Source organism: Thauera sp. SDU_THAU2 (assembly GCF_038260575.1).
Taxonomy (GTDB): Bacteria; Pseudomonadota; Gammaproteobacteria; order Burkholderiales; family Rhodocyclaceae; genus Thauera.
The window spans coordinates 1,479,481-1,534,825 of the sequence record NZ_JBBWUN010000003.1 but is presented as its reverse complement, the minus strand read 5'-3'; the positions used below and the strand labels follow the sequence as shown (position 1 = coordinate 1,534,825).

The window sequence follows — 55,345 nt, the reverse complement described above, 5'->3', positions numbered from 1 at the left end:
TGTATTTCATCGGCGAAGTGATGGACGTCACCGGCCATCTGGGCGGCTACAACTTCCAGTGGGCCTGGTCCTCGGGCGTGGCCTGCGGGCTGGCAGCCTGAGCCACGCTAGCCGGCAGCCGCTGCCGCCCTCCTTCAGTCGTCCTGCAGTCCGAGGAAACGTGCCGGCGGCATGCCCACGGCACGATGCACCATGGCGCTGAAAGCGCTCGGGCTGTTGTAGCCCAGCTCCGCGGCGATCTGCTTGACCGGCATGCGGCCCGCGGCCAGGGCCACGGCCCGGGCCAGGATGACTTGTTGCCGCCATTGCGTGAACGTCCGCCCCAGCTCATGGCGGAACAGGCGTGCGACGGTGCGCGGACTGGCCCCGGTGTCGGACGCCCAGTCGGCCAGGGTCTCATGGCGCGTGGGATCGACCAGCACCGCCTCGCACAGTTGGCGCAGGCGCTTGTCGCGGGGCAGGTCCACGCCCAGCGGCACGGCACTGGCGCTGCGCAGTTCGTCCAGGATCAGCGCGCTCAGCAGCTTCTCACGCTGCCTCAGCCCGGCCGGCAGCGGCGGCGCATCGTCGGGTACGCAAGGCATCTCGCGCACCAGGGCACGCAGCAGCTCCGACATCTCCAGCACCCGGCAGCCGCGCCAGGGGCCATCGTCCCCAGGCGCCACGTCCGGGCCGAAGCGCCCGGCCGGCTGATGGAAGTAGAGCGTGCGCATGTCGGCATCCTCCACCACCGTCACCGCATGCTCCACGCCGGGCGGAATCCACAGCGCGCGCCACGGCGGCACGATGTAGGTGCCGCCTTCGGTGCTCAGGCGGATCACGCCGGTGGCGGAGATGGCCACTTGCGCCCAGGGGTGGCGATGAGGCATCACCTGCGTATCGGCGCGCAGCTTGCGCATCTTCGCCCGCACCGGACGTTCGGCCGTGGGAATGTAGAGATGCGGTGTCGCTGCCGCCACCACGCAGGCCGGGGAACTTCCCGCACGGGATTTCATTCGAGGCGCGGCAGGTCGAAGTCTGGCTTGGTTTGGCATGATCTCGACAGTATATGTCCTGCTGTCGCATATCTGCCGCCGACGCGCTGCCTATCATCTGCTGCATGAGCTCCATCGCACACACCCCCTCGCTGCGGCAGGACGCCCGCACCATCGGCCTGATCGGCCTGGCGCACGGTTCGTCGCACTTCTTCCACATGCTGCTGCCGCCGCTGTTCCCGTTCCTGATCGCGGAATTCGGCTTCAGCTACTCCGAACTGGGCCTGCTGGTATCGGTGTTCTTCGTGATATCGGGCGTCGGCCAGGCGCTGTCGGGCTTTCTGGTGGATCGCGTGGGCGCCCGGCCGGTGCTGTTCTGCGCACTTTCCTGCTTCGTGCTGGCAGGGCTGCTTGCCGGCTCTTCCAGCAGCTATGCCGGCCTGCTGCTGGCTTCGGTCATGGCAGGACTGGGCAACGCGCCCTTCCACCCGGTGGATTTCACCATCCTCAACAAGCGCGTGTCGCCGCAGCGGCTGGGACACGGTTTCTCGGTGCACGGCATCTCGGGCAACCTGGGCTGGGCGACGGCGCCGGTGTTCATGGCCGGCATCACCGCAGCCACGGGCTCGTGGCGCATCGCCTGCCTGTCCGGTGCCGGACTGGCGCTGGCGGTGCTGGCCATCATGGTCTGGAACCGCGACGCGCTCGACGATCGCCAGGGCTCGTGGGCCGGCCAGGCCGCGAAAAGCACCGCGGCGGCGGCAGAGGAGCATCCGCTCGCCTTCCTCAAGCTGCCTTCGGTGTGGCTGTGCTTTTCCTTCTTCTTCTGGAGCACCTGCTCGCTGTCGGCCATCCAGAGCTTCGCCGGCCCCACGCTGCAACGGCTGTACGGCCTGCCGTTGTCGATGACGGCGATGGTGGTCACCGGCTACATGCTGTGCGGCGCCGCGGGCATGGTGGTCGGTGGCTTCCTCGTCACGCGCGTGGAGCGGCTCGAGAAGACCATCGGCGTGTGCCTGCTCGCAACGGCCGTGCTGCTGGCGCTGGTGGGTTCCGGCCTGCTGCCGGGCACGGCGGCGCTGGCGATGACGGCCCTGGCGGGCCTGGGGATCGGTCTGGCCGGCCCTTCGCGCGACATGCTGATCAAGCGCGCGGCACCGCCCGGCGCGACCGGGCGCGTGTACGGCACGGTGTATTCGGGGCTGGACCTGGGTTTCTGCATCGCGGCACCGATATTCGGCGCCATGCTCGATGCCGGCATGACTTCGGGCATCTTCTACGGTTCGGCCCTGGCACTGGTGCTCGGCGTCTGCTCGGCCGGGCTGGCAGGCCTGGGCGTTGCCGCACGCGCCGCCCGGCAGCGGCGGCATGCAACGGCCTGAGCGGAGAAGCTCAGGCTTCGCGTCTCTCAGTTCCCGCTTCCTCCCGCACGCTTGCCCAGCAGCGGCAGGTAGCTGAAGGCCTGCAGCAACAACAGCACGGCAAGGGCGAACCGCAGCGCGTCGGGCATCGCCCAGCCCCAGCTGCGCAGCAGATCGAGCACCAGACCGATCCCCCACTGCACCAGGAAGGCACCGAGGAAGACCATCAGGTTGATCGAGGTGCTGACCCGGCCGAACATCTCGCGCGGGAAATTGTTCGCCGCCGCGAGATAGGACTGCGAATTCACCGCCGACAGCACGCCGAGCAGGAACCACGTCACGACGACCGGACCGACCCTGAACAGGATCGCCGCCAGCACCAGCAGCAGGCCCGCATAGCCGACCTGCAGCAGGCGCAGGGGCTGCACACCGCGGCGGGCCAGACGCACGCCGAACATGCCGATGGACAACTGCCCGGCCAACATGCCGAGGTTCAGCGCCAACAGCGTGCGGGCCGCCGCGGCCAGTTCCAGTCCTTCGACGTGCATCAGCCAGGGCACGGCCCACAGGCTCTGCAGCGCCATGAAGCCGCCGACGAAGAACAGCGAGGAGCCGGCGAAGCGCAGGAAGGCCGGCGCGGCGAAAATTCCTGCCACGCCGCGCATGGCGCTCGCCAGGCTCTGCTTGCCGACAGCCGGCGCCTCCCGCGGCAAGCTGTGGAACAGGCTGGCCGAAGCCGCCAGTGCGACCGCCGCGATGCCCCAGAACACGCCCCGCCAGCCGAGCAGCGGAATCAGCGCTTCGAGCGGCGCACTGGCGGTCAGCGCCCCCATCGCCCCGCAGGCCATCACGTAGCCCGTCATCGAACTCTGCCGTTCGGGCGGATACCACAGCGCAAAGCCCTTCAGCGCACCCATCAGGCAGGCCGACACACCCAGCCCGATCAGCGCCCGCCCCAGCCCGAGGCTGCCGATCGAGTCGCCCTGCGCGAACAGCGCCGCGCCCAGCGCGGTCAGCAGCAGCAAGGCGCTTTCGACGCGGCGCGGGCCATAGCGGTCGAGCGCGATCCCGACCGGAATCTGCGCCAGCCCGAAAGCGAAGAAATACATGCTGGTCAACAACCCGAGCTGCGCCGCCGACAGCTCGAGCTCACCGGTCAGCGCCGGCGAGATTACCGCATTGACCGTGCGCAGCAGGTAGGACAGGTAGTAGCCGAGCGCAAAGGGCAGGAAGATCCGGCTCCAGGCACCCGGCGCAGCCGCATTCGACATGCCGCCTCCGGCGGAACGAAAAGCGCGATTGTGCCTGCGCGGCCCGCGATTCCTCAAACGAATCGAATGCGAACCGCCCGGCGCCGGCCGGCAGCGCCTTACCCGACTTGACTCGTATCAATGCCAGCCGCCGGACACGGCGGAGAATGGCCTCAGTCCCATCGGAGCAGACCATGAGCACGATAGCCGAACTGATGACCCACGATCACCGCGCCTGCGATCACGATTTCGCCCGCGCCGAAACGCTCGCCGCCAAGCATGACTGGCAAGGCGCGAGCGAAGCCCTGGAAGCATTCGCCCACGGCCTGAACGCCCATTTCGACGCCGAGGAGCAGCAGCTCTTCCCCGCCTTCGAAACCGCCACCGGCATGACCCAGGGGCCGACCCAGGTCATGCGCGGCGAGCACGTCGACATGCGCGCCGCGCTCGAACGCCTGCGCGCGGCGCTGCAGGCGCGCGATACGGACGATTTCGCCGGCGAGGCGGAAACCCTGCTGATCATGATGCAGCAGCACAACATGAAGGAAGAGAATATCCTCTATCCGATGTGCGACGCCCGCCTCGCCCATGCCCGGGACGAGCTCTGTAGCCATCTTTCGCAAACGCTTGCCGTGGAGCACGCATCATGACCATCGTCGACGCCCGCGGCCTGGAGCCTCCCGAACCCTTCGAGCGCGCCATGGAAGCACTGGCCGAGTTGCAGTCCGGCCAGCAGTTCACGCTGCTGCTCGATCGTATGCCGCATCCGCTGCTGCGCATGCTCGACCGCGACGGCTATCGCAACGAGGTGAGCATCCGCGACGACGGCGCCGTGGAGATCCTGATCGGCCGTCCGTGACGGCTCCCGCGCGCAACCCCGCAGGCAAACCATGAGCAGCGCCAATCCCGGGCTCGCCTATGAAGACACGCCGCCGCTGTCGGCACCGCTGCGCTTCTTCCTGACGGCGCCGCTGTTCGGCATCTGTGCCGGACTCGTGCTGTTGTTCGGCGACGGCGTGCTCGATTCGCGCTGGACGCCCGGCGCGCTCGCCGCCGTCCACCTGCTCGCCGCCGGCTTCATGCTGCAGGTGATGATCGGCGCGCTGCAGCAGATCCTGCCCGTGGTCGCCGGCGTCCGCGTCCCCGCGGTGCTGGGCGTCGCCGGCAGCAGCCATGCGCTGCTCACCTTCGGCGCCGCCGGGCTCGCCGGCGGCCTCGCCTTCGGCCTCCCGGACGCCATCATCGGCGGCGCCATGCTGCTGCTCGGCGGCATCGGCATCTTCCTGATCGCCGCGCTGGCCGGCCTGATCCGCTCGCCGGCGGTCAAGATCGCCAGCCACGCGCCGCGGGATCTGCGCCTGGCCCTGATCGGTCTGGCGGTGACCGCGGTGCTGGGGCTGGCGCTCGCCTTCGCCATCGGCCGCGGCGCGACCCTGCCGATACCGCTGGCCCAGGCTGTGGACCTGCATGCTGCCTGGGGCTGGCTGGGCTGGGGCGGCATCCTGCTGGCCGCGACCAGTTGGGTCGTGGTGCCGATGTTCCAGATCACGCCGAGCTACCCTGCCCGCTTCACCCGCTGGTGGGCACCCGTGGTGCTGGCGGGCCTGGTGTCGTGGTCGCTGGCCCGCTCGACCGCTGCGGACGGTGCCGGCATCGTGCTCGGCACCGCCCTGATGCTTGCCTTCGGCGCCTTCACGATACTGACCCTGCGGCTGCAGGCGCGCACCCGCCGCAGCACGCCGGATGCGCCCTTCCATGCCTTCCGCGCGGCGATGCTCGCGATGCTCGCCGGCATCGCCGCGCTCGGCGCCAACCTCGTCGACGACGGCGGACAGTGGTCGGTGCTCGCCGGCGTGCTCATCCTGCACGGCGGCTTCGCCGGCGCGATCAGCGCCATGCTGTACAAGATCGTCCCTTTCCTCGCCTGGCTGAACCTCACCCAGGCCGGCATCCGCGCCCCGAACATGAAGAAGCTGCTGCCCGACACCCCGGTCAAGCAGCAGTTGAAGCTCCATCTCGCGGTACTCGCCGCCCTCGTGCTGGGCGTGTTCGTGGCCGCCGCTGCGCGTATCGCCGGGCTGCTGATGCTTATCGAATTCGGGTGGCTGCTGCTCAACATGCTACGCGTTGTGCGTAACTGGCAGCGCGCGCGGGAAACATGAAAAATCCCGCAAAAGATGTTTGACGACATGCCGGGACCTCTGTATAGTTCGCGGCTCTCGGGGTGTAGCGCAGTCCGGTAGCGCGCTTGCTTTGGGAGCAAGATGTCGGGGGTTCGAATCCCTCCACCCCGACCAGCTCACACCCCGATTGCCCGCGGGACTCTGCCCGTAGCTCAACTGGATAGAGCACCAGCCTTCTAAGCTGGGGGTTGCAGGTTCGATCCCTGCCGGGCAGGCCAGGACAGGTTTTAGTGGCGGCATTAGCTCAGTTGGTAGAGCACTGGATTGTGGCTCCAGGTGTCACCGGTTCGATTCCGGTATGTCGCCCCACATACAGCAAGGGCTGTGGATACTGATCCACAGCCCTTTTTGTTTTGCATGCACATGGCTCTGCCGAGCCGGCCTGCGCTCGATTCACGAAAATCCGGCGCATCCGACGATGACCTGCCTCGCCGGATGCGCCGATGGCCTTGATCAGCCCTCAGCCGGCCACACCTGACCGGCCGTGCCTCAGCCGGCCGTACCCACCTTCATCTGGCTCTGCAGGTAGTTCGGCATGCCGACCATGTCGATCAGGCGCAGCTGCTGTTCGAGCCAGTGGATGTGGTCTTCCTCGGTATCGAGCAGCAGGGGCATCAGCTTCTCGCGCGTGACGAAATCCCGCTCCTGCTCGCACAGCGCGACGATCTCGCGCAGCTGCTGGATCACGGTGATCTCCATGTCCAGATCGTGCTTCAGCATCTGCGGTACGTCGCGGCTGGTGCTGGCCGGCAGGCGCTGGCCGAGATCAGGCGTGCCCTCGAGGAACAGGATCCGCTCGATCAGCACCTTGGCATGCGTGAGCTCTTCCTGGTGCTCGTGATAGATGCGGTCGTAGAGGTGCAGCAGGCCCATGTCGTGATAGACGTGGGCATGAACGAAATACTGGTCCGAAGCCGTCATCTCGTAAGCCAGCATCTTGTTCAGTGCGTCGATGATCTTGGCGTTGCCTTTCATGGGTTCTCCGTTTGGCTGTGTCACGAGGCAGTTCATCCCTGCCTTCAGGGGGCGGAGTCTGACGCAAGGCGAGGATCAGGTCAAAGAAAATTTTCCTTATCTGGCAATGCCTTAGAGAACAATATCGAGACTGCCTCTCATTCATTGCGAATCTGCGAGGAACACTTCTCATTGCCGGCCCCATTGCCCGTATCCCGTCGGCGTGGAGCCTGCCCTGGCATGCTTCCGCATCCTGCATGACGGCGTGCCTGGCGGATATTGCCGGAACATTGGACTGCTCGCGGTGTCTCCCCGATTTAGCGCATGCATCGGCCACAGTCGCGGGGCGCCCTGGCGCCACGATCCGGTATTCCGGCAACCGAACCGATACTGCCACTGAAACCGATCCCGGCCTGCCCGGCAGGGATCGGATCGGCCCCTGCCGATCCCGCTACACGGCGTCCTCCATGCACATCGTTTCCCGGCCTCGATGACGAACTCGCTCAAGCAGACGCGCCTCGGCGCACTTTTCAAGCTTCGCCGCGACGAGGCCGTGCCGGTGCTGCTGGCCGGCCTGTTCTTCTTCTGCGTGCTGACCGCCCTGATGGTGCTGCGCCCCGCGCGCGACGCGCTGGGCATGCAGCGCGGCATCGAGGCGGTACGCTGGCTGTTCATGGGCACTGCGCTGGTGACGCTGCTGGCCAATCCGGTGTTCGGCTGGCTGGTCAGCCGCCTGCCGCGGCTGAAGTTCATCGCCGCGACCTATGTCTTCTTCGCGCTGAGCCTGGTCGGCTTCCATCTGTTGCTGGTGCTGGCGCCGGAAGCGGTCGGCATCACCAGCGGGCAGGTGTTCTACGTCTGGTTCAGCGTCTTCAACCTGTTCGCGACGATGCTGTTCTGGGCGCTGATGGCGGACCGCTTCACGCTGGAGCAGAGCAAGCGCTTTTTCGCGCTGATTTCGGTGGGCGGCACGCTGGGCGCGATCTTCGGCCCCTGGCTGGCTTCGGTGCTGGCGCGCCCGCTGGGCACGCCGGCGCTGCTGCTGGTGTCGGCCGGCTTCCTGATGCTGGCGCTGGGCGCGGCGTGGGCGGTGGCGCGCAGCCAGCGAGCTGCCGGCGCAGGCGGCGCCGGGCAGGCGGAACGGCCGGAACATGCGGTCATCGGCGGCAGCGCATGGCAGGGATTGAAAGCGGTGTTCGCCTCGCGCTACCTGCTCGGCATCGCGGTCTACGTGATCATCATGGCGGTGGTCGCCACCCTGCTCTACTTCACCCGCCTGCAGATGGTGGCCGCGCTCGGCGGCGACATGGACCAGCGCACGGCGCTGTTCGCCCGCATCGACCTGATCACCCAGGTCACGACCCTGGCGCTGCAGGCACTGATCGCCGGCCGCATCATGGAACGCTTCGGCGTCCACCTGACGCTGATGCTGCTGCCGCTGACGGTGGTGCTGGGCTTCGTCGGCCTGGCCATCGTCGGCACGCTGGCGGCGCTGATCGTGTTCGAGGCCGCTTTCCGTGCCGTGCAGCGGGCGCTGACGCGGCCGGCGCGCGAGACGCTGTACACGGTCGTCAGCCGCGAGGACAAGTACAAGTCGAAAGCCTTCATCGACACTTTCGGCTACCGCGGCGGCGACGTGGCCGGCGCCCAGGTCGAGGGCCTGCTCGGGCGGCTGGGCATGGGTCTGGCCGGCCTGGCGAGCGTGGCGATTCCACTCGCGCTGGCCTGGGCCGCGCTGGGGCTGTGGCTGGGGCGCGCCCAGCTGCGCCTGGCCGCGGAACGCGGAGCAAGCCTTCCTCCAGCCCCGGCCGCCGCGCCGGGAGAACCTTCCACGACAAGGAGTCCAACACCATGATCACACGACGAGACTGCCTCAAGCTTTCCGCCGCTGCGGGCCTGGCCCTGGCTGCCCATCCCCGGCTGCTGATGGCCGCCGAGGACAGCCGCAGCCTGATCACGCGGACGATTCCCGGCACCAGCGAGCAGTTGCCGGCCGTCGGCCTGGGCAGCTCGGCATCCTTCTCCCGGATCGCCGGCGAAGGCAATGTCGAGCGCGTGCGCGAGGTGCTGGAAGCCTTCGCGCGCGGGGGCGGCACGGTGTTCGATACCGCACCCAGCTACGGCGCAGCCGAGGAAGTGGCCGCCAGGATCGCGCAGGAAACCGGCCTCAACCACGAGCTGTTCTGGGCCACCAAGGTCAATGTGGCCGGACGCGGCGGCGGCAAGGCGGATCCGACCGCGGCCCGCGCCCAGATCGAGCAGTCGCTGGCACGGCTGGGCAAGGAACGGATGGATCTGATCAACGTGCACAACCTGGGCGACGTGCCCACCCAGCTCGGCCTGCTCAAGGAATACCGCGACGCCGGGCGTGTGCGCTACATCGGCGTGACGACCACCTTCCCGGGCCAGTACGAGGAGCTGGAGCGCATCATGCGCAGCGAGCCGCTGAACTTCGTCGGCGTGGACTACGCGATCGACAACCGCGTGATGGAGGAACGCATCTTTCCGCTGGCGCAGGAGCGCGGCATCGGCGTGCTGGCCTATCAGCCTTTCGGCCGCTCGCGGCTGTGGCAGAAGGTGGATGGCCATGCGCTGCCGGACTGGGCGGCCGAATACGACATCGCCTCATGGGGCCAGTTCTTCCTGAAGTACGTGATCTCCCATCCGGCGGTCACGGTGGCCACGCCGGCGACCAGCCAGGCACGCAACGTCATCGACAACCTCGGTGCGGCAAGCGGCCGCCTGCCGGACGAGGCCGGCCGCCACAGGATGTTCGAGCACATCCAGTCGCTGTAGGGGCAGCCGGAGGGCCGGGCCGCCCAGTCCGAGCCGAACAGGCTAGCCGGGGAGGGGCGGGCCGCACAGGCCGCATCGAATGAAAATAATGCTTCTGGAGTCATAAAATTTTTTGTATTTGGAATTATTGCATCGCACAATCCATCCAGCTAGTATTCGAACCGTCTCCTCCACCCTCCTCCTTTGGTGTGGATTTCAGCCCGGACCGCAAGTGTCCGGGCTTTTTCTTTTCGGCGCTCCTTTTGCGCCCTTCCTCCATCACCATGCAATCCTCGCCGGCGCGGGACGATCGCGGCTTCATTCCGGCAGCCGCCGGTCGGCTTGCTGCCACCCCCCGATTCTGCTATTAAGTCGCCTCTACCATTCACCAACCTACGGAAGTTGAGATTCATGGCTGACGATACCCTGCACAAGCAATTCCCGCCCTACGTTCCCGCCGCTGGCGAGGAATACATGAGCGAGAAGCAGATCGCCCACTTCCGCGAAATCCTGGGCTCGCTGAAGGGTGAATTGATGGAGGACATCGAACGCACCGTGCACACGATGCAGGACGAAGCCACCGTCTTCGCCGACCCCAACGACCGCGCCAGCCAGGAATCCGACATCGCACTCGAACTGCGCAACCGCGATCGCGAGCGCAAGCTGATCAAGAAGATCGACGAGGCCCTCGGCCGGCTCAACGACGGCGAGTACGGCTACTGCGACAGCTGCGGCGTGGAGATCGGCCTGAAGCGCCTGGAAGCCCGTCCGACGGCCACACTGTGCATCGACTGCAAGACCCTGGAAGAAATGCGCGAACGCCAGGTCGCCAGGTAGGAACGGCCTGCCTGCAGACGACGAAAAAGGACGCCTCTGGCGTCCTTTTTCATTGGAACGTGCGCCGCAGCGGACCGGAATCCGCTGCGCGCCGCCAGCCTGTCCTCAGCCGGCGTTTTCGTTCAGCAGCGCCTTCATGCTCAGGCGGATCTTGCCGCGCTCGTCGGTCTCCAGCACCTTCACGCGCACCACCTGGCCTTCCTTGACGTAGTCGGCGACGTTGTTGACGCGCTCGTTGGCGATCTGCGACACGTGCAGCAGGCCGTCGCGGCCCGGCATGATGTTCTGATGGCGCCGAAGTCGAGCAGGCGCACGACCGGACCTTCGTACGCCTTGCCGACTTCGACTTCGGCGGTGATCGCCTCGATCTTGGCCTTCGCCGCCTGGGCGCCTTCGGCGCTGACCGACGAGATCGTGATCTGGCCGTCGTCCTCGATCTCGATCACGGTGCCGGTCTCTTCCTGCAGGCCGCGGATCACTGCACCGCCCTTGCCGATCACGTCGCGGATCTTCTCGGGGTTGATCTTCATGTTGATCATGCGCGGCGCGTACTCGGAGACTTCGCCGCGCGAGCTGCCCAGCGATTCCTTCATGATGCCGAGGATGTGCAGGCGGCCGGCCTTGGCCTGGTCCAGCGCGACCTGCATGATGTCCTTGGTGATGCCCTGGATCTTGATGTCCATCTGCAGGCCGGTGATGCCGTTCTCGGTGCCCGCGACCTTGAAGTCCATGTCGCCGAGGTGATCCTCGTCGCCCAGGATGTCGGTCAGCACGGCGAAGCGGTTGCCGTCCTTGATCAGGCCCATGGCGATGCCGGCGACGTGGTCCTTCAGCGGCACGCCGGCATCCATCATCGCCAGCGAGCCGCCGCAGACCGAAGCCATCGACGAGGAGCCGTTGGATTCGGTGATCTCGGACACCACACGCACGGTGTAGGAGAAGTCCTCGGGCTTCGGCAGCATCGCCACCAGCGAGCGCTTGGCCAGGCGGCCGTGGCCCACTTCGCGGCGCTTGGTGATGCCGAAGCGGCCGGTTTCGCCGGTGCAGAAGGGCGGGAAGTTGTAGTGGAGCAGGAAGCGCTCCTTGTACTCGCCAGCGATGGCGTCGATGATCTGCTCGTCGCGGCCGGTGCCCAGCGTGGCGACGACCAGCGCCTGGGTCTCGCCGCGGGTGAACAGCGCCGAACCGTGGGTGCGCGGCAGCACGCCGGTGCGGATCGTGATCGGGCGCACGGTGCGGGTGTCGCGGCCGTCGATGCGCGGCTCGCCGTTCAGGATGCGGCTGCGGACGATGCCCGATTCGATGTTGAAGAAGATGTCCTTCACTTCGGTGGCCGACGGCGGCGTGTCGACGCCTTCGCTCAGCGCCGCCATCACGCGCTTGCGGATCTCGCCCAGGCGGGTCGAGCGCTCCTGCTTGCTGGTGATGCGGAAGGCTTCTTCCATGTCGGCCTTGGCCAGTTCGGTGACGCGGGCGATCAGCGCATCGTTGCCCGCCGGCGCCTGCCAGTCCCACTCGGGCTTGCCGGCGACTTCGACCAGTTCGTTGATGGCCTTGATCGCGTTCTGCATCTGCTCGTGGCCGAACACGACCGCGCCCAGCATGACCTGTTCGGGCAGTTCCTGCGCTTCGGACTCGACCATCAGCACGGCGGCCTGGGTACCGGCGACCACCAGGTTCATCTGGCTGGTCTGCAGTTCGGTCGCGGTCGGGTTCAGGATGTACTGGCCGTCGGCATAAGCGACGCGGGCAGCGCCGATCGGGCCGTCGAACGGGATGCCCGAGATCGCCAGCGCGGCGGAGGCGCCGATCATCGCCGGGATGTCGGCGTCGATTTCGGGGTTCAGCGACAGCACGGTCACGATCACCTGGACTTCATTCATGAAGCCTTCGGGGAAAAGCGGGCGGATCGGGCGGTCGATCAGGCGCGAAGTGAGGATTTCCTTCTCGCTCGGGCGGCCTTCGCGCTTGAAGAAGCCGCCGGGGATGCGGCCCGCGGCATAGAACTTCTCGACGTAGTCGACGGTGAGTGGGAAGAAGTCCTGGCCCGGGCGCGCTTCCTTGGCTGCCACCACGGTGGCCAGCACCACGGTCTCGTCCATGTTCACGATGACGGCGCCGCCGGCCTGGCGAGCGATCTCGCCGGTTTCCAGAGTGACGGTGTGCGCGCCGTAGGCGAAAGTTTTCTTGATAGCGTTCAGCAAGGGAATTCCTTTAACGATGAATGCAGCGAACCACAACTGCGGGCAGCGGATGGAGGCATCCTGCCGCGGGAGAACCAGCCGGTGTTTGCGGTGCCGCAAACGGCACAAAGCCGGCGGTGCCGCGGAGGCACGCACCGGCTTTGTCGCTTACCTCGCCCTGGCGGGCGGTGTCGGGCTGGTCATGGACGCAATTACTTGCGCAGGCCCAGACGCTCGATCAGGTTGCGATAGCTTTCGGCGTTGCGGCCCTTCAGGTAGTCCAGCAGCTTGCGGCGCTGGCTGACCATCTTCAGCAGGCCGCGGCGGGAGTGGTGATCCTTGCCGTGGGCCTTGAAGTGGGGGGCGAGCCCGTTGATGCGGGCGGTCAGGAGCGCAACCTGGACTTCCGGCGAACCGGTGTCGCCCTGGGCGCGCTGGAAGTCGGAGACGATCTTCGACTTGGATGCGGTATCAAGAGCCATGTGTGTCTTTACTCGTGTTTTTCTGCCAATCAGAAGCGGAGGATTATACCCAAAGCCGCGCCAGAAACTCAATCGATAATCATGCGGATGCGCCAGGCGCATCCGCCCCGGTGGCGATCAGCCGGCGTGCCGCCAGCTTGCCGCCCTGCTGCCACTGCCCCAGGCCGAGGAAGCCCTGCGGGCCGTAGACGCGGACGAGCCCTTCGGCGCCGGCCTCGCCCAGCACCAGCACCCTGCCCTGCAGCAGCCCGCGCGCCTGGTCGGCGTCGAGATGGCAAGCCGGATATGCGGCCACCAGCGTATCGGCCGGTGCCAGCAGGCCGGCACGGACTTCGGCCGGCTGCGCTTCCAGCGCTTCCAGCGTCAGCGCATCGGCGACGTCGAAGGCGCCGATGCGGGTGCGGCGCAGGGCGCACAGATGCGCGCCGCAACCCAGCGCCGAACCGATGTCCATCGCCAGGCTGCGGATGTAGGTGCCCTTGCTGCAGGCCACGCGGATGCTGAAGCGGGTATCGGCGAAATCGAGCAGTTCGAGCGCATGGATTCGCACCTTGCGCGCTTCGCGCTCGATCTCGATCCCCGCCCGCGCATACTCGTACAAGGCCTTGCCGTCGCGCTTCAGCGCCGAATACATCGGCGGCACCTGCTCGATGTCGCCGCGGAAGTTCTCGAGCACGGCGTCGAGCTGCGCCCGTTCGACGGCCACCGGCCGGCTCGCCAGCACTGCCCCTTCGGCATCGCCGCTGTCGGTCTCGATGCCCAGTTGGACGACGGCCTCGTAGGTCTTGTCGGCGTCGAGCAGCATCTGCGAGAACTTGGTCGCCTCGCCGAAGGTCAGCGGCAGCAGGCCGCTGGCCATCGGGTCGAGCGTGCCGGTATGGCCGGCCTTGGCGGCATTGAGCAGGCGGCGCGCCGTCTGCAGCGCCCCGTTCGAACTCATGCCCCGAGGCTTGTCGAGCAGCAGCACGCCATCGACGATGGCGCGGACGATCTTGCGCTGCACCTGTTTCGGGCGGCGCGGACGCGCCGCAAGCTCCTGCATCTCAGGCGCCGGCCTTGCCGTCATCGTCCGCGGCGCGGCTGCCGTCCGTACCGTCACCGCCGTCCTTGCCTTTGTCGCCGTCCTGGCTGCGCGCTTCGTCCTCGCGCACCACTTCGTCGATCAGGCGGGACAGGCGCGAGCCTTCCTCCACCGAACGGTCGTAGTGGAAATGCAATTCGGGAATGGTGTGGATGCGGATGCGGCGGCCGAGCTCGCGGCGCAGGAAGCCGCCGGCCCGGCGCAGGCCCTTGAGGATTTCGGGCACGTCCGCCTCGCCCGTCATCGAGGTGAAGAACACCTTGGCGTGGGCGTAGTCGGGCGTGATCTCGACGTCGGTCAGGGTGATGAAGCCGACGCGCGGATCCTTGACTTCGAGCCGGATCAGCTCGGCCAGCTCGCGGCGGATCTGCTCCACCACGCGCTGGCTGCGGGAATACTCCTTCGGCATCGCTTACAGCGTCCTCGCCACTTCCTTGATCTCGAACACCTCGAGCTGGTCGCCTTCCTGGATGTCGTTGTAGTTCTTGAGCTGCAGGCCGCACTCGTAGCCGAACTTGACTTCCTTGACGTCGTCCTTGAAACGCTTGAGCGATTCGAGCTCGCCGGTCCACAACACCGTGTGGTTGCGCAGCAGGCGAACGTGCGAACCACGCCTGACCACGCCTTCGAGCACGTAGCAGCCGGCAATCGAACCGACCCTGGAGATCATGAACACCTGGCGGATCTCGACCATGCCGATGACTTCCTCGCGCTTCTCGGGCGCGAGCATGCCGGACAGCGCCGCCTTCACCTCATCGACGGCGTCGTAGATGATGTTGTAGTAGCGGATATCGACGCCGAAGGTCTCGGCCAGCTTGCGCGCACCGGCATCGGCACGGGTGTTGAAGCCGATGATGACCGCGCCCGAAGCCTGCGCCAGGTTGACGTCGGATTCGGAGATCGCGCCCACCGCGGCGTGGATGACGTTGACCCGCACTTCGTCGGTGGAGAGCTTCTGCAGCGACTGCACCAGCGCTTCCTGCGAACCCTGCACGTCGGCCTTGATGATCAGCGGCAGGCTCTTGACCTCGCCTTCGGCCATCTGCTCCATCAGGGTTTCGAGCTTGGCGGCCTGCTGCTTGGCCAGCTTGACGTCGCGGAACTTGCCCTGGCGGAACAGCGCGATCTCGCGCGCCTTGCGCTCGTCGGCCAGCGCGATCGCCTCGTCGCCGGCGGACGGCACGTCCGACAGGCCGAGGATCTCGACCGGAATCGACGGGCCGGCTTCCTCGATCTGCTTGCCGTTCTCGTCCAGCATCGCGCGGATGCGGCCGAAGGTGGCGCCGGCCAGCAGCACGTCGCCCTTGCGCAGGGTGCCGGACTGCACCAGCAGCGAAGCCACCGGACCGCGGCCCTTGTCGAGGCGGGCTTCGATGATCAGGCCCTTGGCCGGTGCATCGACCGCTGCGGTCAGCTCCAGCACTTCGGCCTGCAGCAGCACGGCTTCGAGCAGTTCATCGACGCCCGTGCCCTTCTTCGCCGACACCGGCACGAAGATCACGTCGCCGCCGTACTCTTCCGGCACCACGCTTTCGGCGATCAGCTCCTGCTTGACCCGTTCGGGGTTGGCTTCGGGCTTGTCGATCTTGTTGATCGCCACCACCAGCGGCACGCCGGCGGCCTGGGCGTGGTGGATGGCTTCACGCGTCTGCGGCATCACGCCGTCGTCCGCCGCCACCACCAGGATGACGATGTCGGTCGCCTTCGCACCCCGCGCACGCATCGCCGTGAAGGCCTCGTGGCCCGGCGTGTCGAGGAAGGTGACGACGCCACGCGAAGTCTCGACGTGGTAGGCGCCGATGTGCTGGGTGATGCCGCCGAATTCGCCCGACGCCACCTTGGCGCGGCGGATGTAGTCGAGCAGCGAGGTCTTGCCGTGGTCGACGTGGCCCATGACCGTGACCACCGGCGCACGCGGCAGCAGCTCGACGTCCTTGTGCTCATCGTGCTCGTCGAGGAAGGCGTCCGGATCGTCCAGCTTGGCCGCCAGCGCGGTGTGGCCCATTTCCTCGACGATGATCATCGCCGTGTCCTGGTCGAGCACCTGGTTGATCGTGACCATCGTGCCCATCTTCATCAGCACCTTGATCACTTCGGTGGCCTTCACCGCCATCTTGTGGGCGAGATCGGCCACGGTGATGGTCTCGGGCACGTGCACTTCGCGCACGATCGGCTCGCTCGGCGCCTGGAAGCTGCTGCGTTCGTCGCTCTGGTGGCGGCCATGGCGGCCGCCCTTGCCGGCGCCGCGCCAGTTGTTGCCGCCCGCGCCCACTTCGCCGCGGGTCTTCAGGCCGCCGCGGCGCTTGCCGCCATCGGCAGCATCGCGGCCAGGCGCACCGCGCTTGGCATCCTTGGCACCCGGCTTGTCGTCGGCCTTGGCCGGACGGTGCAGCGTGCCGCTGCCCGGTTTAGCCGCAGCGGGCTTGGCCGGCTCTTCCTGCTTCTTCAATGCGGCAGCGACACGCGCCTCTTCCTCGGCACGGCGCGCATCGGCGGCGGCGCGTGCTGCGGCCTCGCGTTCCTGGCGGGCACGAAGATCGGCGGCCTGGCGCTCCCTGAGCGCACGCAGGCGCTCTTCGTCGCGCTTGCGCGCGGCGATTTCCTCGTCGCTGAGGATCTCGTTGAGCGGCAGCGGCTTGGAGCGCACCAGCGTGGTGGTGGTTTTCGTCGGTGCCGGTGCCACCGGCTCGGCGGCCGGAGCGGATTCGGGCGCAGCCTCGGCCACGACGGGTTCGGGCTGGGCAGCCGGAGCGGGCTCCGGAGCAGGCGGCTCGGCCACCGCGGGCTGTTCCGCCACCGGGGCTTCGGCTTCAGCCGGCACGGGCTCCGCCACGGCCGCTTCCGCCGGAGCGGCAGCTTCGATCGCAGGCTCGGGCGCCGGTGCTTCGACCTGCACGGGCGGCAGATCGGCCAGCGGCACTTCTTCCAGCACTTCCGGTGCCGGAGCGGCAGCCGCCTGGGCATCCGCGGCGACTTCGTCACGCTTGACGAAGGTCCGCTTCTTGCGGACTTCGACCTGCACGGTACGCGCACGGCCGGTCGAATCGGTGGCGCGGATCTCGGTCGTCTGCTTGCGGGTCAGGGTGATCTTGCCCTTGGGCTCGGTGTCGCCATGCGCACGGCGCAGGTATTCGAGCAGACGCGCCTTGTCCTGTTCGGTGAGCAGGTCGGCCGCGCCGGATTTTTCCACACCGGCACGCTTCAACTGCTCGAGCAGCACCGCGGCCGGCATCTTCAGTTCGCCGGCAAACTGGGTCACGCTCATGTTTTCCATTACTGCCCTCCCATCATTCCTGGAACCAATGGGCGCGCGCAACGGAAATCAGCGCCTTGGCTCTTTCTTCGTCGATCCCGGCCATTTCGACCAGTTCGTCGACCGCGAGGTCGGCGAGGTCGTCACGGGTGCGCACACCCTGCTGGGCCAGTTTGGCGGCAAGGGACTTCTCCATGCCGTCGAGATTGAGCAGATCGTCGGAGACGTTCTCCAGCTGCTCTTCGGTCACGATCGCCTCGGTCAGCAACACGTTGCGTGCGCGGTTGCGCAGCTCGTTGACCGTCTCTTCATCGAAGGCTTCGATCTCGAGCATCTCGGCCAGCGGCACGTAGGCGATTTCTTCCAGGGAGGAGAACCCCTCCTCGATCAGGATGTCGGCGATCTCCTCGTCGACGTCCAGCTTTTCCATGAACAGCGCGCGCAGGCCCTGCTGCTCCTGTGCGGTCTTCTCGGCCGACTCCTGCTCGCTCATCAGGTTGATCGTCCAGGCGGTCAGCTCGGAGGCGAGCTTGACGTTCTGGCCGTTGCGGCCGATGGCGATGGCGAGGTTGTTCTCGTCCACCACCACGTCCATCGCGTGGGCTTCCTCGTCGACGACGATGGACACCACTTCGGCCGGCTGCAGCGCGGCGACGACGAACTGGGCCGGATCGGACGCCCACACGATGATGTCGATCTGCTCGCCGCCGATCTCGTTGCGCACCGCGGTGACGCGCGAACCGCGCAGGCCGACGCAGGTGCCGATCGGGTCGATGCGCGGGTCGTTCGACTTCACCGCGATCTTGGCGCGCAGGCCGGGGTCGCGGGCGCAGGCCTTGATCTCGAGCAGGCCGTCCTCGATCTCGGGGACTTCGAGCTCGAACAGCTTCATCAGGAACTCGGGCGCGGTGCGCGACAGGATCAGTTGCGGGCCGCGGGCGCCGCGGTCGATGCGCAGCAGGAAGGCCTTGACGCGGTCGCCGACGCGCAGGTTCTCGCGCGGGATCTGCTGATCACGCGGCAGCACGGCTTCCATGCGGCCGACTTCGATGATGGCGTTGCCGCGCTCCATGCGCTTGATCGCGCCGGAGACGAGGAATTCCTTGCGCTCGAGGAAGTCGTTCAGCACCTGCTCGCGCTCGGCGTCGCGGATCTTCTGCAGGATGACCTGCTTGGCGGCCTGCGCACCGATGCGGCCGAAGTCGATCGGCTCGAGCTCTTCCTCGATGTACTCGCCGAGCTGCACATCGGCGCGGATGTCGCGCGCATCGATGATGCCCATCTCGGCTTCGTCGTTGGTGACTTCCTCGTCGAGCATGACCACCCAGCGGCGGCACGAGGTGTAGTCGCCCGACTCGCGGTCGATCGACACCACCACGTCGGCGTCGTCATGGATGCGCTTCTTGGTTGCGGAGGCCAGCGCGGACTCCAGCGCGGCGAAAACGATGTCCTTGGCGACGTTCTTCTCACGCGCCAATGCATCAACAAGCAGCAGGATCTCGCGGCTCATTTCAGGAAAACCTCCACATCCACAGTCTCAGAATTTGGGTACAAGGCGTGCTTTCTCGATGTCCTCGAAAGGCAGCGACTGCTCGCCCTTCTCGGTCGTGAGCACCACGGCGCCATCGCGCACACCGCCGAGCACACCGGCAAAATTACGTTGGTTGTCGATCGGCAGCGACAGCCGGATCTGCGCTTCCTGGCCGGCGAAGCGCTCGAAATCGGCCAGCTTCTTCAGCGGCCGATCCAGGCCGGGCGACGACACTTCGAGGCGGTCGTAGTCGATGTTCTCGACTTCGAACACGCGCTGCAGCTGGTTGCTCACCGTGGCGCAGTCATCGACGGTGATGCCGCGCTCGATGTCGAGGAAGACACGCAGCAGACGCCCGCGCGGCGAGAACTCGATGTCCACGAGTTCATAGCCGAGGCCGGTCACCACCTGTTCGATCAGATTCTCGATTCCTGCTCGCATACCTGTCTTCCGCTGCGCTGCCTTCGGATTGCCGCGCACAAATAAAAAATGGGCCTAACGCCCATCAACCCATCGCCCCTGTCCGGAACACGCCGCTGATCACAACCTCAGGATGTTTCCGCACACCCCGCGACGCGCCGGAAGACGCGAGCGGACGAAAGCCATCCATCAAAGCCTTGAGAGTATAGCGCCAAAACCGATAGCCGGGCAAACTGCCGCAACGCAGCAATCCGGCCCGGCCAGTCACCCGTGGTGACGCAGGAACTGAAAATCAGCGCGCCACGGGCGTGGTCCGGTGCATCTTGGGCGGACGCTTGTCGCGATCGTTCTTCTGCACCTGGCGCTGCGGCACCGGCAGGCCGGCAAGCTCACAGGCCTCGGCTTCGGGCATCTCCATCCACATGCCGCGCTTGAGGCGGGTCGGCAGTTCCACGCTGCCGTAGCGCACCCGCATCAAGCGGCTGACGGTCAGCCCAACTGCCTCGAACATGCGCCGCACCTCGCGGTTGCGGCCTTCGGAGATCGTCACCCGGTACCAGTGGTTGGCGCCCTCGCCGCCTTCGTCGCGCAGGCTGTTGAAGCGCGCCGGGCCGTCGGCGAGCTGGATGCCTTCGGTCAGCGACCTGACCTGCTCCTCGCTCAGCTCACCCAGCAGCCGCACCGCGTATTCGCGCTCCAGCTCGTAGCGCGGATGCATCAGGCGGTTGGCGAGATCGCCGTCGTTGGTGAACAGCAGCAGGCCCGAGGTGTTGAAGTCCAGCCGGCCGACGGCGAGCCAGCGCCCCTTGCGCAGCAGCGGCAGGCGCTCGAACACGGTCGGACGGCCTTCCGGGTCGTCGCGCGAGACGATCTCGCCTTCCGGCTTGTGGTAGATCAGCACCCGCGGCGAACGCTGGGTGAAGCGTAGCGGCACCAGCTTGCCATTGACCTTGACGCGGTCGCCCGGGCCGATCTTCTGGCCGAGCGAGGCCGGCAGGCCGTTGACCGAGATACGGCCGGCGACCACCCATTCCTCGATCTCCCGCCGCGAGGCGACGCCGGCCTGGGCCAGCACCTTCTGCAGGCGCTCGGGCTCGGTCAGCGTCGTCGGCGCATTGCGCCCGCCGCCCTGCCCCTGCGGCCGGGGGCGAGCCCCCGTTCACCGCGCTCCGGCACGCCGAGCGCGGACTTGTGCGCATCCGGCCGGCGGGCGGGGTCGCCACCGCCACCCGGGCGCCCGCCCCCGCGATTTCCGCCCCGCGGTCCACGCGGGCCGCGGGGATCGGCGTTGAGGTGGGCATCGGGGTCGCGCGGCTGAGCGTCCTCGTCGTGATCATCCTTGCGCGATGCACGACGGGGGCGGTCGAGTATCTCGATCGCGTCAGACTTCTTCTGCGGGGGGCGGAACGGGCTGTTCGGTTTGCGAGGCATCGACAAGGTCCATGATTTTTTCGATCTCGGTCAACGCAGGCAGCTCGGTGAGGCTGCGCAGACCCATGTCATCGAGAAAGCGCCGGGTGGTGGCGAAGAGCGCCGGACGGCCCGGCGTGTCGCGGTGGCCGACGACGTCGATCCAGCCGCGCGATTCCAGAGTCTTCAATATGTTGGGCGACACCGCCACGCCGCGCACGTCCTCGATGTCGCCGCGCGTGACGGGTTGCCGGTAGGCGATGATCGCCAGTGTTTCCATCACCGCGCGCGAGTAGCGCGGCGCTTTTTCTTCCTTGAGCCGATCCAGATAGGCCTGGTAGTCGGCGCGCGTCTGGAAGCGCCAGCCGCTGGCAAGCTGCACCAGTTCGATGCCGCGCTCGGCCGCTGCCCATTCGGCGCGCAGTTCTTCCAGCAGCTTGCGCACCAGCTCAGGCCCCGGATCCTCGTCGAACAGGCGGCGCAACTCGGACACCGGCAGCGGCGCCGGCGCGGCGAACAGCGCGGCCTCGATGACGCGCGACCAGGCTTCAGGCGTCGTCGCGGGCTGCATCGGCCAATTTCACGTAGATCGGCGCAAAAGCCTCGTTCTGGCTCACTTCCACCAGTTTTTCCTTCACCAGTTCGAGCACGGCGAGAAAGCTCACGACCAGGCCCGCCGTGCCGAGCTTCACGTCGAACAGGGCATCGAAGACGACGAAACCGCCACCGCCGAGCTTGCGCAGAATGCCGCTCATGTGCTCCCGCACCGAAAGCTGCTCGCGCCCGATACGGTGATGCTGGGTCAGGCGCGCATTCTTCATGATCCTCAGCCAGGCAAGCTGCAGGTCGTGCAGGCTGACTTCGGGCTGGCGTTCGACGACCTTCTCGGCGACGAAGACGACGACCCACTCGAAATCGCGTTCGGCGCGCGGCAGCGTGTCGAGCCGTGCCGCGGCGAGCTTCATGCGTTCGTACTCCAGCAGGCGGCGTACCAGTTCGGCGCGCGGATCTTCCTCTTCCGCATGCTCGCGCGGCGGCCGCGGCAGCAGCATGCGCGACTTGATCTCGAGCAGCATCGCCGCCATCAGCAGATATTCGGCGGCAAGCTCCAGGTTGCTCGCCCGCATCGCATCGACGTACTCGAGATACTGTGCCGTCAGTGGCGCCATCGGAACGTCGAGGACGTCGAGGTTGGCCTTGCGGATCAGGTACAGCAGCAGATCGAGCGGCCCCTCGAAGGCGTCGAGGAATACTTCCAGCGCGTCGGGCGGAATATACAGGTCTTTCGGCAGTTCGAGCAGCGGTTCGCCATAGATGCGCGCCACGTGCTCCAGCATCTCGGGCGCCTCGACCGGCGCCAGTTCCAGCGGCATGTTCATTGGCACATGTGCGTCAGATGCCGACGATCGCGCCGAGCAGATAGCGGAAACCCGCGATCAGCGGCCACAGGATGGTGCCCAGCACGCCGGTGAACAGCAGCACCAGCAGGATCGGGAAGCCATAGGGCTCGAGCCGGGCGAAGCCCCAGGCCAGGCGGTTCGGCAGCAGGCTGACGGCGATCCGACCGCCGTCCAGCGGCGGGATCGGCAGCAGGTTCAGCACCATCAGCACGGCGTTGATCTGCATGCCGGCGTCGGCCATCTTCATCATCGGCAAGGTGTAGTCGCCCGGCTCGCCCGTCATCGCGATGCGGAACAGGATCGCCCAGCCCAGCGCCATCAGCAGGTTCATGAACGGCCCGGCCGCGGCCACCCACAGCATGTCCGCCTTCGGCTTGCGCAGCCGGCCGAAATTGACCGGCACCGGCTTGGCCCAGCCGAACAGGATGCCGCCGGCACCGACCAGCGAGCTCAGCGCCAGGATGCCCGCCGGCACCAGGATCGTGCCCACCGGGTCGATGTGGCGCAAGGGGTTGAGCGTGATGCGGCCGGCCAGATCGGCGGTGGGATCGCCGAAATGGCGGGCGACATAGCCGTGCGCCGCCTCGTGCAGGGTGATGGCGAGCACCACGGGCAGCGCCCAGATCGCCAGCGTCGAAATCAGAGAATCCATGGAAGCGTCGGCAGTAAAGCGGGCATTCTAGCAGAGCGCACCCATGCCCACGGCAGCCCCCCCGGCCGGGACCGCTGCGGGCCACGGCCGCGACCATCCGCTCAGTCCGCCTCGAGGCCGAAGGGCTCGAGCGCGCCGCAGCCGGCGCGCACCAGCTCCGGCGTGCCGGAAGTCAGATCGATCACCGTCGTGGCTTCGGGGCCGCAGTAGCCGGCTTCGATCACCAGATCGACCAGCTTGCCGAGGCGGTCGCGGATCTCCTCGGCGTCGGTCAGCGGCAGATCCTCATCGGGCAGCAGCAAGGTCGAGCTCAGCATCGGGCCGTCCAGTTCGGCCAGCAGCGCCGACACCACCGCGTGTTCGGGAATGCGCAGGCCGATGGTCTTGCGCCTCGGGTGCAAGACCCGGCGCGGCAGCTCCTTGGTGCCTTCGAGGATGAAAGTGTAGGCGCCCGGCGTGGTCGCCTTGAGCAGCCGGTACTGGCTGTTGTCGACCCGCGCGTAAGTGGCGATCTCGGACAGGTCGCGGCACATCAGGGTGAGGTGATGCCGCTCGTCGACACCGCGAATCCTGCGGATGCGCTCGAGCAGGCCGGCATCGCCGACGGTACAGGCCAGTGCATAGGCCGAATCCGTCGGCAGCACGACCAGCCCGCCGCTGCGGATGATCTCCGCCGCCTGGCGGATCAGGCGCGGCTGGGGCTGTTCAGGGTGGAGGGAAAAGAACTGGGCCATGGTTGTCGTTTTCTCAGAGGAAGCGCGACCACACCGGCGTGAGGTCGGGCGGAAGGGGGTTGCAGCGGCCGAGGTCGACCGGGCTTTCGTTCTCGCCGTGGAAGTCGGAAGCGCGCGAGGCGAGCAAGCAACGGCGGCGGGCGACGGTGGCGAAGCGGCGCATCTCGTCCTCGGAATGGGCGCCGGAGACGACTTCGATCGCCTCGCCGCCAGCGGCGGCGAAACGGTCGAGCAGGCGCTCCATGTCGGCATTGGACAGCCGGTAGCGCGCCGGATGGGCGACCACGGCGACACCGCCGGCACCGCGAATCCAGCCCACTGCGTCCTCCAGCGACGCCCATTCGTGGTCGACGAAGCCGGGCTTGCCGCGCACCAGGTAATGATCGAACACCGTCTTGACGTCCGGCATCACGCCGCTGGCGACCAGATGGCGGGCGAAATGGGCGCGGCTGACCAGCGCCGGGTTGCGCGCGAAGCGGCGCGCGCCTTCGAGTGCGCCATGAATGCCGGCTGCAGCCAGCGCCTCGCCGATGCGCGCGGCGCGCGCATCGCGGCCCGAGCGGATCTGCTGCAGGCCGGCGACGATGCCGGGCTCCTGCGGATCGATGCCGAGGCCGACGACGTGGATGGTCTCGTCGGCAAAGGACACCGAGATTTCCACCCCCGGAACGAAGCGCAGCCCCAGTTCGGCCGCCGTCGCCGCGGCAATGCCGAGCCCGCCAAGTTCGTCATGGTCGGTCAGCGCCAGCAGTTCGACGCCGTTCGCCTTCGCCCGCGCGACCACCTCGGCGGGTTCCAGCCAGCCGTCGGACACGGTGGAATGGCAATGCAGATCGGCATTGAGTGCATGCAGTTCGGCGTGCGTCATCTGAATACTCCGGCAAGAAGCGTCACTGCCCATCGGACAGGAAGAAGGCCTCGACGATCTCCGCGATCCGCTGCGGCTGGTCGTGGTGAAGATTGTGGCCGGCATCGTCGAGCCTGCGCACCTCGATCGAGGCGAAGCAGGCAAAGGCCGCCGCGTGATCCTCGTCGCTGACGCCGATGCGTTCGCGCAGATCGGCATTGGCGGGTTCGATCGCCAGCACCGGTGCCGTCACCCGCCGCCAGCAGGCTTCCGCCTCGGCACGGCGGTAGAGCACCGGATTGACCCGGCGATGCAAGGGATCGCCGGCGATCCGCCAGCCCCTGACTCCATCCCGCTCGTCGGGCTGCGCCAGCGCTTCCGCCAGCCAGCCTGCACGGGCCGCGTCGAGGCGCGGATTGTCCCGCCGCAGACGCTCGGCCAGCGCATCGAGACTGGGGTAGATCCGCGGCCGCGGCGCTTCGGTCAGTTCCCGCAGCCACTTCTGATAGCGTCCGGGCGCTTCGGCGGCCGGCCGATCCGGCAGGCCGAAGGCGTCGAGCACGACGACGCGGCCGACCCGGGCCGGACGGATGCCCGCGTACATCAGCGCGACATTGCCGCCCATGCTGTGGCCGACGAGGCGCACCGGCGCCGTGTCTTCCCCTTCTACCGCGCGCAGGATCGCATCGAGGTCGGCAAAGTAATCCGGATACCAGTAGCCGTCGGCATGGCTCCAGGCGCTGAGGCCGAAACCGCGCCAGTCGGGTGCGACCACATGCCAGTCGCCGGCCAGCGCATCGACCATGAACTGGAACGATGCCGACGCATCCATCCAGCCGTGCAGCAGGTAAAGCCGGGGGGCACCTTCCCTGCCCCACTCGCGCAGATGCAGGCGCAGGCCGCGGATATCCAGGAAACGGGAACGAGAACTTTTCATCGCCGAATGATAGCAAAGCCCCTCCGACGCCCCGACAGCCGCGATGCGGACGGCTCGCGTATCATCGCCCGACCGAACGCATCCTGCCCCATCCTGCCCCATCCTGCCAAAATCCCCGCCAACCCGGATCCACCTCAGCCATGCGGCCGATGAACATCTCCCCGATTGCCGAGCTTCGCCGCTGCCCCACCTGCAACCGCTGGGGCGGCAAGCGCACGCTGGCGGAAGACGGCAGCACGGTTCACATCGACCCCGAGAACAGCCGCGGCACCTGCAACCAGGGGCCGTGGCACGGCAGCCTGCGCGGGCCGCGCAACGCCTGCGGGCAGTGGCTGCGCTGGATCGAGATCGCGGCCGGAAACTGAGCGCAGCACCCCATCGGCCGCGCCTTCAAACCCGAAGGCGTCCAAGGCCTACGATTCTTCTTCGCCCGCCGCCCCGCCGTCGGTGGCAGCGGCCTCGGCACGCTCGGCCTCGATCCGCGCGATCATCGCCGCCCGCGACTCCGGCGTTTCCAGGCTGATGCGCCCGATCACGCCATCACGGTAATCCTGCAGCAGGATCAGCGAGGCCTTTTCCAGGTCCAGCCCGCCGCCCCTGACCAGGCAGCCCCGCCTGCGCCCGATCGCCTCCAGCAGCGCCTGGGCGTCCATCGAGGACGGATCGATGCGGTAGCGGGCCGCCAGCAGCGCCGGATAACGCGCCAGCAGGATGCCGCCGAGAAAGGCCGCGACCTCTTCGTCGATGACGGCATTGCGGCCGATCGCATGGCTGGCCGCCAGCATGTAGCCGTCCGGATCGTAGTCGATCTTGGGCCACATCATTCCCGGCGTGTCGGTCAGCGTCATGCCCGGCCCCAGGTCCAGCGTCTGCTGGTGCTTGGTCACCGCCGGCTCGTCGCCGACCTTGGCCACCTTGCGCTTCAGCAGCGCATTCATCAGCGTCGATTTGCCGACGTTGGGAATGCCCATGATCATCATCCGCAGCGGCTTGGTGCCGTCGTCCCGGTGCGGCGCGAGCTGGCGGCACAAGGCCGGCACGCGCGCGGCATCGGAGGCATTCTTGGCCGAGATCGCGACCGCCTTTACGCCCGGCTGGCGGTTGTAGAAATCCATCCAGGCCCGGGTCGCCGCCGGATCGGCCAGGTCGGCCTTGTTCAGCAGCTTCAGGCAGGGGCGGTTGCGGAAGCGCCGCAGCTCGGAAATCATCGGATTGCTGCTGGCCTCGGGCAGGCGCGCATCGGTCACTTCGATGACGACGTCGATGGCCGCCATCGCCTCGGCGGCCTTTTTCCGCGCCGACGCCATGTGACCGGGAAACCACTGGATTGACATGCTTTAGCTCATCGCCTTTTTTCTGGTGCGCGCATTATCCCATCGCTCCGCTGCTTTACACCTTCTTTCCCGGCCGCTGCATCGTGCCGTGCATGATGCAATGCACAACAATTTTGGCCGCCATATGCCCATTCTCCGCGCGCCCTCTCCGGCGGAAAATTTTTTCGCCCGGCACGCAAAATAAATTCCCCATGCCCCGGAAACGGTGTATCGTGCGGCTCGCAGTCGATTCAAGCAGTGGTTGTTCTGGTGGTTGTCCAGCGTGTTCTACAAGAACGCGTGCCGGTCTGATTCCTCTGGATTACGTTTCTTGATCGTTCCTGCATTTTGGGGCGCATGCCCAGTCATTTTTTATATGGAACGCAAATGAGCACTCAAACCGGTACCGTCAAGTGGTTCAACGACGCCAAGGGCTTCGGCTTCATCACCCCGGAAAACGGCGGCGACGACCTGTTCGCCCACTTCTCGGAAATCCAGAGCAAGGGTTTCAAGAGCCTGGCTGAAAACCAGCGCGTCGAATTCGAAGTCAAGACCGGCCCGAAGGGCCTGCAGGCGGCCAACATCCGCCCGCTGTAATCGCTTCGACGTCGGCGACGTCGATCGATTCAAGACGAAACGCGGCCTTGCGCCGCGTTTTTTGCTTTTCTGCCGCCAGGCTGCGGCAAGGCGCCAAGGCCCTTCGGGCGCTGCACGAGGACGTCGCGGCAAGCACCGCCGCTCGTCGCGCCCCGCTCCGTTTCACGCCCTCGCTTCACACCCCTTTACTCCGCTTCACTCGTTTGCTGCACCGGATTCGCCGATAATCGCGACTTCGCAGCATCGCTGCCCATTGCCGCCCATGCGGCTCGACTGCCATGACCGACACCGTTCCCAACGAATCTCCCAGCCCCGAGACCGCCTCGCGGAGACGCTGCGCTTCACCGATCTCGAGCTTCCCGCGCCGCTCCTGTCCGCACTGGCCGAAGTCGGCTACGAAACGCCCTCGCCGATCCAGGCTGCCTGCATTCCGCAGCTGCTGGCCGGACGCGACATCCTCGGCGAGGCCCAGACCGGCACTGGCAAGACCGCCGCCTTCGCGCTGCCGATGCTGGCCCGTCTCGATCTGGCCGACACCCGGCCGCAGGTGCTGGTGCTGACGCCGACCCGCGAACTGGCGATCCAGGTCGCCGAAGCCTTCGCCAAGTATGCCCACCACCTGAAGAACTTCCACGTGCTGCCGATCTACGGCGGCCAGAGCATGGTGGTGCAGCTGCGCCAGCTGTCGCGCGGCGCCCAGGTCATCGTCGGCACGCCGGGCCGCGTCATGGACCACCTCGAGCGCGAGAGCCTAAAGCTCGATGCGCTGAAGGCGATCGTGCTCGACGAAGCCGACGAAATGCTGCGCATGGGGTTCATCGACGACGTCGAATGGATTCTCGAGCACACGCCGGCAGAGCGCCAGACCGCGCTGTTCTCGGCGACGATGCCGCACGCGATCCGCGACGTCGCCCGCCGCCACCTGCGCGAGCCGGAGGAAATCAGGATCCGCGCCGCCACCGCCACGGTGTCGAAGATCAGCCAGCGCTACTGGCTGGTGCGCGGCGTCGACAAGCTCGACGCGCTGACCCGCATCCTCGACGCCGAGGAAAGCTTCGACGCCGCGATCGTCTTCGTGCGCACCAAGATCGCCACCGAGGAACTCGCCGACAAGCTCGCCGCACGCGGTTACGCGGCGGCAGCGCTCAACGGCGACATGACCCAGGGCCTGCGCGAGCGCGTGATCGAGCAACTCAAGAATGGTGCGCTCGACATCGTCATCGCCACCGACGTCGCCGCGCGCGGCATCGACGTGCCGCGTGTCAGCCACGTCATCAACTACGACATTCCCTACGACACCGAAGCCTACGTCCACCGCATCGGCCGCACCGGCCGTGCCGGCCGCGAAGGCGTCGCGATCCTGTTCGTCGCGCCGCGCGAGACGCGCATGCTGAAGATGATCGAGCGCGCCACCCGCCAGCCGATCACGCCGATCGCGCTGCCGAGCAGTGAGGAAGTCACCAACCTGCGCGTCGCGCAGTTCAAGCGCATGGTGGTCGAGACGGCCGCCGAGCAGGAACTGGGTTTCTACATGGACGTGGTCAACAACCTCGCCGACGAGAACGAGCTGGACGTGCATGAGATCGCCGCCGCGCTCGCCTATCTCGCCCAGCGCGAACGGCCGCTGCTGATCGAACAGTCGGGCCGCGGCTGGGACCTGGCCACCGCCCAGCCGGGCAGCGGCGGCCGGCCGCCGCGCGACGAGCATTTCACCACCGGTGCGCCGCGCGAGCGCACGCCCCGCCCCAACCGCGACGAGATCCTCGCCCGCCGCCGCGCCTTCGCCGACGGCGCACTGGTGCGCTACCGCATCGAAGTCGGCCGCAACCAGGGCGCCAGCCCGAAGGAGATCGTCGGCGCAATCGCCAACGAAGGCGGCATCGAAGGCCGCTTCATCGGCCAGATCCATCTATTCGACGACTTCTCCACCGTGGAACTGCCGGCCAACCTGCCCGCCGATCTGATGGACACCCTGAAGCGCACCCGGGTGCGGCAGATGCAGTTGAACATCCGCGCGCTGTCGGCCGCCGAAGCCGCCACGACGCCGGAACGCCGCCGTCCGCCGCACGACGACGGCGGCTGGCGCGACAACGACAAGCAGGATCGCCGGCCCGGCGGTTTCGAGCGCCGCGACTCCGGACCGGCAGGCGGCCAGGCGAAGGGCGGCTGGAAGTCGCAGGACAGGTCGCAGGACGGCTGGCGCCGCCAGGAGCACGCACCCGGCCGCAGCGACGCCGGCGGCCATCATCGCCACTTCAGCCGCCCCGCCGACACGCCACGCCCGGCCTCGCACGGCGCGGGCAAGCCCCGCAAGCGCAAGGAAAGCTGAACAAGCGGCGGCAGCCGGCTCCGGGCACCCTGCTCCGCCTCGGCAGCCGGGCCGCCGCGCGTTCAGTGCCCGTGCCGCCCACTCGACATGAATGCTGGACCGAGCATGAAGCTGCAAGCCTGGCACCACATCACCGCAGCCGGATTCACCCTGCGCGGGCAGCACAGCCCGCCTTCCGGCCGTCCGCTGATCCACTTCCTGCACGGCAACGGTTATTGCGGGCTGACCTATGGACCGATGCTGGAAATTCTGGCGGAGGATTTCGACCTCTTCCTGTCCGACGTCCAGGGTCATGGCGACAGCGATCAGGGCGGACGCTTCCACGGCTGGAACCGGACCGCCGAGTTCGCTGCCGAGGCCTGGCGGACGCAGCGGACACGCTTCGGCGATGTGCCGGTCTACGCTGTCGGCCACAGCTTCGGCAGCGTCATCAGTTGCCTGATGATGGCTCGCGAGCCGGACCTGTTCGCGCGTGCGGTGCTGCTCGATCCGGTGCTGTTCCCGCCGGCGATGATCGGCCTGATGGCGCTGTCCGACGTCGTCGGCCTGCTGTCGCGCAACACGCTCGCCAGCCGGGCACGCCGGCGCCGCCACCACTGGCCCGACCGCACGGCTGCCTGGCTCGGGCTGCAGGAGCGCGGCATGTTCCGCGGCTGGCGCGACGACGCACTGCAGGCCTATGTCGACCATGCCCTGCGTGAAAGCCCGGCGGGCGGCGTCGAACTCAAGTGCCGGCCCAGCCGCGAAGCCGAGATCTTCGGCTCCTATCCGCGCCGCCTGTGGTCCTCGCTGGCGCGGGTACGCACCCCCACGCTGGTGCTGCGCGGCGACCGTAGCTATCCCTTCGCTGCCAAGGGCATCGCCCGCTGGCGCGCCGGCAATCCGTCGGTACGCCAGCAACTGGTGCCGGGCGGACACTGCTTCATGCAGGAAACACCGGACGCGGCCGCCGCCGAGATCAAGCGCTTTCTCCAGGCCGCTGGCTGAAGCATGCCTGCCGCGGGTATTCGGCCGCGCAGGCCCGGCAGCGCCCTGCCCGGCCTTCTTCACCTGCGCATGCTGCAAAAGGCGTGCGCGAGGAATTCATCCGCCGCGCATCGGCACGCCGATCAGGCCTGGCCGCCGCCCAGCAGGAAGCGGGGTTCGATGGACACGGTATCGCGGCCGTTGGTCACCCAGACGTGGCCGTCCTGGATGCTGAACTGCAGGCGCATCGTGCGCTCGGCCAGTTTCGCCAGTTCGGCACTCGCCTCGCGTGCCAGCTCGATGACCCGCAGCGAGGACTGGCGCGCCAGCTTCTCGCGCACGCCGTTCCACCACACCTCCAGCGCGCGGCCGTAGGCGAGCACGATCACCTCGTCCGCCCGCCCGCAGGCCTTGCGCACCCACTTCTCGTCGGGCTGGCCGACGTCGATCCAGCACTCGATCGCGCCGGTCAGGTCCTTGCGCCACAGGTCCGGCTCGTCGTCCACGCACAAGCCCTTGCCGAAGCCCAGCGCCGGATCGGCGAACAGCGCAAAGGCCAGCAGGCGCACCATCATCCGCTCGTCGGTCTCGGACGGATGGCGGGCCAGCGTCAGGCTGTAGTCGGCATAGTGGCCGCGATCCATGTCCGCGACCTGGATGTCGGCCTTGAAGATCGTCGCCTTGAGCGCCATCAGTGCATCTGCTCCGGCGGGCGGCTGGCCTGCTGCCAGGCGATGACGGCACGCGCGGCATGCGCCATCACCCGGTCGCGCTGCGCCTGCGGCAGCTCGCGCGCCAGCGCGCCGAACAAGGCCTGGGTGGCTTCCTGTCCCGCACCTTCGGCGGCGAGGCCGTCGGCCAGGCAGCGGATCTGGATGAAGGCCAGCGTATCGGCCACCAGCCGCCAGCCGGCCAGCGGCATCTCGCGCGTCATCAGGCCGAGCAGGCGGCCGCCGAGCTGCGCGGCAAGGCGCAAGGCCTCGTCGCGGTCCTCGGTGGCGATGGACGAATGCCATAGCGCAAGGTGGATGCCTCGCCGCAGTTCGACCTTGAAGTCGATGGCGTTCTCCTCGGCCTCGCCGATGGCCTCGAACTGGCGCAGGAAGCGCGCCTCGTCCTCGACCCCGAGCCCGGTCCGCAGGCTGCCGATGAGTTCGGTCAGGCCGGGGATGGACACCAGGCCGAAAGCCTGGCTCCAGGCCACGCCCCACTGGTCCATGCCGGACAGCAGCAGAGCCCGCCGCAAGGCGCGGGCCTCGTCGCCATCGCCGGCACAGGCCCAGTCATCCAGTTCGCGCTGCAACTGGGCGACGCCTTTCAGGCGGACTTCATCGCTTTCGCCGACGCTGAGGCGGAACACGCGGGCAAAGGCCTCTTGCGCCATCTGCGCAGCCTGGCGCTGGACGCCGCTGTCGGCATGGACAACGAGAGGGTCGGGAGGAATCGCGTCATCGTTCGCGCTCATGGGGCCACCGTCGGCAGAAATGGGCGCCCATTGTGCACAGCGATACCGCTCGAATCAAATCGGGCTGCCTGCGTGCAGGCCGCAGGAATCCGCGGCAACGCTCAGGCGATGCTGCGTGCCGCCCACAACGACGCCGGCGCAGCGGCGCCGGTGCGAAGGTCGACACTCCCGACGGTCCCGTCGCGGAAGTTCCGCAGCATGCGATGCAGCGCCACGGCGTCCTCGTCGGTGAAACCACGCTTGAAATCGGTCAGCAACAGGCGCGAGCGGGTCATCCAGTTGCCCGGCGCATCGTCCAGCGCGCACCACGCGGCACTGCGATGATCCGCCTCGTGCTGGGCGAGCCACAGCATTGCTTCCCGCTCGCGCAGGCCATGCAGCTCGGCACCGTGCTTGGGCAGCATGTGCGGCGTGGCGCCGGCGATGCGGGGACGGATGTCCTCGGCGAAACGGGCCACCAGTTTCTGCATCGAGAACAGCATGCGCCAGTCCGAGGCGATGACCACGCGCGCCTCTTCGAACTCCCGCAGCACCGCCTCGATCAGCGGCAGGCAGCGGAAGTCCTCGACTTCGCCCCAAGGGTGGGTAACGCCGTCGAAGTCCATGAAGATGTATGTATTGCGTGTCATGTTGCACTCTCTCTGCCATTTGGGCGCATGGCTGCGGTTCTGGATTGCTGCGATGCAGAATATACTCCAATCCAAGGCACCGGCACCTGCCGCTTTCGTCACGAATCATTGAAAGAAAATCGCCGCATCGCTGCGGCACATTGATTTTGCAGCGCACAAAAACCCTTTTTACTGCGAGGACTACAACATGACGCCCATCATCAATCTCGAAGGCAAGATCGGCCTGATCACCGGCATCGCCAACGAGAAATCCATCTCCACCGGCGTGGCCGAAGCCTGCGCCCAGGCCGGCGCCAAGCTGATCATCACCTACCAGAACGAAAAGACCCGCGCCTTCATCGAGCCGGTGATCCACCGCCTCGGCGTCGAGGACGTGTTCCTGCTCGACGTCACCCGACCCGAGACCATGGATGCCGCCTTCGCCGAAATCGAGGCCCGCCACGGCAAGCTCGACTTCGCCGTGCACAGCATGGCTTTCGCCAAGCGCGACGACCTGCACGGCCGCGTGGTCGACACTTCGGCCGACGGCTTCGCGCTGGCGATGGACGTGTCGACCCACTCCTTCGTCCGCCTGGCCAAGAAGGCAGAGCCGCTGCTCGAGAAGGCCGGCGGCGGCGCACTGGTGACGATGACCTACCTGGGTTCGGAAAAGGTCATCCCCAACTACGGCGTGATGGGCCTGTGCAAGGCCGCGCTCGAGGCCGCCACCCGCTACATGGCGGCCGAACTCGGCGCCAAGAACATCCGCGTGAATGCCGTGTCGCCCGGCCCGCTGATGACCCGCGCCGCCTCGGGCATCGCCGGCTTCGACGGCCTGATGGCCGCCGCGGTCGAGCGCTCGCCGATGCATGCGCTGGTCACACCCGAGGACATCGGCGCGCTGACCGCCTTCCTGGTGTCCGACGCCGGCCGGCTGGTCAGCGGCGGCGTGCATTTCGTCGATGCCGGGTATAACATCATGGCGTAAGCACGGAGCATCGCCATGATCGCCACGATCGATATCGCCTCGGCCCGGGCACGGCTCGGACGGAACGGTATCGTGCTGCCGGACCCCGTTCCGGCGCATCCGCTGCTCGACGGCAAGGCGGAAATCGGCCGTGGCGAATATTCGATCGTGCTCGACAAGGGCGACGGCGAGCGGGTCTACAAGATCGTCAGCTCGCCCGCCGACTACTTCCTCTACACCGCCGACGACCGTCCACGCGGCGAGCATTTCCCCGTCATCCATGCCGACCACGGCGTCATCGGCCGTGCGCAGTCCGGCTATCCGCTGCATCTGATCGAGATGGAAAAGCTCTATCCACTGGCCGAAGGCTCGCCCGCCGCAGCGCTGGCGCTGCGGCTGATCGACACCTACTGGTCGGCCTGCCAGCAATGGAGCAAGCTCGGCGCCGACATGGGCCGGATCGCGCTGTACGACATGACGCTGAACCCCTTCGCCAGCAACAAGCTCGACAAGGCACTCAAGGCCTTGTCGGACTTCGTCGAGGAATACCAGGTGCTGCCCGACATCCTGAACGCCAACAACCTGATGATGCGCAAGGACGGCACGCTGGTGTTCTCGGACCCGGTCTTCATCGCCTGAACCCTCTCCCGCTTTCCGGACGCCGCCACGGCGACGCTGGCGGGCGATCCGCGTATCATGGCCTGCCCACCAGCCGCGATACGCATGGAAGGCCCGATGCACTCACACGACCATGACGCGCATGAAGCGCCCTCCCCGGCACCGCCCGACACCATCGGCATCGCACGGAGCGGCGCCTTCGACGCCCCCGCCTTCGAACGCGCGATCGACGACCTGCTGCGCGCCTGCGGCATCGATCCGCATTCCTCCCATACCGGCCGCACCGCGCAGCGCGTGCGCGAACTGTGGCAGCGGCGCCTGCTCGGCGGCTACGAGCTGGATCCGGCCGAAGTGCTGGGCGAAGGCTTCGCCGACGAGCGCCGCGACATGGTGGTGGTGCGCGGCATCGCCGTCCATGGCGTCTGTCCTCACCACCTCGTACCCTTCCGCGGTGTCGCCCACGTCGCCTACATCCCCGACGGGCGCCTGCACGGCTTCGGCCGCATCGCCCGCCTGGTGGACGCGATCGGCCACCGCTTCACCTACCAGGAATGGATGACGCGCGACATCGCCGACGCGCTGCTGCGGCACGGCAAGGCGGCAGGTGCGGCCTGCGTGATCGAAGCCGAGCAGCTCTGCCTGCTGCTGGGCGAGGACCGGCGCGGCGACGAACGCGTCGTCACCCAGGCTTTCAGCGGGGAATTCGAGCGCTCGCCCCAGGCCCGCAGCGAATTCCTGCGCGCGATCTCGGGCTGAACGGCAGCTCAGTGCGGGTGCAGCACGCGGATGCGGTGCTGCGCGGTATCGACCAGCACGACCTCGCGCCCTTCGATGAGCACCGAGCCGCGATAGCGATCGTCGCCAGACAGCGAATACTCGAAATCGAAGCCGCGGCGCAGCACCACATGCCCTTCGTCGTTGCGTGCGAGCCTGATGCCGTGGCCGACGACGGTCTCATCGAGAAACTGCAGCCCCTCGCGCAGGCAGGCACGCCGCGCCGCCTCCAGCCCCGCCTCGCGCGCCTTCAGGCTGTCGAACCAGAACCAGACGACGCCGCCGAGTCCCAGCACCGCCATCAGTTCGGCAAAGCTCATGTGAAGCAGGCGCCGACGATCACGGCAGCATCATGCCGCGGATCATGAAGAACAGCATCGCCGCCATCAGCGCCGACGCCGGTACCGTGATCACCCAGGCCGCGGCGATGCGCAGCAATTGCGAACGCTTCACCAGTTCGCGGCGGTACACCTTGCGCAAGCCCTTGCGCTCGACCTTCGAGAAATGCGCCGGATCCTCGGCCTTCTTCGAGCGCTGCTTGAGGTCGCGCAGCATCGCGCCCTTTTCGTCGATCGAGGCTTTCTCGAAGCGGGCGACAAAAGCCTCGATCGCGGCCAGATCGCCCTCGGGGTGATGCGCCTTGATCTCCGCCAGCATGCGGTCGTAGTTGCTTTTCAGATATTCGCGCAGGAAGCCGACACCGAACACGCCGCCGACCGCGATGTGCGTCGAGCTGACAGGCAGGCCGAGCTGGCTGGCGACGATCACGGTCAACGTCGCCGCCATCGCGATACAGTAAGCGCGCATCTGATCGAGCTCGGTGATCTCGCTGCCCACCGTGCGAATCAGCCTCGGCCCGAACAGCGCGAGGCCGAGCGCGATGCCGAGCGCGCCCACCATCATCACCCAGGTCGGAATCGGCGCGGAGCTGTGCATCACGCCGCTGCTGCTGACGACATCGACGATCGCGGCCAGCGGCCCGATCGCATTCGCCACGTCGTTGGAGCCGTGGGCGAAGCTCAGCAGCGCCGCAGCGGCGATCAGCGGCACGGTGAACAGACGATTGACGCTCTGCTTGGTATTGGCGAGCTGCATGCCGCGCCCGTTCATCGAGCGCTTGGTCAGGAAGAAGACCGGTACGGCGATCAGCAGGCCATAGACCGCCGCCTCGCCGAAACCGACCGTCCACACGCGGTTCAGCCCCTTCAGGATCAGGTAGGTGCCGAACGTCCAGGCCATCAGGCCCACCAGCATCGGCACCATCCTGCGCGCCGCCGCCGCCATGTCGGGCTGGTAGGTGATGCTGCGCTTGACCAGATACAGGAAGGCGGCGGCGAACACGCCGCCGAGCAGCGGCGAAATGACCCAGCTGGCAACGATGTTCCCCATCGTCGCCCAGGCCACGATACCGGTGCCTTCGGCCGCGATGCCGGCACCGAGCACCGCGCCGACGATGGAATGCGTCGTCGACACCGGCGCGCCGACCGCGGTGGCGATGTTCAGCCACAGCGCGCCGGCCAGCAGCGCAGCCAGCATGATCCAGACGAAGGTATCGGAATCCGTGATGAGTTCGGGGTCGATGATGCCGCTGCGGATGGTGCCGACGACTTCGCCGCCGGCGATCAGCGCCCCGGCGGCTTCGAAGACGGCGGCGATGACCAGGGCGCCGGCCAGGCTCATCGCCTTGGAGCCGACGGCCGGGCCGACGTTGTTGGCGACGTCGTTGGCGCCGATGTTCATCGCCATGTAGCCGCCGACCATCGCCGCCATGACGAGGATCAGGCTGCCTTCGCCGCCGCCGCCGCGCATCGCGGCGTAAAACATGACCCCGACGATGAAGAGCAGCCCGATGCCCAGGCGAAGCATTTCACCCCGGCCATGATGCGCTGCTCGTTCGATCTCGCTGATGTGCTTCAGGTCCACACAAAGTGATCCGTAATGGAAAGGCGCCATTGTTTCAGAAAATCGACAAGCCCCCAAACACCGCGTGACTCCCGCCAGCGCGGTTTACGCTGCGTTGCAGCATCGATGCAACACCGCCAGAGCCGGCCTTCACAGCCGATCGTACTTGTCGGCCCGCCCTCTGGCCTTGGCGGCCGGATAGCGCCCTGCATTGATTGCCATCTTGCGCACTGCGGCCTCCGCCAGGTCGACCTCGAGCACGTCGGCAAGGCGGACGAGATAGAGCAGAACGTCCGCCAGCTCTTCCGCCACCGCGCCGCGCGCCTCCGCATCCAGGCTGGCGGACTGCTCGGGCGTCAGCCACTGGAAATGCTCGATGACCTCGCCGGCTTCGCCGGCCAGCGCCATCGCGAGATTCTTGGGCGTATGGAACTGGTCCCAGTCGCGCTCGGCGGCGAAGCGGCGCAAGTCGTCGCGCAGGCCGTCGAGCCGATCCCGTCCCGTTCGCTGCGGCTTCATTCGATGCGGTGCTCCAGGTCGAAGCCGGCGCCATCGTCGACGCCCAGCGCCTCCGCCAGCCAGGGCATCATCGATTCGAGCCGCTCGGGCAGCACCCAAGGCGGATTGACGATGAACATGCCGCTGCCGAACATGCCGAAACCCTCGCGCGGCGGCCGGCGCACCGCCAGGCGGACGTCGAGCCAGCTGCCGGCACCCAGCTCCGCCAACCGCTCCGGCAGCCTGCGCGCTTCCGGACGTGCGAGCATCGGGTACCACACGGCGTAAGTGCCGGTCGGGAAGCGCCGCATCGCATCCCTGAGGCAATCGACCACATGGCGGTAGTCGTCCTTGACTTCGTAAGGCGGATCGATCAGCACCACGGCACGGCGGGAAGGCGGCGGCAGCAGGCTCTTCAGCGCACCGAAGCCGTCCGCCTTGCGGCACTGCACGCGTTCGGCCTCGGTGGCGAAAGTGCGCGTCAGCGAGTCGAAATCGGCCGGATGCAGTTCGAACAGGCGAAGACGGTCCTGCGGCCGCGCCAGCGTCATCGCCAGCGCAGGCGAACCGGGATAGAACAACAGGCGCCCATGGGGGTTGAACTGTGCCAGCGCCGCACGGTAGGCGGCCAGCGGCTCGGGCAGGTCCGTCCGGTCCCAGATGCGGCCGACGCCATCGACGTACTCGGCGGTCTTGCCGGCCTGCTCGCTGTCGAGCGCGTAGCAGCCGCCACCCGCGTGGGTGTCGATGTAATGCCAGGGCTTGTCCTTGCGGTTGAAATAGGACAGCAGTTCGAGCAGCAGGGTGTGTTTGAGGACGTCGGCGTGGTTGCCGGCATGGAAGGCGTGGCGGTAACTGAGCATGAAGGATATCCGTTTGCGACTCGCATGCTAGCACCGCAGCGGGGGAAAGCGCCAAGGCAGCCGGGGGAGCGGATGGGGAATTTCCCGCAGGATCAGGGACATTGCCGGACCCCGGAGTGGTTTGCAGCGCAGGATGCGCTTGCTATGATGCGCCCCCCGAGCGTCGGCACCGGCCGGCAGCCAGAGAGAGCGAGAAAACACACATGAGCATCTACGCCCTGGGCGATCGCGCGCCCCGTTTCGGCGAAGGATCCTGGGTCGCCCACAATGCGACCGTGGTCGGCGCGGTGGAGGCCGGTCGCGACGTCAGCATCTGGTACAACGTGGTGATTCGCGGCGACAACGATCCGATCAGGATCGGCGACGGCAGCAACATCCAGGACGGCTCGGTGCTGCATACCGACGACGGCGTGCCGCTGACCATCGGCGCGGACGTCACCGTCGGCCACATGGCGATGCTGCACGGCTGCTCGATCGGCGACGGCAGCCTCATCGGCATCAATGCCGTGATCCTCAACAAGGCGGTCATCGGCAAGCACTGCATCATCGGCGCCAACGCGCTGATCCCGGAAGGCAAGGCCATTCCCGACCGCTCGCTGGTCGTCGGCTCGCCCGGCCGGGTGATCCGCCAGCTTTCCGATGCCGAGATCGAACACCTGAAGTGGAACGCCCGCCACTACGTCGACAATGCGGCTCGCTACAAGACCGAGTTGCGGGCGATCGACCCGGCGACGGTGCTCGGGCAGCCGCCCGCTGCCTGAGCCCCCGGAGCTGCGAGGCATCCGGGGCCCGGTGCTGTCGGGTAATGCGCGCTTACAGCCATCCGTCCCGGCAAGAGACGATTTGCGGTATACCGGAGTCCCATTCATGGCGGCCTCTGCACCCGGAGTGCATCGGCCGCCTCTGTTCATCTCCCGGGAGTTCGCCCATGTCTCTTCGCCTCTGGCCCAGCATCATCCTCGGCGCCGCCCTCGTCTCGCCGCTTGCCGCAACTGTCGCGCTTGCCGCACCCGAGCAGAACGCCCGTCAGCAGCAAACCATCGAGTTCTCCGCGAATGCGAGCCAGGCCGCGCCGAACGACCTCGGCATCGCCACGCTCTATGCCGAAAGCAACGGCAAGGATGCCGCCGTGCTGGCGAAGGAAATCAACCGGCGTATCAGCAAGGCGCTCGATCTGGCGCGTGGCTTTGCCAGCGTGAAAGCCCAGTCCGGCGGAGTATCGACCTGGCCGGTGTATGCGAAGAACGGCCAGGGGAAGATCGAATCGTGGCGCATGCGCTCGGAGATCCGCATCGAAAGCCGGGACCTCGGTGCGCTGTCGGAGCTGATCGGCAGACTGCAGTCGGACCTGGCCTTGTCGGGCGTCGCCATGCAGCCTGCGCCCGAGACCCGGCGCAAGGCGGAAGAGGAAGCCACCGTCGGCGCGATCCAGGCTTTCGAGCAGCGCGCGGCGCTGATCGCCAAGACCCTCGGCAAGCAATACCGCATCGTGCATATGTCGATCGGTGACAGCGGAGGCATGCCGCCGATCAGGTATCGCATGCAGGCCGCGCCGGCGATGATGGCCGATGCGGCGGCGCCACTCGAAGGCGGCGAGAGCGAACTGGCAGTCAACATCAACGGCCGCATCGAATTGCTGGACTGAAGCAGGCCGGGCCTGCAAGCCCTGGCTTGCCATTGCCGGCTGCCGCGCTGGACGCGGCAGGCCGGCTCGATTATGTTTGCGCGCATGGAACACGCATCGACACCCGCTCCACGCCCGGCCATCCGCCTTGCCGGCATCGCCGCGCTTGCCGCAGCCGTCCTCGCCGGCTGCAGCTCGGCGCCCGCGCCCGGTCCGCGCGCGACCACGGATGCACCCATCACCCAGCCCCGCTACTTCACGCTCGAAGACGAGGCCCATGCGCAGGAAATGGTGCTGTTCGCGCTCGGCCTGCTCGACACCGGCTACCGCTTCGGCGGACGCAACCCCGAAGCGGGCCTGGATTGCAGCGGCATGGTGGCCTGGATCGTCGAGAACATCAGCGGCAAGCGCCTGCCGCACAACGCCGCGCAGATCGCCGACCGCACGCGGCCGATCAAGGTCAATCAGCTCCAGCCCGGCGACCTGGTGTTCTTCAACACCCTGAAACGCCGCCATTCGCACATGGGCATCTACATCGGCGACGGCCGCTTCATCCATGCGCCATCCAGCCGCGGCAGCGTCCGCGTGGAAAGGCTGGACAACCGCTACTTCGCGCCGCGCATCGACGGCGCACGGACGCTGATCGCCTCGAACCGAGGCTGAAGCTTCCGGGGCGGAAACCTATTTCTGCGGCACCTGCACGTAGATCTCTTCCGGCCGGGTCAGGCCGAGTTCGAAGCGTGCCCGCTCCTCGATCGCCTCGTTGCCCGACTTGAGATCGCGCACTTCGGCGTCGAGGCCGGCGTTGCGCTGTTCGAGCCTCAGGTTCTCGGCGCGCTGCGCCTGCAGCAGACGGTCGACTTCCCATACCCGCAGCCAGCCGCCCTTCCCCAGCCAGAGCGGGTATTGCAGCAGCACGACGAGGGCGAGCAGGATCAGGATGGGCCAGCGCATGGAAGGAATACCGCCAGTGCAGGTGCGACCGAGGCCGGCGGACGAGCCGCCGGCCTCGGTCGTGCCTCAGCGCTCAGCGCAGGTTGTAGAACGCGCGCTTGCCCGGGTAGAAGGCGGTGTCGCCCAGATCTTCCTCGATGCGCAGCAGCTGGTTGTACTTCGAGATGCGGTCCGAACGCGACAGCGAGCCGGTCTTGATCTGCATCGCGCGCAGGCCGACGGCGATGTCGGCGATGGTCGAGTCGTCGGTCTCGCCCGAACGGTGCGAGATCACCGCGGTGTAGCCGGCCAGCTTGGCCATCTCGACGGCGGCGAAGGTCTCGGTCAGGGTGCCGATCTGGTTGATCTTGATCAGGATCGAGTTGGCGATGCCCTTTTCGATGCCTTCCTGCAGGATGCGGGTATTGGTGACGAACAGGTCGTCGCCCACCAGCTGCACCTTGTTGCCCAGGCGCTCGGTCAGCACTTTCCAGCCTTCCCAGTCGCCTTCGGCCATCGCGTCCTCGATCGACACGATCGGGAACTTGTCGCACAGCGTCGCCAGGTAGTCGGTGAAGCCTTCGGCGGTCAGCGACAGGCCTTCGCCCTTCAGCTCGTACTTGCCGTCCTTGTAGAACTCGGAGGCGGCGCAGTCGAGCGCCAGCAGCACGTCCTGGCCGGGCACGTAGCCGGCGGCGATGATGGCTTCCTGGATCAGGTTCAGCGCTTCCTCGGTGCCGGATACGTTGGGGGCGAAGCCGCCTTCGTCGCCGACCGTGGTCGGGTAGCCCTTGCCATCGACGATCTTCTTCAGGTGCTGGAAGATCTCGGCGCCGCAGCGCAGGGCTTCGCGGAAGCTGCCCATGCTCACCGGCATGATCATGCATTCCTGGATGTCGAGGCTGTTGTTGGCGTGTTCGCCGCCGTTGATGACGTTCATCATCGGCACCGGCATCACCATCGGGCTGGAGCCGCCGAAATAGCGGTACAGCGGCAGGCCGGCCTCTTCGGCGGCGGCCTTGGCCACGGCCATCGACACCGCCAGCATGGCGTTGGCGCCCAGGCGCGACTTGTTCTCGGTGCCGTCCAGCTCGATCAGGGTGCGGTCGATGAAGGACTGGTCTTCGGCGTCGAGGCCGATGATGGCTTCGGCGATCTCGGTATTCACGTTCTCGACCGCGCGCAGCACGCCCTTGCCGAGGAAGCGCGACTTGTCGCCGTCGCGCAGTTCGATCGCTTCGCGCGAGCCGGTGGACGCGCCCGAGGGCACGGCGGCGCGGCCCATCACGCCGGATTCCAGCAGCACGTCGGCTTCGACGGTCGGGTTGCCGCGGGAGTCGAGAATCTCGCGGGCGATCACATCAACGATTGCACTCATGTGTTTGTCCTGTTGCAGTTACGGGATGATTCGAATCGATCACGCGGGGGCGTGAGCCGGCAGAAAGAATGCTCGCAGTATGCTCGCGCCCGCGCGCCGCCTTGTGGGCGCCGCCGCGCTATAGCGCTCATCAGTCCGTGCGGATACCGCCGCCCCCCAGCCATTTTTCAGAGCGTCGTTTCGAGGAGGCCTTCGCGCTTGACCAGCACGTCGATCTCCTTCAGCGTCGCCAGCAAGGCCTTCATCTTCGGCAGCGGCCAGGCGTTGGGGCCGTCGGACAGCGCCTTGGCCGGATCGGGATGGGTTTCCATGAACAGGCCCGCCACGCCGACCGCGACCGCCGCGCGCGCCAGCACCGGCACGAACTCGCGCTGGCCGCCCGAAGCCGTGCCCTGCCCGCCCGGCAGCTGCACCGAATGGGTGGCATCGAACACCACCGGACAGCCGGTGTCGCGCATGATCGCCAGCGAACGCATGTCGGAGACGAGGTTGTTGTAACCGAAGGAGGCGCCGCGCTCGCAGACCATGATGGTGTCGGCGCCGCCATTGGCCTCGCGCGCCTTGTCGGCGACGTTCTTCATGTCGCCCGGGGCGAGGAACTGGCCCTTCTTGATGTTGACCGGCTTGCCGCTGGCCGCCACCGCATGGATGAAATCGGTCTGGCGGCACAGGAAGGCTGGCGTCTGCAGCACATCGACGACCGAGGCCACCACCGGGATTTCCTCGATGGTATGGACGTCGGTCAGCACCGGCAGAGCGAGCTGCTTCTTCACTGCTTCGAGCATCTTGAGCCCGGCATCCATGCCGTGGCCACGGAAGCTCCGGCCCGAGCTGCGGTTGGCCTTGTCGTAGGAGGCCTTGAAGATGTACGGAATGCCCAGTTCGCCGCAGATTTCCTTCATCTGGCCGGCGATATCCAGGCACATCTGCTCGGATTCGGCCACGCAGGGGCCCGCGATGAGGAAGAAGGGCTTGTCGAGTCCGACTTCGAAACCACACAGGTTCATGCTTCGCTCCTTCAGGCGCTGGCCTGCTTGCGTGCGATTGCCGCCTTCACGTAGGCGGTGAACAGCGGGTGTCCCTTGCGCGGGTTGGACGTGAATTCGGGATGGAACTGGCAGCCGACGAACCACGGATGCACGTCGGTGGGCAGTTCGACCATCTCGCACAGGTCGGTGGCCGGCGCACGACCCGCCACCACCAGGCCCTTGTCTTCCAGCCTGGCCAGCAGCGTGTTGTTCACTTCGTAGCGGTGGCGATGGCGCTCGATGATCTCGGCCGCACCGTAGATTTCGCGCGCCAGCGTGCCTTCCTTCAACTGGCAGAGCTGGCCGCCCAGGCGCATCGTGCCGCCGAGGTCGGACGCTTCGCTGCGCTTCTCGACCCGGCCGCTGCGGTCCTTCCATTCGGTGATCAGGCCGATCACCGGGAAACGGGTGTCGGCTGCGAACTCGGTCGAATGCGCGCCTTCCATGCCGGCGACGTCGCGGGCGAACTCGACCACGGCAAGCTGCATGCCGAGGCAGATGCCCAGATAAGGCACTTTGTTCTCGCGCGCATGGCGGATGGCCGCGATCTTGCCTTCGGTACCGCGCTTGCCAAAGCCGCCGGGCACCAGGATGGCGTCCATCGTATCGAGCACGCCGCAGCCGTCGCGCTCGATGTCCTCGGAGTCGATGTAGTGGATCCTGACCTTCGACTCGGTGTGCATGCCGGCGTGGTTCAGCGCCTCGATCAGCGACTTGTACGATTCGGTCAGATCGACGTACTTGCCGACGAAGCCGATGCTGACCGTCTGCTTCGGATGCTCGAGCGCATGGATCAGCTTCTCCCACACCGACAAATCGGCCGCGCGGGCCAGGATGTCGAGCTTGTGGCAGACGATCTGGTCGAGCATCTGGTCGTGCAGCATGCCCGGAATCTTGTAGATCGAGTCGGCGTCCAGGCATTCGATGACCGCTTCGGGCATCACGTTGCAGAACAGCGCGATCTTGCGCCGCTCGTCCACCGGGATCGAGCGGTCGGCGCGGCACAGCAGGATGTCGGGCTGGATGCCGATCTCGCGCAGTTCCTTGACCGAATGCTGGGTCGGCTTGGTCTTCAGTTCGCCCGCGGTCGGGATGTAGGGCAGCAGCGTCAGGTGGATGAAGCAGGTGCCGTTGCGGCCTTCCTCGAAACCCATCTGGCGGATCGCTTCGAGGAAGGGCAGCGACTCGATGTCGCCCACGGTGCCGCCGACTTCGACGATCGCCACGTCGGCGCCTTCGGCGCCGCGCTTGACGTAGGCCTTGATCTCGTCCGTGATGTGCGGGATGACCTGCACGGTCTTGCCCAGGTATTCGCCGCGCCGTTCCTTCTTCAGCACCGACTCGTAGATCTGGCCGGTGGTGAAGTTGTTGCGCTTGCTCATCTTGGCGCTGGTGAAGCGCTCGTAGTGGCCGAGGTCGAGGTCGGTCTCGGCGCCGTCCTCGGTGACGAAGACCTCGCCGTGCTGGAACGGGCTCATGGTGCCCGGATCGACGTTGATGTAGGGATCGAGCTTGAGGTGCGTGACCTTGATGCCACGGGACTCGAGGATGGCCCCCAATGAGGCCGCCGCGATGCCTTTGCCCAAGGAGGACACGACACCGCCGGTAACGAAGACGTATTTGGTCATGGGAACAGTGCTGCGGGAAAGCGCGATGATAACCGATCCGCCCGACCGAAGTCAGCCCGCAGGCAGCGGCGGGCCACGGTCAACTGCAACAATGATGATCATGCGCCCGTCCGCGCAAACGGCAGACGGCCCCTGCTCCATCCCCTCCAGCCGGCAAGGCCTGGAGAGAGCGGAACAGGGGCCGCTGACGCCCGTGGGATAGGCTCAAGCCTTCTTTTCGCAGCCGATGCAGCGATAGACCACGGCGCCGAGCACCGCACCGATGATCGGTGCGATCCAGAACAGCCACAGCTGGGCCGTCGCCCAGTCGCCGACGAAGACCGCCACGCCGGTGCTGCGCGCCGGGTTGACCGAGGTGTTGGTGACCGGGATGCTGATCAGGTGGATCAGCGTCAGGCACAAGCCGATGGCGATCGGCGCGAAGCCCTGCGGCGCACGCTTGTCGGTGGCACCGAGGATGACGATCAGGAACATCATGGTCATGACCACTTCGGTGATCAGCGCCGCCTGCAGGCTGTAGCCGCCGGGCGAATGCTCGCCGTAGCCGTTCGAGGCGAAGCCGCCGGAGACGTCGAAGCCGGCCTTGCCGGTGGCGATCAGGTAAAGCACGCCGCCGGCGGCGATGCCGCCCAGCACCTGGGCGACGATGTAGGGAAGCAGCTCCTTGGCCGGGAAACGACCGCCGGCCCACAGGCCGATCGACACCGCCGGGTTGAGGTGGCAGCCCGAGATGTGGCCGATGGCGAAGGCCATCGTCAGCACGGTCAGGCCGAAGGCCAGCGACACGCCCAGCAGGCCGATGCCGACATCCGGGAAGGCCGCGGCCAGCACGGCGCTGCCGCAGCCGCCCAGGACCAGCCAGAAAGTTCCGAAGAACTCCGCACCATATTTGTTCATTTATTTCTCCGTTGTTTTGTTGGCGACACTGCCAGACGAGCGTGAAGGGGAAGGGATTTCCTGTCTCCGCCGGGATGGAAGCGCCTGTCCAAGGCCGGCCCATCCCTGGCAAAAAAGGAAATCCAGCCGAATCCTAGACGATTGGCGCGGGCCTGGCAAAGTGCGCACGCCCTGTTCGGGCAACAGACCCGCACCGCAGCAAAGCAGATCAACAGAAACTGGCCCTGGCCAGCATCCGAAAGGCCGATATCACATGCTGTACCGCAACATCCCGCCCCCGGGAAATGATTTCGTCAAATGACGCTGGCAAACCCGCTTCATCAATGCCCCGGCGGCGGGCTCAACGGATGAAATCCCGGTTCACTTCACGAAAGAGTTCGGTGCCGCCGCGCTGCAGCCATTCGAAGGCGACCATCTCGCGCGACACGATCTCGATGCCGTGGCTGCGCATGCGCGCGAAGGCCAGGTCGCGGTTGGCCGGATCGCGTGAGCCTGAGGCTTCGGCGACGATGAACACTTCCTTGCCCGCCCAGCGCAGGTCGAGCGCGGTCTGCTGCACGCAGACATGGGCTTCGGTGCCGCACATGATGACCTGGCGGCAATCCGCCACCGCGGTGCCGGCCAGGCAGCCATCGCCCTGCGCCGAAAAGCACTGCTTGCCGACGTACTGCGCGCCGGCGGTGGCGGCGCGTACCGACTCCAGCGTACCGCCGATCTTGTCGGGGAAATGCTCGGTGACGACGATGGGCACGCCCATGCGCCCGGCGACCTGCGCCAGCCAGATGCAGTTGGCCTCGACCTTGTCGTTGTCGTGGATGGAAGGGGCAAGCTTCGCCTGCACGTCGATGATCAGCAGGACGGATTTCTCACGGTTCATCAGCACGTCGTTCTCCTGGTGTCAGTCGGCCAGTTCGGCGCGGCTACGGAAATCGGCCAGCGCTTCGGGATTGGCCAGCGCTTCCTGATTCTTCACCGGCCGGCCATGCACCACGTTGCGCACCGCCAGTTCGACGATCTTGCCGCTCTTGGTGCGCGGGATGTCCTCCACCTGCAGCACCTTGGCCGGCACATGGCGCGGCGTGGTGTTGTCGCGGATCGTCTGCCTGATGCGCTGCACCAGGCCGTCGTCGAGCACCAGCCCCTCGCGCAGCCTGACGAACAGCACCACGCGCACGTCGTTCGGGTTCTGCGGCGGCCAGTCCTGGCCGATCACCAGGCTCTCGACGACTTCGTCCAGCTTCTCGACCTGGCGGTAGATTTCCGCCGTGCCGATGCGCACGCCGCCGGGGTTGAGCGTGGCGTCCGAGCGGCCGTAGATGATGATTCCGCCGTGAGCGGTGATCTCGCAGAAATCGCCATGGCACCAGACATCGGGGAAGCGATCGAAATAGGCAGCATGGTACTTGCTGCCGTCGGCGTCGTTCCAGAAACCCAGCGGCATCACCGGGAATGGCCGGGTGCACACCAGTTCGCCCTTCTCGCCCCGCACCGGACGGCCATCGTCGTCCCAGACGTCCACCGCCATGCCCAGGCCACGGCACTGGATCTCGCCGCGCCACACCGGCAGCACCGGGCTGCCGAGCACGAAGCAGGAGATGATGTCGGTGCCGCCCGAGATGGACGAAAGCTGCAGGTCGGCCTTGATCTCGCGATAGACGTAGTCGAAACCTTCGGGCACCAGCGGGCTGCCGGTGCTCATCATCGCCCGCACGCTGTCGAGCCGGTGCGTCTCGCGCGGCTTGAGGCCGAACTTGGCGCAGGCGTCGATGAACTTGGCCGAGGTGCCGAAGTGGGTCATGCCTTCGGCGTCGGCGTAGTCGAAGATGACGTGGTTGTCGCCGGCGAAGGGCGAGCCGTCGTAGAGCAGCAGCGTGGCGCCGGCCGCCAGGCCCGACACCAGCCAGTTCCACATCATCCAGCCGCAGGTGGTGAAGTAATAGACGCGGTCGCCCGGCTTGACGTCGGAGTGCAGCCGATGCTCCTTGAGGTGCTGCAGCAGCGCGCCGCCGGCGCAATGCACGATGCACTTGGGCACGCCGGTGGTGCCCGAGGAATACATGATGTACAGCGGGTGGTCGAAGGGCAGCTGGGCGAACTCGATGTCGTCGACGAAATGGAACGGCGCGATGAAATCGGCGTACATGCGCGCATGCGACACTTTCGACAGGTCGTGGTCGTGATGCACGTAGGGCACGACCACCACGCGCTCGACCGAAGGCAGCTGGCCGACGATCTCGCCGAGCTTGTCGAGCACGTCGACGGTCTTGCCGCCGTAGTAGTAGCCGTCGCAAGCCACCAGCACCTTGGGTTCGGTCTGGCCGAAGCGGTCGAGCACGCCCTGCACGCCGAAATCGGGCGAGGCCGAGGTGAAGATGGCGCCGATGCTCGTCGCCGCCAGCATCGCGACGACCGTCTCGGGCATGTTGGGCATGTAGGCGGCAACGCGATCACCCGCCACCACGCCCTGCTCGCGCAGCGCAGCGGCGAAATGGGCCACGGCGCGGTACAGCTCGCCATGGCTCATGCGGTTCTTGACGCGGTCCTCGCCCCAGAACACCAGCGCATCATGAGCGTCGCGCGAACGCAGCAGGTTCTGCGCGAAGTTGAGCCGCGCATCCGGAAACCACTTCGCCCCCGGCATCCGCTCGCCATCGACCAGCACACGCTCGCCGCGCGTGCCGATGACGCCGCTGCCCGCTGCCCCTTCGCCGTCCCAGACGCTGAGCCAGAACTGCTCGGGCTGCTCGACCGACCAGGCATGCAGCGCTTCATGGTCGGGCAGCGAAACACCCCAGCGCTTTTCAACCGCGAACCGGAATGCGGTGACGTTGGCCGAAGCGATCCGCTCCGGCGAAGGTTGCCACAAGGGCTTGTCGTTTGCAGGATTCATGATGTCTCCTCACCATCGATCGATATTCACGCAAGTTGAGCTGCCTGCTATTCCGGCGCTCCTGCGGTCGAATGTTCAGCCGGCAGCGCTGTCGAGCAGCGCCCGGATCGCTTCGGGCAAGGGCGCGGACCTGCCGGTGGCGTTGTCCATCCATACCGTCTTCGCCGCGCCTTCGGCGTAGAGCCTGTCCTCTCCCTCGACGTAGAGCTCGTACCACGTCATCACGCTCGTACGCCCCAACTCGCCGGCGTACATCCTGACGACGACGGTTGCAGGATAATTGACCGGCGCGAAAAAGGTGCAGCTGGCATTGATGATCACCGGCCCGGCCGTCTCCTTCGGGCTGACCTGGAAACCCATCTTCTCGGCCCATTCGCAGCGGGCCTGCTCGAAATAGCGGAAATAGACCGTGTTGTTGACATGGCCGTAGGCATCCATGTCGCCCCAGCGCACCGGAATACGGGTCGTATGAACGAGCGTTGCCCCTTCTTTCATGTTGTCGTCTCCATTGTTCGTTCTGGCCGGCCTCGTTCGACCGGCTTTTTTCAAAAGCGCGCACACTGTAACATACGCATCCGTATGTTCCGCGAGGCAGGCTTACGGACCACCCGCGACCGTTTAAACTAGGCCGTTTCGCAAATCGGCAAGAAAGCGAAGCATACCTTCGCGCACAGGAGAACAGGATGGAACGCGACTCGATGGACTTCGACGTACTGATCGTGGGCGGTGGCCCGGCAGGGCTGTCGTCGGCGATCCGGCTCAAGCAGCTGGCGTCGGCGCAGGGTCGGGAACTGTCGGTGTGCCTGATCGAGAAGGCGGCCGAGCTCGGCGCCCACATCCTGTCGGGCGCGGTGATGGACCCGCGGGCATTGACCGAGCTGCTGCCGGACTGGAAGGCGCAGGGCGCGCCGCTCAAGACCGCGGTGACCGAGGACAAGGTGCTGTTCCTCGACGAGACCGGCGCGCGCCAGCTCCCCAACGGGCTGCTGCCGGACTGTTTCGTCAACCACGGCAACTACATCGTGCGCCTGGGCAACGTGGTCAAGTGGCTCGGCGAGCAGGCCGAGGCGCTGGGGGTGGAAGTCTATCCGGGCTTTGCCGGTGCCGAGATCCTGTACGACGAGGCCGGTGCGGTGAAGGGCGTCGCCACCGGCGACATGGGCCTGAACCGCGACGGCACACCGGGCCCGCACCATCAGCCGGGCATGGAACTGCACGCCAGATACACCCTGTTCGCCGAAGGCTGTCGCGGCCACCTGGGCAAGCAGCTCGAAGCGAAGTACGACTTGCGCGACGGCGCCGACCCGCAGACCTACGGCATCGGCATCAAGGAGCTGTGGGAAGTCAAACCCGAGCACCACCGCCCCGGCCTGGTCGTGCACACCGCCGGCTGGCCGATGGACAGCGCCACCTACGGCGGCGGCTTCGTCTATCACCTCGAGGACAACCTGGTCGCGGTCGGCTACGTCGTCGGCCTGAACTACAGCAACCCGCACCTGTCGCCCTTCGAGGAGATGCAGCGCTACAAGACCCACCCGGAGATCCGCAAATATCTCGAAGGCGGCAAGCGGCTGCAGTACGGCGCGCGTGCCATCGCCGCGGGCGGGCTGCAGAGCCTGCCGCGGCTGATCTTCCCGGGCGGGGCGCTGATCGGCGACGACGCCGGCTTCCTGAACGCGGCGCGCATCAAGGGCAGCCATGCGGCGATCAAGTCGGGCATGCTCGCGGCCGAAGCAGCGTTCGACGCCCTGGCACAGGAACGCCAGCGCGATGCGCTGACCGCCTATCCGGCGGCCTTCCAGGACTCCTGGCTGCACGCCGAGCTGCACAAGACGCGCAACTTCAAGCCCTACATGAAGAAAGGCCTGTACCTGGGCTCGCTGCTGTTCGGCATCGACCAGGTGCTGTTCAAGGGCAAGGTGCCGTGGACGCTGCACAACACGGCGGACCACACCGCACTCAAGCCGGCGGCCGACTGCGCGAAGATCGACTACCCGAAGCCGGACGGCGTGCTCACTTTCGATCGGCTCTCTTCGGTGTTCCTGTCGAACACCAACCACGAGGAAGAGCAGCCCTGCCACCTGCGGCTGAAGGACGCCACGGTGCCGATCGCGATCAACCTGGCCAGGTACGACGCGCCCGAGCAGCGCTACTGCCCGGCCGGGGTGTATGAGATCGTGCAGGAAGCGGCCGGGCCGCGGCTGCAGATCAACGCGCAGAACTGTGTGCACTGCAAGACCTGCGACATCAAGGACCCGACGCAGAACATCGAGTGGGTCGTGCCCCAGGGCGGCGAGGGGCCGATTTACCAGGGGATGTGACGGCACAACAGCCTGCCGGCTGCCGCCGAGCGCAGGATCGACGCAGGCGCACGACCACACCCGCAGCCCGAAACCGGGCTGCGGGTGTGGCGTTGGGCGGCAGGCGGCGATTCCGTGCCGCTACGCAACGAATCTATGAATCGGACTTAGTGCTGGCCGTGCCTATGCCCGCCGGCGACTGCGTTGAGGGGGCAGGCCGGCACTTTGAGCTCGATCGTCCGGCGCTCGCCGTTGGCTTGCTCGATGACGATGCTCAACGGCACCTCGTCGCCCGCCTTCACCTGCTGCTTCAAGTCCAGCAGCATCACGTGATAGCCGCCGGGCTTGAGCTCGACGGTCTCCCCGGCCGGAAGATCCAGGGCGGCGACGGGGTTCATCCTCATCACCTCGCCTTCCATACGCATCTCGTGGATCTCGACCACGCCGGCAAGCGGCGAAGCGGCGGCAACGAGGCGGGCGGCACGATCCGATTTCAGCTGCATGAACGCACCCGTGGCCTTCTGTTGCGCCACGGTGGCACGAACCCAGGCATCGGCAACGGTGACATCGGCAAAAGCCGGCAGGGAACCCAGGACGAGAGCCAGGGCAAGAGCAGTTTTCTTCATGATCGAAGTCCTCGACGACAAAACACATGCAAGGCCCGGACCGCGACGTCGGATGGTGGTGGAGGCGGTCAGGCGCGGGAATTCATGCACCGGCAGGTGCAGACGGACTCATGCATGCGCGGGTGGTCAGGCAGGAAGGCGTTTACGAAAGCGGCGCACGGGTCGGCAGGCTGGACATCGTCCGCGGATTATATATACCCACAGGCTCCGGGCAGACCTTGATGTCGCTCAGGCGCCCTTTTGTCTCAGGACAATGAGCCTGGATGGATGCGGGAGGCGTCGTAGCGCCTGAGCCAGGCAACGAAATCGTCCAGCGCCAGCGCCGGCGAAAAATGGAAACCCTGCAGATGGTTGCAACCTAGGGCGGCAAGCGCAGCCGCGGTCTCCGCATCCTCGACGCCTTCGGCCGTCACCATGACCCCCAGACGATGGGACAGCTCGATGATCGACGAGGCGATTTCCCGATCCCGTTCCGAGCTCAGCAGATCGACGACGAAACTGCGGTCGATCTTCACCTCCTGCACCGACAGATGCTTGAGCCGGCTCATGCCCGAAAAGCCGGTGCCGAAGTCGTCGATCGAGAGCTTGACGCCGAGCAGGCGCAGGCGGCAGAGCACGTCGGCAACGCCTTCCCTCGCATCGTCGACCATGTCGGTCTCGGTGATCTCGAGACACAGCTTGCGAGGGGGCATCCCCCACGTGGACAGGGCCTGGCCGATGAGGTCGGGAACTTCGGCATCGTAGAGATCGGTGGCGGACAGGTTGATCGACAGCGTGATGTCGAAACCCTCCGCATCCAGCCGCGCAAGCGCCTGGGCTGCATGCTGGAACAGCCAGCGGTTGAAGCGATGGCGCATGCCGAGCCTGTCGATCAGGCCGAGCACCACGGGTGGCGCCACCCATTCGCCGGGCACGCGCTCCCAGCGCAGCAAGCCTTCGGCAGCATCGCACTCGCCATCGATCGCGTGAACCTTGGGCTGCAGGAAAAGCTGCAAGGGCCTGTCACCGCCAAACGCGCCGTGGAGGTCACGTTCGAGGACGGCGAGCCGCGGCGACGTCCGCTCCATCGACTTGTCGTATATCGCGCCCCGCTCGCCTCTTTGCTGTGCATCGAGCGCCGCGATCCACGCCGACTGCACCAGATAGGACGGATCCTCGCCGTGCTCGGGAGACACTGCCGCGCCGCAGATGAACTGGATCGGCAGTTCCAGGCCATCGAACTGGAACGGAGATTCGCCGAAGACCTGCTCGATCTTCAACATCGCCAGGGTCAGCACCGCCCTGCTCGGCAGTGCCGGCAGCACGATCAGCCATTCTCCCCGGCCAAGCGCGAACAGGCTGTCGCCGCTGCGCAGCAGCCGTTTGAGAATCACGCCCATCTCGCTCTCGAGCCTGCGGCCCTGCTCGAGCGACAGCCGGCAGATGGAGATGTTGGGCTGGATGCTGGCCGCGATGACCCCGAGCTCGGCCCCCTGGGGACTGCCGTCCATCGGGTGGCACGAAATTTCGTTCAGGGCCGGCAACAAATCGGGAGAGCTCAGGAGTGCCATCGGTCAGGCCAGGTAGAAATCATTGGGATCGATGCCGTATGCATTGGGGGGCAAGGCGCGGAGAATCCGGTAAGGTTCTCCGGCAGCCGTTTCGGGCTGCATCAGCAGGTCCAGTATCCGCGGAAAGCGCTCGACCGCCTTGTCCGGTCCGAGGATGATGATGACGCGCGGCTGCAGCCGCCGTACCTGGTTCTGCTGGATGACCACGGCCACTTCGCCGGAATTGAGCTCCACCAGCGTCCCGATCGGATACAGCCCGATGCATTGCAGGAACTGGTCGACCAGCGCGTCGCGGAACAAGGTGTTGCGCAGCCGGTTGATCTCTTCCATCGCGCGCTGGCTCGACACCGCCGGCAAATAGACCCTGTCCCGGGTCATCGCACAATAGGTATCGACGAGGCCGGCCATCTCGGCGGCCAGCGGGATGTTCATGCCCTTCAGACCGCGCGGATAGCCGCTGCCGTCGAAACGCTCGTGATGCGCGGCAATGATGCCGAAGATCTCGGGGTCCACGTTGTCGCTGGCCTTGAGCAGTGCCAGGGTGTGCAGCACGTGGGCGCGCACGTGCTCGAACTCGCCGTCGTCCAGCGGCCCTGCCTTGGCCAGGATGTCGGGGTCGATCCTGACCTTGCCGATATCCTGCAACAAGCCCGCCAGCCCGAGCTGACGAATGTTTCTCGTGTCCAGTCCGACGAAGCGGGCGAACACCATGGCGTGGACCGAGACGTTGAGCGCATGGTCATAGGTGTAGCGATCCGTGCGCTTCAGGCGGGTCAGCCACATCAGGGCATCGGAATTGCGCTCGACCCCCTGCGCCATCTCGCCCACCAGGCCTTCCAGGCGGACGATGTCGATGTTGTCGCCGGCATCGATCGCCACCTGGGTTTCCCGCAGGGCGCGATACACGTCATCAACGATCGGCGCGGAATAGAACAGCTCGGATTCGAGGCGGCTGCGGCCATCTGCAGCCCTGACACGCGGAATGCTCGGCCTGCGCTGGGTGTGAATCCTGCCTCTGAAGCTGCGTGCAACGGCGAGGAAGCGCGAAGCCTCCTCGCGACTGTCCCGCTCCTCCTCGTCGGCCGTGCTCGAACGAAGGCCCGGCCCCTTGAGCGGCTCGTCCTTCTCGACTGCGCGGGTGCGCTGGTGCTCACCGACCGAGCGACTGCGGTCGATGACGACATGCTTGCAAAGGCGCTGCAAGGTTTGGAGTTCATCGGACGTCGTGACAAGAAAGCCCTGCAACATGAAGGGTGTCTCCACCCAGGGCCGGTCGATGTCCGCGACGTACATCCCGATCTGGACCTCGCTTGCCGGAATCGTGCTATTCAATCAAAGGCTCCATGAGCACCCTTTCGACGAAGGGTGATTTCTCGGTCGGAAACTCTTTAACGACAGGACGACACCGGACCTGAGTTCGGTCCGGGCCCTGCATCCCCAGTTTGGGCAATACTGGGCCGGCAGAATCACCTCCGGAGAATCATCCCAGCCATGCTCTCGCATTGCGGAACATGCGCAGCCAGGGTGAGGCATCCGGGCTCTCCTCCACCAGCCAGCGCGGCGCCCAGGACATCTGCAAGGTACGCGCCGTGCGTTCGGGGTGGGGCATCATGATGGTGAACCGTCCGTCCGCCGTCGTAAAACCGGTCGCACCGCCCGCCGAGCCGTTCGGATTCGAGGGATAGCGCTCGGTGGGCGAGCCATGACGATCAATATATCGCAATGCCATCAAGGCGGCTGTGCGATCCTGCTCGCTCGCGAACACGGTCCGGCCTTCGCCGTGGCTGACGACGATCGGCATGCGGCTGCCCGCCATGCCCTTGAACAGGATCGACGGGCTGTCGGTGACTTCCACCATGACGAAGCGGGCTTCGAATTGTTCGCTGCGGTTGCGGTGGAAGGTCGGCCAGTTTTCGGCACCCGGGATGATCGGCGCCAGATGGCCCATCATCTGGCAGCCGTTGCAGACGCCGAGGGCGAAAGTATCGCTGCGGCGGAAGAAAGCTTCGAATTCGTCGCGCAGGCGGCTGTTGAACAGGATAGACTTGGCCCAGCCCTGCCCTGCCCCCAGCACATCGCCGTACGAAAAGCCGCCACATGCCGCCAGCCCGTGGAAATCGGCCAGATCGATCCGGCCCGCTTGCAGGTCGGACATGTGCACATCCACCGGCGTGAAACCGGCGCGCTCGAAGGCTGCGGCCATTTCCAGTTGCGAATTCACGCCCTGCTCGCGCAGCACCGCGAGCTTCGGCCGCACGCCGCTGGCGATGAAGGGGGCGGCAACGTCCTCCTTGACGTCGAAGCCCAGCGACACCGACAGGCCGGGA

The 55,345-nt window shown here is 66.7% G+C and carries 53 protein-coding genes, 3 tRNA genes and 3 pseudogenes (2 of these 59 running past the window's edge); 22 read left to right on the top strand and 37 right to left on the bottom strand.

Going from position 1 to position 55,345, the window contains the following annotated elements; all coding sequences use genetic code 11:
• Nucleotides 1–101 carry the end of an NAD(P)/FAD-dependent oxidoreductase gene (locus AAFL97_RS08450; protein WP_341644525.1) on the top strand. It extends 1,138 nt beyond the left edge of the window, so only the last 101 of its 1,239 coding nucleotides appear in the window; its start codon lies off the left edge, out of view; it ends in the stop codon at nt 99–101.
• Between the two features lie 33 nt (nt 102–134).
• Here the strand turns inward: AAFL97_RS08450 and AAFL97_RS08445 are convergent, their stop codons facing one another.
• Nucleotides 135–995, bottom strand: coding sequence for an AraC family transcriptional regulator (locus AAFL97_RS08445; RefSeq protein WP_341644524.1), 861 nt, complete (start codon nt 993–995; stop codon nt 135–137).
• A gap of 104 nt (nt 996–1,099) precedes the next feature.
• On the opposite strand from AAFL97_RS08445, the gene AAFL97_RS08440 reads away from it, so the two are divergent.
• Complete coding sequence (locus AAFL97_RS08440) at nt 1,100–2,356, top strand: MFS transporter (RefSeq protein WP_341644523.1); 1,257 nt, start codon at nt 1,100–1,102, stop codon at nt 2,354–2,356.
• Nucleotides 2,357–2,382: 26 nt separating this feature from the next.
• Here AAFL97_RS08440 and AAFL97_RS08435 read toward each other — a convergent pair whose 3' ends face one another.
• On the bottom strand, nt 2,383–3,606 hold the full coding sequence (locus AAFL97_RS08435; RefSeq protein WP_341644522.1) for an MFS transporter: 1,224 nt from the start codon (nt 3,604–3,606) through the stop codon (nt 2,383–2,385).
• A gap of 173 nt (nt 3,607–3,779) precedes the next feature.
• Between AAFL97_RS08435 and AAFL97_RS08430 the strand changes: the two genes are divergently transcribed.
• From AAFL97_RS08430 to AAFL97_RS08405, 6 genes are all read left to right on the top strand, one after another.
• The gene (locus AAFL97_RS08430; protein ID WP_341644521.1) at nt 3,780–4,235 is read left to right on the top strand and encodes a hemerythrin domain-containing protein; all 456 of its coding nucleotides are present in this window, start codon (nt 3,780–3,782) and stop codon (nt 4,233–4,235) included.
• On the top strand, nt 4,232–4,444 hold the full coding sequence (locus AAFL97_RS08425) for a DUF2249 domain-containing protein (protein WP_263459293.1): 213 nt from the start codon (nt 4,232–4,234) through the stop codon (nt 4,442–4,444). The genes AAFL97_RS08430 and AAFL97_RS08425 overlap by 4 nt, the downstream gene beginning before the upstream one ends.
• 31 nt (nt 4,445–4,475) lie before the next feature.
• Entirely contained in the window at nt 4,476–5,747 is a 1,272-nt protein-coding gene (locus AAFL97_RS08420) for a hypothetical protein (RefSeq protein ID WP_341644520.1), read from the top strand.
• A gap of 58 nt (nt 5,748–5,805) precedes the next feature.
• Nucleotides 5,806–5,882, top strand: a tRNA-Pro gene (locus AAFL97_RS08415).
• 27 nt (nt 5,883–5,909) lie between these two features.
• Nucleotides 5,910–5,986, top strand: a tRNA-Arg gene (locus tag AAFL97_RS08410).
• 15 nt (nt 5,987–6,001) lie between these two features.
• Nucleotides 6,002–6,077, top strand: a tRNA-His gene (locus AAFL97_RS08405).
• A 180-nt stretch (nt 6,078–6,257) separates the two neighbouring features.
• On the opposite strand, the gene bfr is transcribed toward AAFL97_RS08405, so the two are convergent.
• The gene (bfr, locus tag AAFL97_RS08400; protein WP_341644519.1) at nt 6,258–6,743 is read right to left on the bottom strand and encodes a bacterioferritin; all 486 of its coding nucleotides are present in this window, start codon (nt 6,741–6,743) and stop codon (nt 6,258–6,260) included.
• 469 nt (nt 6,744–7,212) lie between these two features.
• Here bfr and AAFL97_RS08395 point away from each other — a divergent pair, with 469 nt between their 5' ends.
• From AAFL97_RS08395 to dksA, 3 genes are all read left to right on the top strand, one after another.
• Nucleotides 7,213–8,577: an NTP/NDP exchange transporter gene (locus AAFL97_RS08395; protein WP_341644518.1), complete on the top strand. Its 1,365-nt coding sequence runs from the start codon at nt 7,213–7,215 to the stop codon at nt 8,575–8,577.
• Nucleotides 8,574–9,518, top strand: coding sequence for an aldo/keto reductase (locus AAFL97_RS08390; RefSeq protein ID WP_341644517.1), 945 nt, complete (start codon nt 8,574–8,576; stop codon nt 9,516–9,518). The genes AAFL97_RS08395 and AAFL97_RS08390 overlap by 4 nt, the downstream gene beginning before the upstream one ends.
• Nucleotides 9,519–9,908: 390 nt before the next feature.
• Nucleotides 9,909–10,334: an RNA polymerase-binding protein DksA gene (dksA, locus tag AAFL97_RS08385; RefSeq protein WP_068638146.1), complete on the top strand. Its 426-nt coding sequence runs from the start codon at nt 9,909–9,911 to the stop codon at nt 10,332–10,334.
• 105 nt (nt 10,335–10,439) lie between these two features.
• Here dksA and pnp read toward each other — a convergent pair.
• The 14 genes and pseudogenes from pnp to AAFL97_RS08315 all read right to left on the bottom strand — a co-directional run bounded on the left by pnp (nt 10,440) and on the right by AAFL97_RS08315 (nt 25,264).
• Nucleotides 10,440–12,538 (bottom strand): annotated as a pseudogene (pnp, locus tag AAFL97_RS08380) (polyribonucleotide nucleotidyltransferase).
• 191 nt (nt 12,539–12,729) lie between these two features.
• Entirely contained in the window at nt 12,730–12,999 is a 270-nt protein-coding gene (gene rpsO / locus AAFL97_RS08375; RefSeq protein WP_068638143.1) for a 30S ribosomal protein S15, read from the bottom strand.
• Between the two features lie 79 nt (nt 13,000–13,078).
• Nucleotides 13,079–14,041 carry a tRNA pseudouridine(55) synthase TruB gene (gene truB, locus AAFL97_RS08370; protein WP_341644516.1) on the bottom strand — a complete coding sequence of 321 codons (963 nt, stop codon included), beginning with the start codon at nt 14,039–14,041 and terminating at the stop codon, nt 13,079–13,081.
• Between the two features lies 1 nt (nt 14,042).
• Nucleotides 14,043–14,489 (bottom strand): 30S ribosome-binding factor RbfA, encoded by a 447-nt coding sequence (gene rbfA / locus AAFL97_RS08365; protein ID WP_341644515.1) that lies wholly within the window; start codon nt 14,487–14,489, stop codon nt 14,043–14,045.
• Nucleotides 14,490–14,492: 3 nt separating this feature from the next.
• Nucleotides 14,493–17,354, bottom strand: a complete 2,862-nt coding sequence (infB, locus tag AAFL97_RS08360; RefSeq protein ID WP_341644514.1) for a translation initiation factor IF-2 — start codon at nt 17,352–17,354, stop codon at nt 14,493–14,495.
• Between the two features lie 13 nt (nt 17,355–17,367).
• Nucleotides 17,368–18,843: a transcription termination factor NusA gene (gene nusA, locus AAFL97_RS08355; protein WP_341644513.1), complete on the bottom strand. Its 1,476-nt coding sequence runs from the start codon at nt 18,841–18,843 to the stop codon at nt 17,368–17,370.
• A gap of 27 nt (nt 18,844–18,870) precedes the next feature.
• The gene (rimP, locus tag AAFL97_RS08350) at nt 18,871–19,305 is read right to left on the bottom strand and encodes a ribosome maturation factor RimP (RefSeq protein WP_263459282.1); all 435 of its coding nucleotides are present in this window, start codon (nt 19,303–19,305) and stop codon (nt 18,871–18,873) included.
• 271 nt (nt 19,306–19,576) lie between these two features.
• Entirely contained in the window at nt 19,577–20,359 is a 783-nt protein-coding gene (gene rluB / locus AAFL97_RS08345) for a 23S rRNA pseudouridine(2605) synthase RluB (RefSeq protein WP_445954478.1), read from the bottom strand.
• 306 nt (nt 20,360–20,665) lie between these two features.
• The gene (gene scpB / locus AAFL97_RS08340) at nt 20,666–21,265 is read right to left on the bottom strand and encodes an SMC-Scp complex subunit ScpB (protein WP_341644512.1); all 600 of its coding nucleotides are present in this window, start codon (nt 21,263–21,265) and stop codon (nt 20,666–20,668) included.
• Nucleotides 21,243–22,073, bottom strand: a complete 831-nt coding sequence (locus AAFL97_RS08335; RefSeq protein ID WP_341644511.1) for a segregation and condensation protein A — start codon at nt 22,071–22,073, stop codon at nt 21,243–21,245. The genes scpB and AAFL97_RS08335 overlap by 23 nt, the downstream gene beginning before the upstream one ends.
• Nucleotides 22,074–22,086: 13 nt before the next feature.
• On the bottom strand, nt 22,087–22,746 hold the full coding sequence (locus AAFL97_RS08330) for a site-2 protease family protein (RefSeq protein ID WP_341644510.1): 660 nt from the start codon (nt 22,744–22,746) through the stop codon (nt 22,087–22,089).
• 101 nt (nt 22,747–22,847) lie between these two features.
• The gene (locus tag AAFL97_RS08325) at nt 22,848–23,480 is read right to left on the bottom strand and encodes an L-threonylcarbamoyladenylate synthase (protein ID WP_341644509.1); all 633 of its coding nucleotides are present in this window, start codon (nt 23,478–23,480) and stop codon (nt 22,848–22,850) included.
• 13 nt (nt 23,481–23,493) lie between these two features.
• Nucleotides 23,494–24,348, bottom strand: coding sequence for a 3',5'-nucleoside bisphosphate phosphatase (locus AAFL97_RS08320; protein WP_341644508.1), 855 nt, complete (start codon nt 24,346–24,348; stop codon nt 23,494–23,496).
• Nucleotides 24,349–24,370: 22 nt separating this feature from the next.
• On the bottom strand, nt 24,371–25,264 hold the full coding sequence (locus AAFL97_RS08315; RefSeq protein ID WP_341644507.1) for an alpha/beta fold hydrolase: 894 nt from the start codon (nt 25,262–25,264) through the stop codon (nt 24,371–24,373).
• 149 nt (nt 25,265–25,413) lie between these two features.
• Here AAFL97_RS08315 and AAFL97_RS08310 point away from each other — a divergent pair, with 149 nt between their 5' ends.
• The gene (locus AAFL97_RS08310) at nt 25,414–25,629 is read left to right on the top strand and encodes a hypothetical protein (RefSeq protein WP_263459274.1); all 216 of its coding nucleotides are present in this window, start codon (nt 25,414–25,416) and stop codon (nt 25,627–25,629) included.
• 48 nt (nt 25,630–25,677) lie between these two features.
• Here AAFL97_RS08310 and ylqF read toward each other — a convergent pair whose 3' ends face one another.
• Nucleotides 25,678–26,598 carry a ribosome biogenesis GTPase YlqF gene (gene ylqF / locus AAFL97_RS08305; RefSeq protein ID WP_341644506.1) on the bottom strand — a complete coding sequence of 307 codons (921 nt, stop codon included), beginning with the start codon at nt 26,596–26,598 and terminating at the stop codon, nt 25,678–25,680.
• Between the two features lie 366 nt (nt 26,599–26,964).
• Here ylqF and cspE point away from each other — a divergent pair, with 366 nt between their 5' ends.
• From cspE to AAFL97_RS08290, 3 genes and pseudogenes are all read left to right on the top strand, one after another.
• Complete coding sequence (cspE, locus tag AAFL97_RS08300; RefSeq protein ID WP_004260632.1) at nt 26,965–27,174, top strand: transcription antiterminator/RNA stability regulator CspE; 210 nt, start codon at nt 26,965–26,967, stop codon at nt 27,172–27,174.
• A 278-nt stretch (nt 27,175–27,452) separates the two neighbouring features.
• Nucleotides 27,453–29,503: pseudogene (locus AAFL97_RS08295) on the top strand (DEAD/DEAH box helicase).
• A 105-nt stretch (nt 29,504–29,608) separates the two neighbouring features.
• Nucleotides 29,609–30,490, top strand: coding sequence for an alpha/beta fold hydrolase (locus AAFL97_RS08290; RefSeq protein WP_341644504.1), 882 nt, complete (start codon nt 29,609–29,611; stop codon nt 30,488–30,490).
• A 122-nt stretch (nt 30,491–30,612) separates the two neighbouring features.
• Here AAFL97_RS08290 and AAFL97_RS08285 read toward each other — a convergent pair whose 3' ends face one another.
• From AAFL97_RS08285 to AAFL97_RS08275, 3 genes are all read right to left on the bottom strand, one after another.
• The gene (locus tag AAFL97_RS08285; protein ID WP_263459270.1) at nt 30,613–31,161 is read right to left on the bottom strand and encodes a YaeQ family protein; all 549 of its coding nucleotides are present in this window, start codon (nt 31,159–31,161) and stop codon (nt 30,613–30,615) included.
• The gene (locus tag AAFL97_RS08280; protein WP_341644503.1) at nt 31,161–31,934 is read right to left on the bottom strand and encodes a hypothetical protein; all 774 of its coding nucleotides are present in this window, start codon (nt 31,932–31,934) and stop codon (nt 31,161–31,163) included. The genes AAFL97_RS08285 and AAFL97_RS08280 overlap by 1 nt, the downstream gene beginning before the upstream one ends.
• A 101-nt stretch (nt 31,935–32,035) precedes the next feature.
• Nucleotides 32,036–32,563, bottom strand: coding sequence for an HAD domain-containing protein (locus tag AAFL97_RS08275; protein WP_341644502.1), 528 nt, complete (start codon nt 32,561–32,563; stop codon nt 32,036–32,038).
• A gap of 187 nt (nt 32,564–32,750) precedes the next feature.
• Between AAFL97_RS08275 and fabI the strand changes: the two genes are divergently transcribed.
• The 3 genes from fabI to folE all read left to right on the top strand — a co-directional run bounded on the left by fabI (nt 32,751) and on the right by folE (nt 34,883).
• Nucleotides 32,751–33,530, top strand: a complete 780-nt coding sequence (gene fabI, locus AAFL97_RS08270) for an enoyl-ACP reductase FabI (protein ID WP_341644501.1) — start codon at nt 32,751–32,753, stop codon at nt 33,528–33,530.
• 15 nt (nt 33,531–33,545) lie between these two features.
• On the top strand, nt 33,546–34,148 hold the full coding sequence (locus tag AAFL97_RS08265) for a hypothetical protein (RefSeq protein ID WP_341644500.1): 603 nt from the start codon (nt 33,546–33,548) through the stop codon (nt 34,146–34,148).
• A 96-nt stretch (nt 34,149–34,244) separates the two neighbouring features.
• Nucleotides 34,245–34,883 (top strand): GTP cyclohydrolase I FolE, encoded by a 639-nt coding sequence (gene folE, locus AAFL97_RS08260; RefSeq protein ID WP_341644499.1) that lies wholly within the window; start codon nt 34,245–34,247, stop codon nt 34,881–34,883.
• A gap of 8 nt (nt 34,884–34,891) precedes the next feature.
• Here folE and AAFL97_RS08255 read toward each other — a convergent pair whose 3' ends face one another.
• The 4 genes from AAFL97_RS08255 to AAFL97_RS08240 all read right to left on the bottom strand — a co-directional run bounded on the left by AAFL97_RS08255 (nt 34,892) and on the right by AAFL97_RS08240 (nt 38,164).
• Complete coding sequence (locus tag AAFL97_RS08255; protein ID WP_341644498.1) at nt 34,892–35,221, bottom strand: DUF3301 domain-containing protein; 330 nt, start codon at nt 35,219–35,221, stop codon at nt 34,892–34,894.
• A gap of 19 nt (nt 35,222–35,240) precedes the next feature.
• On the bottom strand, nt 35,241–36,824 hold the full coding sequence (locus tag AAFL97_RS08250) for an inorganic phosphate transporter (RefSeq protein ID WP_341644497.1): 1,584 nt from the start codon (nt 36,822–36,824) through the stop codon (nt 35,241–35,243).
• 129 nt (nt 36,825–36,953) lie between these two features.
• Nucleotides 36,954–37,322 carry a nucleotide pyrophosphohydrolase gene (locus tag AAFL97_RS08245; protein WP_341644496.1) on the bottom strand — a complete coding sequence of 123 codons (369 nt, stop codon included), beginning with the start codon at nt 37,320–37,322 and terminating at the stop codon, nt 36,954–36,956.
• Nucleotides 37,319–38,164 (bottom strand): 23S rRNA (adenine(2030)-N(6))-methyltransferase RlmJ, encoded by an 846-nt coding sequence (locus AAFL97_RS08240; protein WP_341644495.1) that lies wholly within the window; start codon nt 38,162–38,164, stop codon nt 37,319–37,321. Before AAFL97_RS08240 ends, AAFL97_RS08245 begins: the two co-directional genes overlap by 4 nt.
• Before the next feature lie 203 nt (nt 38,165–38,367).
• On the opposite strand from AAFL97_RS08240, the gene AAFL97_RS08235 reads away from it, so the two are divergent.
• The 3 genes from AAFL97_RS08235 (at nt 38,368) to AAFL97_RS08225 (ending at nt 40,451) form a co-directional block, all read left to right on the top strand.
• On the top strand, nt 38,368–38,925 hold the full coding sequence (locus tag AAFL97_RS08235) for a gamma carbonic anhydrase family protein (protein ID WP_341644494.1): 558 nt from the start codon (nt 38,368–38,370) through the stop codon (nt 38,923–38,925).
• 167 nt (nt 38,926–39,092) lie between these two features.
• Complete coding sequence (locus AAFL97_RS08230; RefSeq protein ID WP_341644493.1) at nt 39,093–39,809, top strand: SIMPL domain-containing protein; 717 nt, start codon at nt 39,093–39,095, stop codon at nt 39,807–39,809.
• Between the two features lie 84 nt (nt 39,810–39,893).
• A complete protein-coding gene (locus AAFL97_RS08225; protein WP_341644492.1) occupies nt 39,894–40,451 on the top strand; it encodes a C40 family peptidase in 558 nt (185 codons plus the stop codon).
• A gap of 18 nt (nt 40,452–40,469) precedes the next feature.
• Here the strand turns inward: AAFL97_RS08225 and ftsB are convergent, their stop codons facing one another.
• The 8 genes from ftsB to AAFL97_RS08185 all read right to left on the bottom strand — a co-directional run bounded on the left by ftsB (nt 40,470) and on the right by AAFL97_RS08185 (nt 49,037).
• On the bottom strand, nt 40,470–40,742 hold the full coding sequence (gene ftsB, locus AAFL97_RS08220) for a cell division protein FtsB (RefSeq protein WP_068638080.1): 273 nt from the start codon (nt 40,740–40,742) through the stop codon (nt 40,470–40,472).
• Between the two features lie 73 nt (nt 40,743–40,815).
• Nucleotides 40,816–42,099, bottom strand: a complete 1,284-nt coding sequence (gene eno, locus AAFL97_RS08215) for a phosphopyruvate hydratase (protein ID WP_341644491.1) — start codon at nt 42,097–42,099, stop codon at nt 40,816–40,818.
• Nucleotides 42,100–42,266: 167 nt separating this feature from the next.
• Entirely contained in the window at nt 42,267–43,106 is an 840-nt protein-coding gene (gene kdsA / locus AAFL97_RS08210) for a 3-deoxy-8-phosphooctulonate synthase (protein ID WP_341644490.1), read from the bottom strand.
• Between the two features lie 11 nt (nt 43,107–43,117).
• On the bottom strand, nt 43,118–44,755 hold the full coding sequence (locus tag AAFL97_RS08205) for a CTP synthase (RefSeq protein ID WP_341644489.1): 1,638 nt from the start codon (nt 44,753–44,755) through the stop codon (nt 43,118–43,120).
• A 204-nt stretch (nt 44,756–44,959) separates the two neighbouring features.
• Nucleotides 44,960–45,652: an aquaporin Z gene (aqpZ, locus tag AAFL97_RS08200; RefSeq protein ID WP_341644488.1), complete on the bottom strand. Its 693-nt coding sequence runs from the start codon at nt 45,650–45,652 to the stop codon at nt 44,960–44,962.
• A 340-nt stretch (nt 45,653–45,992) separates the two neighbouring features.
• Nucleotides 45,993–46,535: an isochorismatase family protein gene (locus AAFL97_RS08195; protein ID WP_341644487.1), complete on the bottom strand. Its 543-nt coding sequence runs from the start codon at nt 46,533–46,535 to the stop codon at nt 45,993–45,995.
• 15 nt (nt 46,536–46,550) lie between these two features.
• Nucleotides 46,551–48,542, bottom strand: coding sequence for an acetoacetate--CoA ligase (locus AAFL97_RS08190; protein ID WP_341644486.1), 1,992 nt, complete (start codon nt 48,540–48,542; stop codon nt 46,551–46,553).
• 75 nt (nt 48,543–48,617) lie between these two features.
• A complete protein-coding gene (locus tag AAFL97_RS08185) occupies nt 48,618–49,037 on the bottom strand; it encodes an acyl-CoA thioesterase (protein ID WP_341644485.1) in 420 nt (139 codons plus the stop codon).
• Nucleotides 49,038–49,225: 188 nt separating this feature from the next.
• Between AAFL97_RS08185 and AAFL97_RS08180 the strand changes: the two genes are divergently transcribed.
• Nucleotides 49,226–50,863 carry an electron transfer flavoprotein-ubiquinone oxidoreductase gene (locus tag AAFL97_RS08180; RefSeq protein WP_341644484.1) on the top strand — a complete coding sequence of 546 codons (1,638 nt, stop codon included), beginning with the start codon at nt 49,226–49,228 and terminating at the stop codon, nt 50,861–50,863.
• Between the two features lie 146 nt (nt 50,864–51,009).
• Here the strand turns inward: AAFL97_RS08180 and AAFL97_RS08175 are convergent, their stop codons facing one another.
• The 4 genes and pseudogenes from AAFL97_RS08175 to purL all read right to left on the bottom strand — a co-directional run.
• Nucleotides 51,010–51,468 (bottom strand): copper chaperone PCu(A)C, encoded by a 459-nt coding sequence (locus AAFL97_RS08175; RefSeq protein ID WP_341647120.1) that lies wholly within the window; start codon nt 51,466–51,468, stop codon nt 51,010–51,012.
• 245 nt (nt 51,469–51,713) lie between these two features.
• A complete protein-coding gene (locus AAFL97_RS08170) occupies nt 51,714–52,958 on the bottom strand; it encodes a GGDEF domain-containing phosphodiesterase (RefSeq protein WP_341644483.1) in 1,245 nt (414 codons plus the stop codon).
• Nucleotides 52,959–53,021: 63 nt separating this feature from the next.
• A complete protein-coding gene (locus tag AAFL97_RS08165) occupies nt 53,022–54,350 on the bottom strand; it encodes an HD-GYP domain-containing protein (protein WP_341644482.1) in 1,329 nt (442 codons plus the stop codon).
• A gap of 148 nt (nt 54,351–54,498) precedes the next feature.
• A pseudogene (purL, locus tag AAFL97_RS08160) lies at nt 54,499–55,345 on the bottom strand (phosphoribosylformylglycinamidine synthase); it runs 3,088 nt beyond the window's last position.

Excerpts from the sequence above, each read along its gene's own strand:
- AAFL97_RS08445 (WP_341644524.1), bottom strand. The coding sequence starts at position 995 with ATGAAATCCCGTGCGGGAAGTTCCCCGGCCTGCGTGGTGGCGGCAGCG.
- AAFL97_RS08440 (WP_341644523.1), top strand. The coding sequence starts at position 1,100 with ATGAGCTCCATCGCACACACCCCCTCGCTGCGGCAGGACGCCCGCACC.
- AAFL97_RS08435 (WP_341644522.1), bottom strand. The coding sequence starts at position 3,606 with ATGTCGAATGCGGCTGCGCCGGGTGCCTGGAGCCGGATCTTCCTGCCC.
- AAFL97_RS08430 (WP_341644521.1), top strand. The coding sequence starts at position 3,780 with ATGAGCACGATAGCCGAACTGATGACCCACGATCACCGCGCCTGCGAT.
- AAFL97_RS08425 (WP_263459293.1), top strand. The coding sequence starts at position 4,232 with ATGACCATCGTCGACGCCCGCGGCCTGGAGCCTCCCGAACCCTTCGAG.
- AAFL97_RS08420 (WP_341644520.1), top strand. The coding sequence starts at position 4,476 with ATGAGCAGCGCCAATCCCGGGCTCGCCTATGAAGACACGCCGCCGCTG.
- bfr (WP_341644519.1), bottom strand. The coding sequence starts at position 6,743 with ATGAAAGGCAACGCCAAGATCATCGACGCACTGAACAAGATGCTGGCT.
- AAFL97_RS08395 (WP_341644518.1), top strand. The coding sequence starts at position 7,213 with ATGACGAACTCGCTCAAGCAGACGCGCCTCGGCGCACTTTTCAAGCTT.
- AAFL97_RS08390 (WP_341644517.1), top strand. The coding sequence starts at position 8,574 with ATGATCACACGACGAGACTGCCTCAAGCTTTCCGCCGCTGCGGGCCTG.
- dksA (WP_068638146.1), top strand. The coding sequence starts at position 9,909 with ATGGCTGACGATACCCTGCACAAGCAATTCCCGCCCTACGTTCCCGCC.
- rpsO (WP_068638143.1), bottom strand. The coding sequence starts at position 12,999 with ATGGCTCTTGATACCGCATCCAAGTCGAAGATCGTCTCCGACTTCCAG.
- truB (WP_341644516.1), bottom strand. The coding sequence starts at position 14,041 with ATGCAGGAGCTTGCGGCGCGTCCGCGCCGCCCGAAACAGGTGCAGCGC.
- rbfA (WP_341644515.1), bottom strand. The coding sequence starts at position 14,489 with ATGCCGAAGGAGTATTCCCGCAGCCAGCGCGTGGTGGAGCAGATCCGC.
- infB (WP_341644514.1), bottom strand. The coding sequence starts at position 17,354 with ATGGAAAACATGAGCGTGACCCAGTTTGCCGGCGAACTGAAGATGCCG.
- nusA (WP_341644513.1), bottom strand. The coding sequence starts at position 18,843 with ATGAGCCGCGAGATCCTGCTGCTTGTTGATGCATTGGCGCGTGAGAAG.
- rimP (WP_263459282.1), bottom strand. The coding sequence starts at position 19,305 with ATGCGAGCAGGAATCGAGAATCTGATCGAACAGGTGGTGACCGGCCTC.
- scpB (WP_341644512.1), bottom strand. The coding sequence starts at position 21,265 with ATGCAGCCCGCGACGACGCCTGAAGCCTGGTCGCGCGTCATCGAGGCC.
- AAFL97_RS08335 (WP_341644511.1), bottom strand. The coding sequence starts at position 22,073 with ATGAACATGCCGCTGGAACTGGCGCCGGTCGAGGCGCCCGAGATGCTG.
- AAFL97_RS08330 (WP_341644510.1), bottom strand. The coding sequence starts at position 22,746 with ATGGATTCTCTGATTTCGACGCTGGCGATCTGGGCGCTGCCCGTGGTG.
- AAFL97_RS08325 (WP_341644509.1), bottom strand. The coding sequence starts at position 23,480 with ATGGCCCAGTTCTTTTCCCTCCACCCTGAACAGCCCCAGCCGCGCCTG.
- AAFL97_RS08320 (WP_341644508.1), bottom strand. The coding sequence starts at position 24,348 with ATGACGCACGCCGAACTGCATGCACTCAATGCCGATCTGCATTGCCAT.
- AAFL97_RS08315 (WP_341644507.1), bottom strand. The coding sequence starts at position 25,264 with ATGAAAAGTTCTCGTTCCCGTTTCCTGGATATCCGCGGCCTGCGCCTG.
- AAFL97_RS08310 (WP_263459274.1), top strand. The coding sequence starts at position 25,414 with ATGAACATCTCCCCGATTGCCGAGCTTCGCCGCTGCCCCACCTGCAAC.
- ylqF (WP_341644506.1), bottom strand. The coding sequence starts at position 26,598 with ATGTCAATCCAGTGGTTTCCCGGTCACATGGCGTCGGCGCGGAAAAAG.
- cspE (WP_004260632.1), top strand. The coding sequence starts at position 26,965 with ATGAGCACTCAAACCGGTACCGTCAAGTGGTTCAACGACGCCAAGGGC.
- AAFL97_RS08290 (WP_341644504.1), top strand. The coding sequence starts at position 29,609 with ATGAAGCTGCAAGCCTGGCACCACATCACCGCAGCCGGATTCACCCTG.
- AAFL97_RS08285 (WP_263459270.1), bottom strand. The coding sequence starts at position 31,161 with ATGGCGCTCAAGGCGACGATCTTCAAGGCCGACATCCAGGTCGCGGAC.
- AAFL97_RS08280 (WP_341644503.1), bottom strand. The coding sequence starts at position 31,934 with ATGAGCGCGAACGATGACGCGATTCCTCCCGACCCTCTCGTTGTCCAT.
- AAFL97_RS08275 (WP_341644502.1), bottom strand. The coding sequence starts at position 32,563 with ATGACACGCAATACATACATCTTCATGGACTTCGACGGCGTTACCCAC.
- fabI (WP_341644501.1), top strand. The coding sequence starts at position 32,751 with ATGACGCCCATCATCAATCTCGAAGGCAAGATCGGCCTGATCACCGGC.
- AAFL97_RS08265 (WP_341644500.1), top strand. The coding sequence starts at position 33,546 with ATGATCGCCACGATCGATATCGCCTCGGCCCGGGCACGGCTCGGACGG.
- folE (WP_341644499.1), top strand. The coding sequence starts at position 34,245 with ATGCACTCACACGACCATGACGCGCATGAAGCGCCCTCCCCGGCACCG.
- AAFL97_RS08255 (WP_341644498.1), bottom strand. The coding sequence starts at position 35,221 with ATGAGCTTTGCCGAACTGATGGCGGTGCTGGGACTCGGCGGCGTCGTC.
- AAFL97_RS08245 (WP_341644496.1), bottom strand. The coding sequence starts at position 37,322 with ATGAAGCCGCAGCGAACGGGACGGGATCGGCTCGACGGCCTGCGCGAC.
- AAFL97_RS08240 (WP_341644495.1), bottom strand. The coding sequence starts at position 38,164 with ATGCTCAGTTACCGCCACGCCTTCCATGCCGGCAACCACGCCGACGTC.
- AAFL97_RS08235 (WP_341644494.1), top strand. The coding sequence starts at position 38,368 with ATGAGCATCTACGCCCTGGGCGATCGCGCGCCCCGTTTCGGCGAAGGA.
- AAFL97_RS08230 (WP_341644493.1), top strand. The coding sequence starts at position 39,093 with ATGTCTCTTCGCCTCTGGCCCAGCATCATCCTCGGCGCCGCCCTCGTC.
- AAFL97_RS08225 (WP_341644492.1), top strand. The coding sequence starts at position 39,894 with ATGGAACACGCATCGACACCCGCTCCACGCCCGGCCATCCGCCTTGCC.
- ftsB (WP_068638080.1), bottom strand. The coding sequence starts at position 40,742 with ATGCGCTGGCCCATCCTGATCCTGCTCGCCCTCGTCGTGCTGCTGCAA.
- eno (WP_341644491.1), bottom strand. The coding sequence starts at position 42,099 with ATGAGTGCAATCGTTGATGTGATCGCCCGCGAGATTCTCGACTCCCGC.
- kdsA (WP_341644490.1), bottom strand. The coding sequence starts at position 43,106 with ATGAACCTGTGTGGTTTCGAAGTCGGACTCGACAAGCCCTTCTTCCTC.
- AAFL97_RS08205 (WP_341644489.1), bottom strand. The coding sequence starts at position 44,755 with ATGACCAAATACGTCTTCGTTACCGGCGGTGTCGTGTCCTCCTTGGGC.
- aqpZ (WP_341644488.1), bottom strand. The coding sequence starts at position 45,652 with ATGAACAAATATGGTGCGGAGTTCTTCGGAACTTTCTGGCTGGTCCTG.
- AAFL97_RS08190 (WP_341644486.1), bottom strand. The coding sequence starts at position 48,542 with ATGAATCCTGCAAACGACAAGCCCTTGTGGCAACCTTCGCCGGAGCGG.
- AAFL97_RS08185 (WP_341644485.1), bottom strand. The coding sequence starts at position 49,037 with ATGAAAGAAGGGGCAACGCTCGTTCATACGACCCGTATTCCGGTGCGC.
- AAFL97_RS08180 (WP_341644484.1), top strand. The coding sequence starts at position 49,226 with ATGGAACGCGACTCGATGGACTTCGACGTACTGATCGTGGGCGGTGGC.
- AAFL97_RS08175 (WP_341647120.1), bottom strand. The coding sequence starts at position 51,468 with ATGAAGAAAACTGCTCTTGCCCTGGCTCTCGTCCTGGGTTCCCTGCCG.
- AAFL97_RS08170 (WP_341644483.1), bottom strand. The coding sequence starts at position 52,958 with ATGGACGGCAGTCCCCAGGGGGCCGAGCTCGGGGTCATCGCGGCCAGC.